62 protein-coding genes (1 of these 62 running past the window's edge) are annotated in these 54,579 nt (G+C 67.2%); 28 read left to right on the top strand and 34 right to left on the bottom strand.

From position 1 onward, the window contains the following. Both V0Z78_RS10140 and V0Z78_RS10135 read left to right on the top strand, forming a co-directional pair. A protein-coding gene (locus V0Z78_RS10140) for a protein sorting system archaetidylserine decarboxylase (protein WP_336344512.1) crosses the window boundary here: on the top strand, positions 1-617 show its 3' portion. It extends 4 nt beyond the left edge of the window; only the last 617 of its 621 coding nucleotides appear in the window; its start codon lies off the left edge, out of view; its stop codon occupies positions 615-617. Positions 618-1,074: 457 nt separating this feature from the next. Then, on the top strand, positions 1,075-2,082 hold the full coding sequence (locus V0Z78_RS10135) for an ion channel (RefSeq protein ID WP_336344511.1): 1,008 nt from the start codon (positions 1,075-1,077) through the stop codon (positions 2,080-2,082). 166 nt (positions 2,083-2,248) lie between these two features. On the opposite strand, the gene V0Z78_RS10130 is transcribed toward V0Z78_RS10135, so the two are convergent. Next, complete coding sequence (locus tag V0Z78_RS10130) at positions 2,249-4,420, bottom strand: CDC48 family AAA ATPase (protein WP_336344510.1); 2,172 nt, start codon at positions 4,418-4,420, stop codon at positions 2,249-2,251. A gap of 86 nt (positions 4,421-4,506) precedes the next feature. Here V0Z78_RS10130 and V0Z78_RS10125 point away from each other — a divergent pair, with 86 nt between their 5' ends. Beyond that, positions 4,507-4,641 (top strand): DUF7128 family protein, encoded by a 135-nt coding sequence (locus tag V0Z78_RS10125; protein WP_336344509.1) that lies wholly within the window; start codon positions 4,507-4,509, stop codon positions 4,639-4,641. 123 nt (positions 4,642-4,764) lie between these two features. Here V0Z78_RS10125 and V0Z78_RS10120 read toward each other — a convergent pair whose 3' ends face one another. After that, the gene (locus V0Z78_RS10120; protein ID WP_336344508.1) at positions 4,765-5,199 is read right to left on the bottom strand and encodes a DUF5796 family protein; all 435 of its coding nucleotides are present in this window, start codon (positions 5,197-5,199) and stop codon (positions 4,765-4,767) included. Between the two features lie 152 nt (positions 5,200-5,351). Between V0Z78_RS10120 and V0Z78_RS10115 the strand changes: the two genes are divergently transcribed. From V0Z78_RS10115 to V0Z78_RS10105, 3 genes are all read left to right on the top strand, one after another. Then, a complete protein-coding gene (locus V0Z78_RS10115) occupies positions 5,352-6,206 on the top strand; it encodes a shikimate kinase (RefSeq protein WP_336344507.1) in 855 nt (284 codons plus the stop codon). Next, positions 6,164-6,508: a chorismate mutase gene (locus tag V0Z78_RS10110; protein ID WP_409338692.1), complete on the top strand. Its 345-nt coding sequence runs from the start codon at positions 6,164-6,166 to the stop codon at positions 6,506-6,508. Before V0Z78_RS10115 ends, V0Z78_RS10110 begins: the two co-directional genes overlap by 43 nt. A 184-nt stretch (positions 6,509-6,692) precedes the next feature. Continuing rightward, the gene (locus V0Z78_RS10105; RefSeq protein WP_336344506.1) at positions 6,693-8,228 is read left to right on the top strand and encodes a sensor histidine kinase; all 1,536 of its coding nucleotides are present in this window, start codon (positions 6,693-6,695) and stop codon (positions 8,226-8,228) included. Positions 8,229-8,659: 431 nt separating this feature from the next. Here the strand turns inward: V0Z78_RS10105 and V0Z78_RS10100 are convergent, their stop codons facing one another. Together V0Z78_RS10100 and V0Z78_RS10095 are read right to left on the bottom strand one after the other, a co-directional pair. Beyond that, positions 8,660-9,127, bottom strand: a complete 468-nt coding sequence (locus tag V0Z78_RS10100) for a DUF6653 family protein (protein ID WP_336344505.1) — start codon at positions 9,125-9,127, stop codon at positions 8,660-8,662. 107 nt (positions 9,128-9,234) lie between these two features. After that, positions 9,235-10,122 carry a PhzF family phenazine biosynthesis protein gene (locus tag V0Z78_RS10095; RefSeq protein ID WP_336344504.1) on the bottom strand — a complete coding sequence of 296 codons (888 nt, stop codon included), beginning with the start codon at positions 10,120-10,122 and terminating at the stop codon, positions 9,235-9,237. Between the two features lie 172 nt (positions 10,123-10,294). Here V0Z78_RS10095 and V0Z78_RS10090 point away from each other — a divergent pair, with 172 nt between their 5' ends. Further along, a complete protein-coding gene (locus V0Z78_RS10090) occupies positions 10,295-11,221 on the top strand; it encodes a ring-cleaving dioxygenase (protein WP_336344503.1) in 927 nt (308 codons plus the stop codon). Between the two features lie 410 nt (positions 11,222-11,631). Here V0Z78_RS10090 and surE read toward each other — a convergent pair whose 3' ends face one another. From surE to V0Z78_RS10045, 9 genes are all read right to left on the bottom strand, one after another. Further along, on the bottom strand, positions 11,632-12,411 hold the full coding sequence (gene surE / locus V0Z78_RS10085) for a 5'/3'-nucleotidase SurE (RefSeq protein ID WP_336344502.1): 780 nt from the start codon (positions 12,409-12,411) through the stop codon (positions 11,632-11,634). A gap of 35 nt (positions 12,412-12,446) precedes the next feature. Next, positions 12,447-13,928, bottom strand: coding sequence for a small ribosomal subunit Rsm22 family protein (locus V0Z78_RS10080; RefSeq protein WP_336344501.1), 1,482 nt, complete (start codon positions 13,926-13,928; stop codon positions 12,447-12,449). Next, positions 13,925-14,656 (bottom strand): prephenate dehydrogenase dimerization domain-containing protein, encoded by a 732-nt coding sequence (locus tag V0Z78_RS10075; protein ID WP_336344500.1) that lies wholly within the window; start codon positions 14,654-14,656, stop codon positions 13,925-13,927. Before V0Z78_RS10075 ends, V0Z78_RS10080 begins: the two co-directional genes overlap by 4 nt. Positions 14,657-14,878: 222 nt before the next feature. Continuing rightward, the gene (locus V0Z78_RS10070) at positions 14,879-16,051 is read right to left on the bottom strand and encodes a M24 family metallopeptidase (RefSeq protein WP_336344499.1); all 1,173 of its coding nucleotides are present in this window, start codon (positions 16,049-16,051) and stop codon (positions 14,879-14,881) included. 46 nt (positions 16,052-16,097) lie between these two features. Continuing rightward, positions 16,098-16,697 carry a TetR/AcrR family transcriptional regulator gene (locus tag V0Z78_RS10065; protein ID WP_336344498.1) on the bottom strand — a complete coding sequence of 200 codons (600 nt, stop codon included), beginning with the start codon at positions 16,695-16,697 and terminating at the stop codon, positions 16,098-16,100. Further along, positions 16,694-17,491, bottom strand: a complete 798-nt coding sequence (locus tag V0Z78_RS10060) for an ABC transporter permease subunit (protein ID WP_336344497.1) — start codon at positions 17,489-17,491, stop codon at positions 16,694-16,696. Before V0Z78_RS10060 ends, V0Z78_RS10065 begins: the two co-directional genes overlap by 4 nt. After that, a complete protein-coding gene (locus tag V0Z78_RS10055; protein ID WP_336344496.1) occupies positions 17,484-18,467 on the bottom strand; it encodes an ABC transporter ATP-binding protein in 984 nt (327 codons plus the stop codon). Before V0Z78_RS10055 ends, V0Z78_RS10060 begins: the two co-directional genes overlap by 8 nt. A 46-nt stretch (positions 18,468-18,513) precedes the next feature. Further along, positions 18,514-18,744: a hypothetical protein gene (locus V0Z78_RS10050; RefSeq protein ID WP_336344495.1), complete on the bottom strand. Its 231-nt coding sequence runs from the start codon at positions 18,742-18,744 to the stop codon at positions 18,514-18,516. A gap of 139 nt (positions 18,745-18,883) precedes the next feature. Further along, positions 18,884-19,315, bottom strand: coding sequence for a hypothetical protein (locus V0Z78_RS10045; protein ID WP_336344494.1), 432 nt, complete (start codon positions 19,313-19,315; stop codon positions 18,884-18,886). Positions 19,316-19,470: 155 nt separating this feature from the next. On the opposite strand from V0Z78_RS10045, the gene aroA reads away from it, so the two are divergent. The 5 genes from aroA to V0Z78_RS10020 all read left to right on the top strand — a co-directional run bounded on the left by aroA (position 19,471) and on the right by V0Z78_RS10020 (position 24,529). Then, a complete protein-coding gene (gene aroA / locus V0Z78_RS10040) occupies positions 19,471-20,793 on the top strand; it encodes a 3-phosphoshikimate 1-carboxyvinyltransferase (RefSeq protein ID WP_336344493.1) in 1,323 nt (440 codons plus the stop codon). A 66-nt stretch (positions 20,794-20,859) separates the two neighbouring features. Next, the gene (locus tag V0Z78_RS10035) at positions 20,860-22,125 is read left to right on the top strand and encodes an alkaline phosphatase family protein (RefSeq protein ID WP_336344492.1); all 1,266 of its coding nucleotides are present in this window, start codon (positions 20,860-20,862) and stop codon (positions 22,123-22,125) included. 51 nt (positions 22,126-22,176) lie between these two features. Then, positions 22,177-23,328, top strand: a complete 1,152-nt coding sequence (gene aroC, locus V0Z78_RS10030; RefSeq protein WP_336344491.1) for a chorismate synthase — start codon at positions 22,177-22,179, stop codon at positions 23,326-23,328. A 53-nt stretch (positions 23,329-23,381) separates the two neighbouring features. Then, entirely contained in the window at positions 23,382-23,831 is a 450-nt protein-coding gene (locus tag V0Z78_RS10025; RefSeq protein ID WP_336344490.1) for a hypothetical protein, read from the top strand. Positions 23,832-23,848: 17 nt separating this feature from the next. Next, positions 23,849-24,529 carry a DUF7546 family protein gene (locus tag V0Z78_RS10020; RefSeq protein WP_336344489.1) on the top strand — a complete coding sequence of 227 codons (681 nt, stop codon included), beginning with the start codon at positions 23,849-23,851 and terminating at the stop codon, positions 24,527-24,529. Here the strand turns inward: V0Z78_RS10020 and V0Z78_RS10015 are convergent. Then, positions 24,511-25,011: a hypothetical protein gene (locus V0Z78_RS10015; protein ID WP_336344488.1), complete on the bottom strand. Its 501-nt coding sequence runs from the start codon at positions 25,009-25,011 to the stop codon at positions 24,511-24,513. The genes V0Z78_RS10020 and V0Z78_RS10015 overlap by 19 nt on opposite strands. Before the next feature lie 22 nt (positions 25,012-25,033). Beyond that, entirely contained in the window at positions 25,034-25,291 is a 258-nt protein-coding gene (locus tag V0Z78_RS10010) for a cytochrome C oxidase subunit IV family protein (RefSeq protein ID WP_336344487.1), read from the bottom strand. 292 nt (positions 25,292-25,583) lie between these two features. On the opposite strand from V0Z78_RS10010, the gene V0Z78_RS10005 reads away from it, so the two are divergent. The 3 genes from V0Z78_RS10005 to V0Z78_RS09995 all read left to right on the top strand — a co-directional run bounded on the left by V0Z78_RS10005 (position 25,584) and on the right by V0Z78_RS09995 (position 27,356). Further along, positions 25,584-26,105, top strand: coding sequence for a halocyanin domain-containing protein (locus V0Z78_RS10005; protein ID WP_336344486.1), 522 nt, complete (start codon positions 25,584-25,586; stop codon positions 26,103-26,105). A 220-nt stretch (positions 26,106-26,325) separates the two neighbouring features. Further along, positions 26,326-26,844: a DUF6789 family protein gene (locus V0Z78_RS10000; protein WP_336344485.1), complete on the top strand. Its 519-nt coding sequence runs from the start codon at positions 26,326-26,328 to the stop codon at positions 26,842-26,844. Between the two features lie 230 nt (positions 26,845-27,074). Next, positions 27,075-27,356, top strand: coding sequence for a DUF7410 domain-containing protein (locus V0Z78_RS09995; RefSeq protein WP_336344484.1), 282 nt, complete (start codon positions 27,075-27,077; stop codon positions 27,354-27,356). A 48-nt stretch (positions 27,357-27,404) separates the two neighbouring features. Here the strand turns inward: V0Z78_RS09995 and V0Z78_RS09990 are convergent, their stop codons facing one another. Beyond that, positions 27,405-29,849, bottom strand: a complete 2,445-nt coding sequence (locus tag V0Z78_RS09990; RefSeq protein ID WP_336344483.1) for a cbb3-type cytochrome c oxidase subunit I — start codon at positions 29,847-29,849, stop codon at positions 27,405-27,407. After that, positions 29,846-30,637 carry a cytochrome c oxidase subunit II gene (coxB, locus tag V0Z78_RS09985; RefSeq protein WP_409338736.1) on the bottom strand — a complete coding sequence of 264 codons (792 nt, stop codon included), beginning with the start codon at positions 30,635-30,637 and terminating at the stop codon, positions 29,846-29,848. Before coxB ends, V0Z78_RS09990 begins: the two co-directional genes overlap by 4 nt. Positions 30,638-30,824: 187 nt before the next feature. Here coxB and V0Z78_RS09980 point away from each other — a divergent pair, with 187 nt between their 5' ends. The 6 genes from V0Z78_RS09980 to V0Z78_RS09955 all read left to right on the top strand — a co-directional run bounded on the left by V0Z78_RS09980 (position 30,825) and on the right by V0Z78_RS09955 (position 36,366). After that, positions 30,825-31,199, top strand: coding sequence for a cupin domain-containing protein (locus tag V0Z78_RS09980; RefSeq protein ID WP_336344481.1), 375 nt, complete (start codon positions 30,825-30,827; stop codon positions 31,197-31,199). Positions 31,200-31,351: 152 nt separating this feature from the next. Further along, the gene (locus V0Z78_RS09975) at positions 31,352-32,077 is read left to right on the top strand and encodes a DICT sensory domain-containing protein (RefSeq protein WP_336344480.1); all 726 of its coding nucleotides are present in this window, start codon (positions 31,352-31,354) and stop codon (positions 32,075-32,077) included. Between the two features lie 134 nt (positions 32,078-32,211). Beyond that, positions 32,212-34,119: a 2-oxoacid:acceptor oxidoreductase subunit alpha gene (locus V0Z78_RS09970; protein WP_336344479.1), complete on the top strand. Its 1,908-nt coding sequence runs from the start codon at positions 32,212-32,214 to the stop codon at positions 34,117-34,119. A 3-nt stretch (positions 34,120-34,122) separates the two neighbouring features. Continuing rightward, a complete protein-coding gene (locus V0Z78_RS09965) occupies positions 34,123-35,058 on the top strand; it encodes a thiamine pyrophosphate-dependent enzyme (protein ID WP_336344478.1) in 936 nt (311 codons plus the stop codon). Between the two features lie 370 nt (positions 35,059-35,428). Next, positions 35,429-35,857 carry an HTH-type transcriptional regulator LrpA1 gene (gene lrpA1 / locus V0Z78_RS09960; protein ID WP_336344477.1) on the top strand — a complete coding sequence of 143 codons (429 nt, stop codon included), beginning with the start codon at positions 35,429-35,431 and terminating at the stop codon, positions 35,855-35,857. 29 nt (positions 35,858-35,886) lie between these two features. Then, on the top strand, positions 35,887-36,366 hold the full coding sequence (locus tag V0Z78_RS09955) for an SRPBCC family protein (protein WP_336344476.1): 480 nt from the start codon (positions 35,887-35,889) through the stop codon (positions 36,364-36,366). Here V0Z78_RS09955 and V0Z78_RS09950 read toward each other — a convergent pair. The 3 genes from V0Z78_RS09950 to V0Z78_RS09940 form a co-directional block, all read right to left on the bottom strand. Continuing rightward, positions 36,363-36,536, bottom strand: a complete 174-nt coding sequence (locus tag V0Z78_RS09950; RefSeq protein WP_336344475.1) for a hypothetical protein — start codon at positions 36,534-36,536, stop codon at positions 36,363-36,365. The genes V0Z78_RS09955 and V0Z78_RS09950 overlap by 4 nt on opposite strands. 40 nt (positions 36,537-36,576) lie before the next feature. Beyond that, on the bottom strand, positions 36,577-36,774 hold the full coding sequence (locus V0Z78_RS09945; RefSeq protein WP_336344474.1) for a hypothetical protein: 198 nt from the start codon (positions 36,772-36,774) through the stop codon (positions 36,577-36,579). 93 nt (positions 36,775-36,867) lie between these two features. Beyond that, positions 36,868-37,776 (bottom strand): AEC family transporter, encoded by a 909-nt coding sequence (locus V0Z78_RS09940; protein WP_336344473.1) that lies wholly within the window; start codon positions 37,774-37,776, stop codon positions 36,868-36,870. A gap of 97 nt (positions 37,777-37,873) precedes the next feature. On the opposite strand from V0Z78_RS09940, the gene V0Z78_RS09935 reads away from it, so the two are divergent. Continuing rightward, positions 37,874-38,764, top strand: coding sequence for a DMT family transporter (locus V0Z78_RS09935; RefSeq protein ID WP_336344472.1), 891 nt, complete (start codon positions 37,874-37,876; stop codon positions 38,762-38,764). A gap of 61 nt (positions 38,765-38,825) precedes the next feature. Here the strand turns inward: V0Z78_RS09935 and V0Z78_RS09930 are convergent, their stop codons facing one another. Genes V0Z78_RS09930 through btuC form a run of 3 tightly spaced genes read right to left on the bottom strand, consistent with a single transcriptional unit; the run spans position 38,826 to position 41,432 of the window. Further along, on the bottom strand, positions 38,826-39,023 hold the full coding sequence (locus tag V0Z78_RS09930) for a hypothetical protein (protein WP_336344471.1): 198 nt from the start codon (positions 39,021-39,023) through the stop codon (positions 38,826-38,828). A 25-nt stretch (positions 39,024-39,048) separates the two neighbouring features. Further along, complete coding sequence (locus tag V0Z78_RS09925) at positions 39,049-40,290, bottom strand: heme ABC transporter ATP-binding protein (RefSeq protein ID WP_336344470.1); 1,242 nt, start codon at positions 40,288-40,290, stop codon at positions 39,049-39,051. Next, entirely contained in the window at positions 40,287-41,432 is a 1,146-nt protein-coding gene (btuC, locus tag V0Z78_RS09920) for a vitamin B12 ABC transporter permease BtuC (protein ID WP_409338691.1), read from the bottom strand. The genes V0Z78_RS09925 and btuC overlap by 4 nt, the downstream gene beginning before the upstream one ends. Between btuC and V0Z78_RS09915 the strand changes: the two genes are divergently transcribed. The 5 genes from V0Z78_RS09915 to V0Z78_RS09895 are packed head-to-tail and all read left to right on the top strand — an operon-like array spanning position 41,431 to position 44,646. Continuing rightward, a complete protein-coding gene (locus V0Z78_RS09915) occupies positions 41,431-42,534 on the top strand; it encodes a PGF-CTERM-anchored ABC transporter substrate-binding protein (protein WP_336344468.1) in 1,104 nt (367 codons plus the stop codon). The genes btuC and V0Z78_RS09915 overlap by 2 nt on opposite strands. 40 nt (positions 42,535-42,574) lie before the next feature. Then, positions 42,575-42,853, top strand: a complete 279-nt coding sequence (gene srp19 / locus V0Z78_RS09910) for a signal recognition particle subunit SRP19 (RefSeq protein WP_336344467.1) — start codon at positions 42,575-42,577, stop codon at positions 42,851-42,853. A gap of 1 nt (position 42,854) precedes the next feature. After that, entirely contained in the window at positions 42,855-43,082 is a 228-nt protein-coding gene (locus tag V0Z78_RS09905) for an H/ACA ribonucleoprotein complex subunit GAR1 (RefSeq protein ID WP_336344466.1), read from the top strand. Between the two features lie 34 nt (positions 43,083-43,116). After that, positions 43,117-44,130, top strand: a complete 1,014-nt coding sequence (locus tag V0Z78_RS09900; RefSeq protein WP_336344465.1) for a presenilin family intramembrane aspartyl protease PSH — start codon at positions 43,117-43,119, stop codon at positions 44,128-44,130. A gap of 39 nt (positions 44,131-44,169) precedes the next feature. Next, complete coding sequence (locus tag V0Z78_RS09895) at positions 44,170-44,646, top strand: hypothetical protein (protein ID WP_336344464.1); 477 nt, start codon at positions 44,170-44,172, stop codon at positions 44,644-44,646. Between the two features lie 76 nt (positions 44,647-44,722). Here the strand turns inward: V0Z78_RS09895 and V0Z78_RS09890 are convergent, their stop codons facing one another. The 4 genes from V0Z78_RS09890 to V0Z78_RS09875 form a co-directional block, all read right to left on the bottom strand. Then, the gene (locus tag V0Z78_RS09890; RefSeq protein WP_336344463.1) at positions 44,723-45,631 is read right to left on the bottom strand and encodes an endonuclease/exonuclease/phosphatase family protein; all 909 of its coding nucleotides are present in this window, start codon (positions 45,629-45,631) and stop codon (positions 44,723-44,725) included. A gap of 156 nt (positions 45,632-45,787) precedes the next feature. Next, entirely contained in the window at positions 45,788-46,783 is a 996-nt protein-coding gene (locus tag V0Z78_RS09885) for an ornithine cyclodeaminase family protein (RefSeq protein ID WP_336344462.1), read from the bottom strand. Between the two features lie 48 nt (positions 46,784-46,831). After that, positions 46,832-47,062 carry a hypothetical protein gene (locus V0Z78_RS09880; RefSeq protein WP_336344461.1) on the bottom strand — a complete coding sequence of 77 codons (231 nt, stop codon included), beginning with the start codon at positions 47,060-47,062 and terminating at the stop codon, positions 46,832-46,834. A 327-nt stretch (positions 47,063-47,389) separates the two neighbouring features. After that, positions 47,390-47,794: a DUF3054 domain-containing protein gene (locus V0Z78_RS09875; protein WP_336344460.1), complete on the bottom strand. Its 405-nt coding sequence runs from the start codon at positions 47,792-47,794 to the stop codon at positions 47,390-47,392. 78 nt (positions 47,795-47,872) lie between these two features. Here V0Z78_RS09875 and V0Z78_RS09870 point away from each other — a divergent pair, with 78 nt between their 5' ends. Next, the gene (locus tag V0Z78_RS09870) at positions 47,873-48,388 is read left to right on the top strand and encodes a GNAT family N-acetyltransferase (RefSeq protein ID WP_336344459.1); all 516 of its coding nucleotides are present in this window, start codon (positions 47,873-47,875) and stop codon (positions 48,386-48,388) included. Positions 48,389-48,439: 51 nt separating this feature from the next. Here the strand turns inward: V0Z78_RS09870 and mnhG are convergent, their stop codons facing one another. The 7 genes from mnhG to mbhE are packed head-to-tail and all read right to left on the bottom strand — an operon-like array spanning position 48,440 to position 54,521. Next, on the bottom strand, positions 48,440-48,805 hold the full coding sequence (mnhG, locus tag V0Z78_RS09865; RefSeq protein WP_336344458.1) for a monovalent cation/H(+) antiporter subunit G: 366 nt from the start codon (positions 48,803-48,805) through the stop codon (positions 48,440-48,442). A 22-nt stretch (positions 48,806-48,827) separates the two neighbouring features. Further along, the gene (locus V0Z78_RS09860; RefSeq protein ID WP_336344457.1) at positions 48,828-49,121 is read right to left on the bottom strand and encodes a monovalent cation/H+ antiporter complex subunit F; all 294 of its coding nucleotides are present in this window, start codon (positions 49,119-49,121) and stop codon (positions 48,828-48,830) included. Beyond that, complete coding sequence (locus tag V0Z78_RS09855) at positions 49,114-49,782, bottom strand: Na+/H+ antiporter subunit E (RefSeq protein ID WP_336344456.1); 669 nt, start codon at positions 49,780-49,782, stop codon at positions 49,114-49,116. The genes V0Z78_RS09860 and V0Z78_RS09855 overlap by 8 nt, the downstream gene beginning before the upstream one ends. Continuing rightward, positions 49,779-51,368: a complex I subunit 5 family protein gene (locus V0Z78_RS09850; protein WP_336344455.1), complete on the bottom strand. Its 1,590-nt coding sequence runs from the start codon at positions 51,366-51,368 to the stop codon at positions 49,779-49,781. Before V0Z78_RS09850 ends, V0Z78_RS09855 begins: the two co-directional genes overlap by 4 nt. After that, a complete protein-coding gene (locus V0Z78_RS09845) occupies positions 51,365-51,718 on the bottom strand; it encodes a sodium:proton antiporter (protein ID WP_336344454.1) in 354 nt (117 codons plus the stop codon). Before V0Z78_RS09845 ends, V0Z78_RS09850 begins: the two co-directional genes overlap by 4 nt. Beyond that, complete coding sequence (locus tag V0Z78_RS09840; RefSeq protein WP_336344453.1) at positions 51,715-52,173, bottom strand: MnhB domain-containing protein; 459 nt, start codon at positions 52,171-52,173, stop codon at positions 51,715-51,717. The genes V0Z78_RS09845 and V0Z78_RS09840 overlap by 4 nt, the downstream gene beginning before the upstream one ends. Beyond that, complete coding sequence (mbhE, locus tag V0Z78_RS09835; RefSeq protein WP_409338690.1) at positions 52,170-54,521, bottom strand: hydrogen gas-evolving membrane-bound hydrogenase subunit E; 2,352 nt, start codon at positions 54,519-54,521, stop codon at positions 52,170-52,172. The genes V0Z78_RS09840 and mbhE overlap by 4 nt, the downstream gene beginning before the upstream one ends. Positions 54,522-54,579: the final 58 nt, after the last annotated feature.

The raw sequence follows: 54,579 nt of genomic DNA, 5'->3' as shown, positions 1-54,579 counted from the left end.
ACTTCGCTCCCGGCGTCTGGTGGTACGCGCTCCCGCCGTTGTTGCTCGTCTTCCCGGCGTTCGTGGTCAGCCCGACCCTCAGCCTGTTGTTCCTCGCCGCCGCGGGCGCCACCCTCTTCTTCTTCCGCGACCCCGAACGCACGCCGCCCTTTTCGGGCATCGTCTCGCCCGCCGACGGCACGATCTCGGAGATCCGCACCGAGGGTGATCGGATCCGGGTCTGCATCTTCATGAACGTCCACGACGTCCACGTGGTCCGTTCGCCCGACGACGCCGTCGTCGAGAGCATCGAACACGAGTCCGGCGGGTATCGGCCGGCGTTCTCGAAGGACTCCGACAGAAACGAGAAGGTCCACGTCCGGTTCTCCGACTCGGAGGTGACGCTGATCGCCGGCGTGTTCGCCCGGCGAATCACCCCGTACGTCGAGGCCGGCGACGAGCTCGAACGCGGCGAACGCCTCGGTCACATCGCGTTCGGCAGCCGCGTCGACGCGCTGTTGCCCCCGGAGATCGACCACGCGGACCTCCAGGTCGAACACGGCGAGAAGGTGACCGCCGGCGAGACCGCGATCGCGGACGACGGCACGACCGGCGACATGGAGTGGGGGAGCCAGTAGGGATCCCGTCCTCGCTCGGAGGGTCCATCGTTCCCTACGCCGACGGAATGCACAACGCGCTGCATCCAGCGGAAATTACGGACGAGATGGAGGGCACGTATTCGACACGAAGCCCGGTCAGAAGCGGGAGTCCCCCTTCCTCCACTCGCGACCGGTTCACGAATTCGCTACCCCGCGAGAACTCGATTCTTTCGACCAACCTCGGAGTAGACGTCGGTAGGAGAACGCGCAGACGAACGCAGCTACCAACGGCGAACACGGTCGTCGCTCCGGTATATCCAAGTTGCCGGCGGTCGGAGGACCAAGCAGCCATCTTACTCCACTGTCAGCGATCCCAACGCGACCGAGGCTGGAAGGTACATATGCTCACACAGGGTACGGTACGAGCCATGCGTACTCGGGGACCCGGATCGAAACGATCCCGCTCAGTTGCGGGCAGAAGCGTTGGAGCGTCGTTATGAATCCGTTCTATCTCCTCCTTGGCACTGGCCTTCTGATTGCCTCCATCGTCGACCTTCTCTGGACGGCACTCTGGGTAGACGGCGGTGCCGGCCCCCTCTCGTCTCGGTTGTCGGCGGGGACGTGGAGCGGGCTCAAGACGGTCGGGAGCGACCATCCCCGAGTACTGAGCCTCGCCGGCCCACTCATCCTTACACTGAGCATCGTCATGTGGATCGGACTCATCTGGGCGGGATGGACGTTCGTCTTCGCCGCCGGCGGTGAGAGAGCGCTCATCCCCATGAACGCCCCGAACAGCCCCCTCACCTGGCCCGGACGAGGCTACTACGTCGCGTACACGATGTTCACCGATGGGAACGGCGACTTCGCTCCCAACGGCGCTCCTTGGCAGATCGCTTCCGCGCTGACCACGGCCAGCGGGATGCTCTTCGTCACGATCGCCGTCAGCTACATCCTCTCGGTCCTCGGAGCGGTCTCCGACAAGCGTTCGTTCGCCAGCAGCGTGACCGGGCTGGGGAGTCGAGGTGAAGCGTTCGTTCGGACCGGCTGGGACGGCGAGGACCTCAACCAGCTCGATCTGCCGCTCAACTCGCTCGCGTCGGACGTCAACCGCCTCGCGGAACAGCACAAATCGTACCCGATCCTGCACTACTACCACAGCGAAAGAGACGCGGACGCCTCGAAGATGGCCGTCGCCATCTTCGACGACGCGTTGACGCTCATTCGTTTCGGCGTCCCCGAGGAGCACAAACCCAACACCGCTCTCGTCGAGGATGCACGTTCGAGCACGTTCGACTACCTTCAGACGCTCGACAACGCGTTCATCGATCCCGCCGATCAGTTGCCACCGGCGCCGGACCTCGACCGTCTTCGCGACGCCGGTATCCCGACGGTATCGGACGAGGAGTTCGATGACGCGATGGAGGATCTAGACGAGCGTCGACGGAGACTGCTCGCCATGATCGAGGCCGACGCGCGGTACTGGCCACCCGTGGAAGACGAGTGAGTCCGAACCCCGTGTTTGACCCCATCGCGCTCGACGAACCCCACTCTCGGGCACGATAGTATCTCACAGCGCTATTCGTCTATCTCGATTCGGTGGCCCTCCCTCCGTATCTCATACCCGGTACGGGGACCGTCCGGTGTCCGGATGGCGGATCGAGGTCACGAACTCAACCCGCAGTCGACGGACCGAGCGTCGGCTCGACCGTCTCGAGCGCCGCCGCGAAGTGCTCCTCACGGATACGGATCTCGTCCGCGCGCCGCGTCGCCTCCTCGGGGCCGTACTCGGTCGCCATCTCGCGGATCGCACGCATCGAGGCCGTCCGACAGAGCGCTGCGAGGTCAGCGCCGGTATACCCCTCGAGGTCGGCCGCCAGCGCGTCGAGATCGACCTCCTCGGCCAGCGGCTTGCCCTCGGTGTGGACGCGAAGGATCGCGCGGCGGGCGGCCTCGTCGGGGGCAGGCACCTCGATGTGGGTCTCGAGGCGACCCGCGCGGATCAGCGCCCGATCGAGCGCCTCCTTTCGATTGGTGGCGGCGAGGACGACGAGGTTGGGGTTGTCGGCGAGGCCGTCGAGTTCGGTCAGAAGCTGTGAGACCACCCGCTCGGTGACTTCGTGGCTCTCGCCACGCTCGGTCGCGAGCGCGTCGATCTCGTCGAAGAAGACGATGCTCGGCGCGGACTGTCTGGCGCGCTCGAACACCTTTCGGACGGCCTTCTCCGACTCGCCGACGTACCGATCCAGCAGTTCGGGACCCGCGACGTGGATGAAGTTGACCTGGCTCTCGCTCGCGATTGCGCGCGCGAGCATCGTCTTTCCGGTGCCCGGCGGCCCGTAGAGCAGCACGCCCGAGGGCGGTTCGGTCGCCGTCTTCTCGAACAGCTCCGCGTACGAGAGGGGCCACTCGACGGCCTCCCTGAGTGTCGCCTTCGCCTCCTCCAGCCCGCCGACGTCGTCGAAGCTCGTCTGGGGCGTCTCGGCGACGAACTCGCGCATCGCGGAGGGGTCGACCGCGGCCCGCGCCACGTCGAAGTCCTCGCGGGTGACCGTCAGCTCCGAGAGCGTCCCGCCGTCTCGCTGGTCGTCCCCGCTCGAGCGATCCGTGGAACCCCGTTCCGCGCGGTGGCCGCGAAAGCGCCGCAGCGCGTTCATTCCGGCCTCCGTCGAGAGCGCGTGGATGTCGGCGCCGACGAAGCCGTAAGTGTGTTCTGCCAGCCGGTTGAGGTCGACGTCGTCGGCCAGCGGCATTCCTCTGGTGTGGACCTCGAAGATCTCGCGGCGACCCGCCACCGCGGGGACGCCGATCTCGATCTCCCGGTCGAAGCGTCCGCCCCGGCGGAGCGCGGGATCGAGCGCGTCGACCCGATTCGTGGCACCGATCACGACGACGTCGCCACGGGCGTCGAGCCCGTCCATCAGGCTGAGCAGCTGGGCGACGACGCGGCTCTCGACGTCGCCGCCGTCCTCCCGTTTGCCGGCGATGGAGTCGATCTCGTCGAAGAAGACGATGCTCGGCGAACTCTCTCGAGCCCGCTCGAACACCTCGCGGAGCTGCTCCTCCGACTCGCCCTTGTACTTCGACATGATCTCGGGGCCCGAGACGTGGTGGAAGTTCGCGTCGACCTCGTTTGCGACCGCGCGGGCGATCAGCGTCTTGCCCGTTCCGGGCGGTCCGTAGAGCAGCACGCCCTTCGGCGGGTCGATCCCGACTTGATGGAACAGCTCCGGCTCCGAGAGGGGGAGCTCGATCATCTCGCGGACCATGTCGAGTTCCTCGTCGAGACCGCCGATGTCCTCGTAGCTCACCCGCTCGTCGGATTCGGTCTCGGTGGCGGCCGCCTCGACGTCGGCGGGGACAGTGACGGTCGTTCCGTCGTCGATCCTGACGGTGCCGTCGGGGTCGGTGTCGGTGATCGTGAAGGGGCCGACGCCGAGACGCTCGATGCGGATGCGCTCGCCCACCCGGACCGGCCTGTCGCGCAGATCGCGCTTGACGGCGCGCTCGACGCTTTCTGCGTCCTCGGCGGAGATCGACACCGGGGGCGTGATCGTCACTGATCGGGCGTCCTCGACGGTCTGCTTGCGGACGGTGACGCTGTCGCCGATGCTGACGCCGGCGTTCGACCGGGTGTCGGCGTCGACCTGGATCCCGCCGTCATCGAGGTCGGGATCGGCGGGCCAGACCTTCGCGACGGTCGTCTGCTCGCCCTCGATCAACACGGTGTCGCCCGAGAGCACCGAGAGGGCGTGGCGGGCGGCCTCGGGCAGCCGGGCGACGCCGCGGCCCGCGTCACGCTTCTCCGCGCCCCGGACCGTGAGCGTCACCTCCGTCTCGTTCATGTCGGCTCCTCGGCGACGTACGGCCTTTATCGTTCGGCTTCGGGTGCGGGGCAACGCATTTGGTCCGCGCCGTCACACTACTTCACATGGTGGAACGGACCGAGCGCGACGACATGACGTGGTACGAGTGCGAGGGCTGTGGTCTCCTGTTCGACGACGAGGAGGACGCCCGCCAACACGAGGACAACTGCGACGCCGAGGAGCCGTCGTACATCCAGTAGGCCGGCTTCCCTTCGCCGAGGGTGCCCTGCGGATCGGGCTCTCCGGCTCCCGGTCCACCGAGGAAAACGGCCGTTCGAACGTCCACACCGGGACGACTGCTCGAGCGCTACGCTGGGGCCCGCTCACTCCTCGGTCTCGTTGACCATCTCGTAGGCGTGTTCGCTCATGTCGTCCTCGGCGAAGACGAACACCCGACCGCGGGCGACCTCGGGATCGGCGTCGACGAGGACGCTGTGTCCCTCGGTCGCGACCTCGACGCCGGGGAAGACCTCCTCGGACTCCTCCGACCCCAGCAGTACGCGCCCGACGCCCGTCGACTCAAGGACGTCGTCGTGGGTCTTCCGGTCGTTGACGTACATCATCACGCCCTCGGTCTCGGTGGGGTCGGTGACGAGGACGTGGACCTCCTTGCCGGGCGGCGTCTTGAGCGTCCCGCTCACCTTTCGGGGGACGCCGTGGTAGAACGCCTCGCGCCCGTCGGTGTAGCGCACCGCGATCCCGCTCTCCTGGAGTTCGACGCCTAACGTCGAGGGCGAAACGTTGCTTCGCTGGCTCATCGGCGAGGGTTGGACGGCGTGGGGGAAAAGCGCCGTGTTCGCGTCGGCGGCGCCACCCTCCGATCGTCCGCGCGAACCCGCCGACCCCTCGGCGGACCCGTTCGTCGGATCACGACCGACAGTATAAGTAGCCGACCCGGCCTGGTCGGGACATGAACGGCCGCGCCAGCGCCCCCGCCGCCGGTACCGTGTTGAACGCGCTCGCGAACGGGACGGGCTCCGCCTTCGCGATCGACCTCGAGACGACCGCTACCGTTAGCCTCGCGGAGGAAGGGGGGGTCACGGGCGAGATAGATGGCGCGCCCGGGGCCGACACGGCGCTGATCGAGCGCTGCGTCGAGCTCACGGTCGAGGAGTACGCCGAGGCCGACCACGCGCTGGGCGGTCGCGTGCGCACCGAGAGCGAGGTACCGCTCGCAGCGGGACTCAAGAGCTCGAGCGCCGCCGCGAACGCGACGGTGCTCGCGACGCTCGACGCGCTCGACGCCGAGATCGACCGGTTGGAGGCCTGTCGGCTCGGCGTCCGTGCGGCTCGGGAGGCCGGCGTCACGGTAACGGGGGCGTTCGACGACGCCTCGGCGTCGATGCTCGGCGGGGTCACGGTGACCGACAACTCGGCAGACGAGCTGCTCGCCAACGAGGCGTTCGAGCGCGACGTACTGGTCTGGAGCCCGCCGGAGCGGGCGTTCAGCGCGGACGCAGACGTCGACGCCTGTCGGAAGATCGCGCCGATCGCGGACGTGGTCGGCGAGCTCGCCATGCAGGGGCGCTACGGCGTGGCGATGTCGATCAACGGGTTCGCGTTCTGTGGGGCGCTCGGCTTTCCGACCGCGCCGCTCGTCGAGGCGCTTCCCGAGTGTGAGGGCGTCTCCCTCTCGGGGACCGGGCCGAGCTACGTCGCGGTCGGGGACCGACACGCTTTAACTGAGCTCCGATCGGAGTGGGAGATACGAGACGGCACTACATGGTTGACAACGACGCGGAACGAGGGCGCCCGGAGGGGATGAGTCTCGACGAACTGCGCGAGGAGATCGAGGAGATCGACCACGATATCGTCGAACTGATCGCGCGACGCACCTACGTCGCCGATACGATCGCCGACGTCAAGCAGGAACGGGACCTGCCGACGACCGACGAGTCCCAGGAACAGCGCGTGATGGACCGCGCCGGCGAGAACGCCGAACGCTTCGACGTCGACTCCAACCTCGTGAAGGCGGTCTTTCGACTGTTGATCGAGCTGAACAAGATAGAGCAAAATCAGCATGCACAAGCCGATAGACAGAGCGGCGATAGCGACTTCAGCAGCTAGTCCTCTCCTGCCAGCCTCGGAGAGCCGATCTACCTCTCGCGACGATCCGTTTTTGCGCTTCAATCACGAGAGGTAGGTCCTAAACGGGAGCTCCGCATAGACATGTCTCGGTAGACTGGCCACCGATCGAACGTCATACGCATGACGTAAGAAAACTTACGTATGTACTGTACGCTACGACGGTATGGACCTGCCTGAGAGGCTCTGGAGGGAGACGATCGAGGCCCTTCCCTCTGAGATCGCTCTTTTGGATTCTGACGGGACGATTCTCTTTACGAATCGACAGTGGCGAGATTTCGGACGCGAGAATGGCCTCGTCGGAGAAAGTGCGGCCTCGTTAGGGGAGAACTATCTCGAGATCACGGAGGGTGCTGACGACGAACACGCTCGACGGGCATTTGACGGCTTACGAGCGCTTTTGGCGGGAGAGCAGTCACGGTTCACCGTAGAATATCCCTGTCACTCCCCCGATGAACGACGCTGGTTTCGGATGTCCGCGAAGCTCCTCGAGCACGGTGGCGATCGGTATATCGTGATGGAGCACTTGAACATTACGGGCCGAAAGCTAGCGGAACTGATGGTACGCGAGAAGAGTGAACGGCTCGAAGCCCTTCACGGCGCCGCTCAAGAATTACTGCAGATCGAGTCGCAAGAAGAGGCAGTCACCTTCGCCGTCACGACCCTCAAAGAGGTACTCGAAATGCCGATAGGTGGTCTCTGGCTCTACGCTCCGGACCGCCACGTCTTGGAACCAGCTGCCGCGACGGAAGAAGCCGAAACGCTCGTTGGTGACCATCCGACGTACCGTAGCGAGGAGAGTCTCTCATGGCAGGCGTTCGCCGAGGACACCACGTACGTCTTCGATGAGCTTTCGAAGACCCCGGGACGATATAACCTCGAAACGCCCATCCGAAGTGAGATGATTTTGCCGCTGGGCCCACATGGAGTGCTCAATATCGGCGCGACGGAGGTCCACGCGTTTGACGAGACCGACGTAACTCTGGCGGAGATCTGGGCGGTTACAGTAACGCAGGTTCTCAGCCAGATCAAGCGCGAGTGGAGGCTCCACGAACGCGAACGAGAACTCACGCGGGAACGCGACCGTCTCGAACAGTTTGCCAGCCTCGTATCTCACGATCTCCGAACTCCACTGACCGTAGCGATGGGACGGCTGGAACTCGCCAGTGAGGAGTGTGACACCGAGCATCTGGTTCACGCCGACCACGCGCTTTACCGCATGGAACAGCTCATCGAAGATCTGCTTACGCTCGCTCGCGAAGGGGAGGCCGTTGGAAAGACTGAGCCAGTTCGGATACCCGCGTTCGTCGAAAAGTGTTGGTCAACCGTCGAAACCCGCCACGCGTCGTTGCGCACTAACACCGACCTCGCCGTTCAGGCCGACGAGAGTCGCTTAGCACAGGTCTTCGAGAACCTGTTCCGAAACGCCATCGAACACGGCAACGACGATGTGACGATCACCGTAGGGGCACTCGAAGACGAGAGGGGATTCTTCATCGAAGACGACGGACCGGGAATTCCTGAAGACGAACGTGAAGAAGTATTCAAAAGCGGTTATTCGACCACCTCCGACGGAACGGGTTTCGGACTACCGATCGTCAAACAGATCGTCGAGGCTCATGGTTGGAAAATCTTCGTAGGTGAGGGAGCTTCCGGTGGTGCAAGATTTGAAATCACCGGCGTTGGACGCATCACGGGATAAGGCCACTATCCGACGAGATGTATGAGTGATGGCGATTGATGTGGCTTCGTCGTCCAACGGAGAAACCTCCGAGAGAGAGACGACAATAACGAGATCACGTTTCGGATCAGTTGGTAAGCCAGAGACGGTTCCTCCGGCACCTGGGTGCCAATGGAGCGGGTACCGTCGTCATCTCCCTCATCGCGAAAGTGATAGCTCGAGTCGGATCGGACGGTCGGTCAAGGCCGATCGTCATGCCCGACCTCGGCAACACCGTGCCGGGACGTAGGCGTCGGTCGCCGTCCACCCGTTCACCACGCTGCCGACGACGGCTACGTAGGAAGTGAACGCACCACGAACGATATGCCGGACTCACGATCGGGCCGAACCGTGGACTACTCCAGCGATCGTCGGCCCAGCAGCGCGGGAGCCGGTGAGCGCGTCTCGTCGCGTCATCCCGAGCCGTTCTCCTCCGAACTCCCCGGCGTCCGTCGATAGTAGCGCCTGACGAGTGTGCCGACGAACCAGAACTTCAGCGCCATCGAGGCCCCGCCGGCCAGGACCGTTCGGATCGGTCGTCGGCGGTAGGCCGACAGCAGCGCGTACGCCGACGTGGGGACGTTGAGCACCTTCGGATAGGAGAGGTTGAGGACTCCCCGCCCCATCTCGCCGGTCCACCACCGCTCCGCGAGCACGACCCGAGTCATCCACGCGTCCTCGGTCTCCGGCGGAGGGAACAACAGCGGATTGAGGACCACGAACACGACGGCGGCGGCCAGGAACTGCCAGTTCCGGTGGTAGACCGCGTAGAGAACGGCGGGCAGCGTCAGGGCTCGACTCCAGCCGCTCTTCGGGTTGGAGTGGCGACGCCAGAACGTGTCCGCGAATCCGGTCGGCATCGGAGACTCCTCCATTGACATGGGTGACGGTATGCTCCGCCCGGACAAAAACGAGCCGTACCGATCGAGCCCCCGGTCCGGTCGAATACGGCGTCCGAGGACGCCGTTCCGGTCGCCCCGTGATAGTGTTAGACGAGCCGCCCCTCCATCGTCGGGATCACCCGTCCGCCAACGTGGACCTCGATCCCGTCGGCCGTCCTCGTCGCTCGCAAGCCGAGCAGCGACGGACGGTCCATCTCGTATCCCTGCTCCACTCGCACGTCGATTTCGTCGGCGCCGAAGTAGTCGTGTTCGACGAGGTAGGCGGCCAGACAGCCGTTCGAGGAGCCCGTCGCCGGATCCTCGGGAACGCCGGCGCAGTCCGCGAACACCCGTGCGTTCAGGTCGTTTCCCTCGTAGGTCTCGGGCGCGAACACCAGGAGGTTCAGGTTACCGTACGGCTCGACGAGTTCCTCGTAGTAGGGCTCGAGGTTCGTCTCCGCTCGCCGAACGGCCTCGAGGGTTCGAAGCGGGACGACGACGGTCGGGAGGCCGGTCGAGACGAACCGGACGGGATACCGCCCGTCGACGTCCTCCTCGTCGAGGCCGAGGACGCGGGCGACGAGCGATCGGTCGAACGTCTCCTCGAACGAGGGCGGGATCTGGCGCATCCAGAAGCGTTCGTTTCCCGCCTCGTCGCGTTCGACCCGGACGGGAATCCGTCCGACGCCCAGATCGAGCGGTATCTCGTCGGGTCGGTCCTCGCGGAGGTGTTCCCGGATCACGAACGCGGTGCCGAGCGTCGGGTGGCCGGCGAACGGGAGCTCCTCGATCGGGTCGAAGATCCGAACGTCGTATCCGTCCCCCCGTATCCCCTCGGACTCGACGAACGCCGCCTCGGAGAAGTTGGTCTCGCGGGTGATCCGCTGCATCTCCTCCATGGTGAGCGAGGAGGCGCCGAGGACGACAGCGAGCTGGTTCCCGGCGTACTTCTCCCGCGCGAACACGTCGACGACGTAGAACCGGTTGTCGGGCATCACGCGAAACGAGGGGTCTTCGACGTATAGCTCTACCATCGCGCCGGGTGTGTCGTACTCGTCTCGCACCCGCTTGCCGGCTCGAATCGGAGACCTCGGCGGAGTATCAGTCTTCGAGTCTAACTGGATCTCGACCGCGGGGTTATTCAGGATCAGCCGCGTACGTATCGGCATGCCCGCGGCCATTCCCGGAATCCACCACGTCACGGCCATCGGAAGCGATCCCGGACGAAACCTCGCGTTCTACACCGAGACGCTCGGGCTCCGCCTGGTCAAGCGGAGCGTGAACCAGGACGACGTCTCGGTCTACCACCTGTTCTACGCCGACCACGAGGGCTCGCCCGGAACCAGCATGACGTTCTTCCCGTACGCCGGTGCTCGCCCCGGGCGGGTGGGGACGGGCCAGGTCGCCACCACCCAGTTCCTGATCCCCGACGGCTCGGTCGACTACTGGACCGACCGGCTCGCCGAGGAAGGCGTCGATCACGACGAGCCCCGGGAACGCTTCGGCGACGCGGTCGTCCCGCTCCGCGATCCGGACGGACTCCCGCTGGAACTCGTGGCGCGTTCGGACGCGCCCGAAGGAAACCCGCCGAAGGGACCGGTCCCCGCGGAGCACGCGATCCGGGGGTTCTTCGGCGTGACGCTCTCGCTCACGTCCGCCGATCCCACGGCGAACCTCCTGAAGACGATGGGCTACGACCGGACCGGAAGCGAACGCGACCGCCGGCGCTACGAGGCCGACGGCGACCTGGGCTCCGTCGTCGACCTCGTCGAGCGTCCGCAGGGTCCTCCCGGGCAGCCCGGCGCCGGCACCGTCCACCACGTGGCGTTTCAGGTGACCGAGGAGACCCAATCGGAGTGGCGCGACGTCCTGATCGAGCAGGGGCTCAGACCGACGGAGGTCATCGACCGGAAGTGGTTCAAGTCGGTCTACGTCCGGACGCCGGGCGGCGTCCTCTTCGAGTTCGCGACGAAGGAGCCGGGCTACACGGTCGACGAGGAGCTCGACGCGCTCGGGGAACGGCTGGTCCTTCCGGAGTGGCTGGAGGACCGACGCGACGAGATCGAAGCCGGCCTCCCGGCGCTGTCGACGTAGCTGCCGCGGAGTAGCCGAACGATGTCCGACCCCGTTCGTTCGGTTCCGTGCCGATGCGTCGCGCGTAGCTGGGGGCTCGATGCGAGGGTGACGAGCCGACTCATATCGGTCGGCACCCTTTCACGGGGCATGAACGGAACGGGACTCGCCGGGACGATCGGAGGGAGACGCTCGCGTCCACGGCGAGCAGAACGAACGCCACGAGAACGAACAGGACGAAGGCCATCAGCGTTTCGAGACCGGGATCGAGATCGAGTTCCGGCGTCTCGCCGTCTCCCGTCCGAGTCCTGTGGTCGTTCCCGTCCGTCTGCCAGTCGTCCCGATCGACACTGCGGTTCATCGTCGAGCTAAACGCCAGCAGAGGGCATCGCGAGATTCACGGATATCCGAAGGTCTGATTCCGTGGGAGCTCAGTCGGAGTCGTACGACTCCGCGAGCGCGTCGAGGGCGTCGTGGTGCTCGGTCGTGTGGGGTGCGGTGAGCGGCGAGACGCTCACCTTCCCCTCGACGAGCGCCCGGCGGTCCGTCCCCTCGGGGTCGGCGATGTTGCCGCTGGCCATCGCGTCCCACGAGCGGTCGTGGAGCGTGATCGAGCCCTCCTCGTAGGTCGCGCCCATCTCGTAGACGGTCGATGGGTGGGTGATCGCCATCGAGGCGGGATTCCCGTCCTCGTCCGGGAGCGGGGCGTTGACGTTGAGATACTCCGCCTGCTTGAAGACGCCGGAGTCGATCGCGTTCTCGACGAGATACCGGGTTGCGCGGCAGGCCTCGACGTAGTCCTCCGCGTCGGTCTCGCGGGGCCACTCGTCCTCCGGGAGATAGAGCGAGACGGCCATCGACGGGATCCCGCAGAAGGCGGCCTCGACGGCGGCGCTCACCGTCCCCGAGCGTCCGAGGACGTACGCCCCGAGGTTCGCGCCCGTGTTGCAGCCGGCGATCACGAGATCGGGATAGGGCCCGAGCGCCTCGAGGCCCGCCACCACGCAGTCGGCGGGCGTTCCCGCGATCGCGTAGCCCAGGTCGTGTTCCTCGACGGTCACTTCGTCGGACATCGCGCGCCCGACCGCGCTCTGATCGTTCGCGGGCGCGACGGCGGTCACCTCGGCCACGTCGCAGAGCGCGTCGTACAGCGCTCGAAACCCCGGACTGTCGATCCCGTCGTCGTTGGTGAGAAGCACCTCGAGTCCCATGCGCTCGCCTGGACGGGGAGGCGCAAAAAACCGTGTTATCCGATGCGGTCGACGACCGTCTCCTCGTCGACCACGAGGTTGTACGCCCCTTCGTCCGCGTTCCAGAGCGCTAACGCCCCCTCGAGGACGAGCACGGCGCCGTAGTCGGCGTCGAGAAGCGTCCGGTTGAGCGACGTTTCACGAGTGAGGACGGCGTAGTGATCGGTCGACTGGCTGCCGTCGCTCACCCTGAACAGGGGGTTGTTTCCGCCCTCGGAGAGCGAGCGGCTGAGCTTGACCGTCACGCAGTCGATCCGGTCGCCAACGTGGGACTCGGTGTCGGCGAGCTTCGCGAACCGCTCGGGACTGGGCTCGACCTCGGCGCGCCGGCGGCCGTCCCTCCGGAGGATCGAGTAGGAGTACTGCACGTCCCGGTTGACGAACTCGCCGGTCGCGGGGTCGCGCTCGTTCGCCTGCGCGCCGTTCGCGGTTCCGTCGCCGTGTGCGGCGCGCGCCCCCTCGTCGAGCCGGCGCTGGAGGGCGGGTACCTCGAGGTCCGGCTTTCGGTCGAACGACCATCCCCGATCGGTAGGGGCCTCGCCCGGCCACAGTCGGAGCTCCGGCGCGTAGGCGGTGTAGCCGTCCTCGTCCCTCCCGTTCGACGTCCGGCCGTCGACCACCGCGCGCTCGACCCGTCGGAGGTTGGTGCTGGTGTTCTTATCCGCCGGCGAGAGCGCGATCAGTGAACCGTCGGGTGCGAGGTAGGAGAGATACCGTCGGAGTACCTCAATGGGTTCGGAGAGCTCCACGAGGACGTTCGCGAACACCAGCAGGTCGTACTCGCCCTCGGGCTCGAACGCCTCGGCGGTCGTTCGGTGGATCGTCGCGTCGACGTTCCGATCGATGCCTTCGAGGAAGGTCTCGAGTACGTCGGCGGCCGCGCTCGGTTCGACGGCGTGGTACTCGACGAGCGCGCCCTCGCTCCCGACGTAATCGAACAACCCGAGTGCAGGTCCGCCGACGCCGGCGCCCACGTCGAGGACGCGAAGCGGCGAGGAGAGCAGTCCCGCCGAGGCGAGTTCGTCGAGCAGGTACTGGGTCGCGGCGTAGTAGGCGGACAGGTGATAGAGCGCGTAGCCGAGCGCCGCCTCGTAGTCGTACTCGACGGGGTGCTGGCGGTAGTAGCGCTCCTTGAGCCTGCGGATCTCCGCCCGGAGGTCGTCGCCGGTCTCGTCGTCGGCCCAGTCGGGGCCGAAGCGCTCGACGAGCAGCGCTTCGAGCCGGTCCAGATGCTCCTTTGGAACCGTCCGGACCCCGTCGAAGGCCGGCGCGATCGGCTCCTCGGGCGCGGGGACGAACGTGCCGTCCTCGCGCTCTCGGAGCCGGAGCTCGACGACGTGCTCGCGGAGTACCTGCCGGACGACCGCCGGGTGGGCGCCGCCCTCGACGTACTCCGAGAGCTCCTCGGGGTCGAGCGGCCGGACGTTCCGGAGGTACTTCGCCGAGTCGAGGATCGCTCTCCGCTGGCTCTCGTTCACCGTCCGGCCTCTCGATAGAGCGCCTCGAACGCCTCGCGATCGGCCTCGGCGATCCGAGTGGCCGCGTCGGCGACAGCCTCCGCGCCCGCGAACGTCTCCTGGATGTCGGCGTAGACGTGGGGGTTGCCGTCGGTGACGCGATCGACGAGGTCACCGAGTCCGGCGGAGATCGGCGTCTCGAACCCCGTCGGGACCTCCTCCGCGGCGAGCGCGTACGCGAGGATCGCGGCGTGGGTCTTCGTCTGGATCGTCTCCATCGCGCGGTCGTGCTCTTCGGGGGTGGTCTCGACGAGCACGTTGCCCCGTTCCTCGAGCCGTTCGCGCAGGCGCTCGACGAGGGGTCCGCCCTCCTCGACGATCGCGACGTTTCCGGGGGCGTTCTCGGGGGCGAACAGCGGGTGGAGGCTCGCCCGCTCGCGGTCGGGGGCGTGTTCGGCCATCGCGGTGACCGGCGTCGACATGACGCCGCTGCAGTCGACGATCGCCGACATCGCTATCGGTTCGTAGCGCTCGATCGCGTCCTCGACCGCGGGGATCGGCACCGCCAGACAGACCAGATCGAACCCGTCGTCGGTGTCGGGCGAAACCGCTCGGCCACCGTGGGCCTCGGCCGCCGCACGAGCGGCCTCGGAATCGAGGTCGGCGAACGCGAGCGTCGTCCCGGCTCCGTCGATCACCCCCGCGAACCAGCGTCCCATCGTTCCCGCACCGACGATCAGCGCGTCCATTGGCGGACGGTCGGCCGTCGGCGTCAAAAGGCGTTCGCTCCTCCGTCTACGCAGTCGGGGTCCGGATCCGACGGTCGAGCGGCTGAACGTACCCGCAGTCGGGACAGGTCTCGTAGCCCTGGACGTTCGCCAGTCGGCTCTCGCAGTTCGGACAGTTCATATCCGCCCCTTCGATTCGACGATCCATAAACCCCTATACGACGATCGTCGAAAACAGGTGGTTCAGTTGATCACGAACTCCTCGGGGTAGTCGGTGAGGTTCTCGTAGCCGTCCTCGCGAACGACGACGAGGTCCTCGATCCGCACGCCGCCGACCTCGGGGTCGTAGAGGCCGGGTTCGACGGTGACGACGTGACCCGGTTCGAGTTCGCCGCCGCTCTCGCTCAGACGGGGTAGCTCGTGGACGTCGAGGCCGATGCCGTGACCCGTCGAGTGGATGAACCCCGTCTCCGTCGATTCGTCGTTTCGCAGCGTCGGCAGACCCGCCTCCTCGTACACCTCGCAGGCCGCGGCGTGGACCTCCGCGCCGGTGACGCCGGGCTCGATCGCCTCGAGGGCGGCCTCCTTCGCCTCGGCCGTGAGATCGTACCACTCGCGTGCCGTCTCGCTCGGCTCGCCGACGACGAACGTCCGGGTCATGTCGGCGTGGTAGTTCGTCTCCTTGCTCCGGGGGAAGACGTCGATCACGATCGTCTCGTCGGTGTGAAGCGGGCCGCTGCCGCGGTCGTGGGGGTCGGCGGCGTCGGCACCACAGGAGACGATCGTCTCGTCGAGGGCACAGTCGAGACGGAGCAGCGCGATCTCGATCTCGCGTCGAACGCGCTCGCTCGTCAGGGGTTCGCCCCCGTGCTGGAGGACGCCCTCCTCGACGCTCGCCTCCTCGAGGAGCGTCTCGGCGGTATGCATCGCCTCCTCGTTGGCGCGCTGAGCCTCGCGAATGGAGTCGATCTCCTCGTCGGTCTTCACCGCACGGATCCCCGTCAGCACGTCGTCGGTCTCGGCCGAGACGCCGACGTCGAGTTCGCGCAGGCCGTCGGCGAGCGCGAGGGGGAACCGTGCGGGGACGACGACCCGTCCGGCGTCGTGGTCGGCGAGGAACTCGGCGATCAGTCGCGGTTTCGCGCCGATGGGTCCGTACTCCTCGACCTTCTCGCGGTAGCCGTAGTCGGCGTAGCGCGAGACCGTCTCTGCGCGGCTCTCCGATCGAGCCCGGCCGTACTCCAGCCCCGAGACGAGCAAGTGCGTCTCGTCCATGTGAAGGGTGACGAACGAATCGGGCGCGTCGAACCCCGAGAGGTACAGCTGATCGGAGTCGGTCGAGTCGGCCTCGATCAGGTAGCCGTCGGCGCCGTTCTCATCGAGAAACGCGTCGAGTTCGGAGAGATCCGGTTCCATGTCCGGTCGTGTGCCCACAGGGTAGTAGACCCTTCCCTCCGCCTCCTCACTCCTCCGTCGCCGTAAGTCCGATCGCCAGTCGTTCGATCAGCGTCGCGCGGACCGCCGGGTACCCCGGGCCGAGTTCGTCCCGATGGAGGGTGACGAATGTTACCGCTCGAAGGACGCCGGCGACGACCTCGGGATCTGCCTCGATGACGGCGCCGGCCTCCTGCCACGACTCGACGTACGACAACAGGTACTCGACGCTCCGGCGGTGGCCCTCGGCGAGCTCCTCGTCGGACATGCCACGGATCAGCCGATCGATCTCCCCGTCGGCGAGCACCGCGCGGGTGAGGGGGTTCGCCTCGATCTCGTCACAGATCGCCGTCAGGAGGGCGACGATCTCCTCCCGCGGACCGTCGGCCGCCGCGACCGCGGCCTCGTATCGCTCGAGGACGTCCTCGCGCTCGCCCTCCAGGACCGTCCAGAACAGCGCCTCCTTCGAGTCGAAGAAGCGGTAGAACGTTCCCGTCGCGATTCCTACCGGCTCGGTCAGGTCGGCGATCGTCGTCTTGCGCAGCCCGTATCGCGCGAAGCGCTCGCGGCCGGACTCGATCAGTGCCTCGCGGATCCGCGCTCGCTCGCGGTCGTCGAACGCGGTCATGCGCCGACGTCCGCCCGTTGGAACCGGTAGCGCGCCACGAGCACCAATAGCACGGTCGCGCCGAGCAGGATCGCCGCGCCGGTCAGGTCGTAGCTTCCCTCGACGAGGATCGCCGTCGGGTCGTAGTAGTGGGTGGGACTCACGTAGCCGATCCACTCGAGACCGTCGGTGCTCGCGGCGATCGACTCGATCAGGTAGAGGACGAACACCGCGGCGATGGCGATGCGTTTGGCGACGTCGGCCCGGTCGACCAGCGTCGAGAGGACGAGCCCGATCGCCCCACAGACCAGCAGATACGGGATCGAGAGGAGGTGAACCACCGCGAGATCCGCCACGTCGATCGACTGGCCGATGGCGAGGACGACGGCGTAGACGACCACCGGCACGACGGCGTTCAGCGCGAGGATCGGCACCAGCACCGAGGCGAACTTCTCCGCGAGGACGCGCGAGCGCGAGATCGGAAGCGAGAGCGTGAGGTCCATCCGATCGCGCTCGACGTCGCCGGCGATCAGCCCGCCCGCGCTGTAGGCGAAGTAGAGCCCCAGGAGCAACAGCCAGAGGAACTGGTAGACCTCGACGGCGAGAAAGCCCTCGATCGTGTCGAGCGAGGAGATCCCGAACGCCTCCTGGACCGCCGGCGGGTACGCCTCGACGTACGCGTCGAAGTCGATGCCGGAGGCCTCGAGCGACGGGAAGAAGGCCACGAAGAACACCGCGAGCACGCCGAGACCGATCGCCAACGCGAGCGTCCCCTTGATCCGTTTCTCGGCCTCGTACCGGACGATCTCAAGCATCGGCGACCTCCGTCTCCGCTTCCGAGTTCGTCCTCGTCTCCGGAGCGGGTCCGTCACCCTCGCCGTAGTAGTGCATGAAGACGTCCTCCAGCGGGGGCTCACCGATCTCGACGTCCACGACGTCGTAGTCCGCGAGGTGGGAGAGCAGCGCGTTGTACTCCCCGGCGTACGTAAAGGAGAGCGAGTCGCCGACCCGGCGTACGTCGATGGTGCCGTCGGTCGCGAACGCCTCGGGGTCGACCGGTTCTGCGAGGCGGACCCGGACGCGCTTACCGCCGCGGGCGAGCAGCGTCTCGACGTCCTCGAGCGCGACGAGTCGGCCCTCGCGGAGGATGCCCACTCGGTCGCAGACCTGCCGGACCTCGCTCAGCACGTGCGAGGAGAAGAACACCGTGGTGCCGCGCTCGCGCTCCTCGCGCAGAAACTCGTGGAACCGCTCCTGTTTCAGCGGGTCGAGCCCCGAGGTCGGCTCGTCCATGATCACCAGGTCCGGATCGTGCATGAACGCCTGGACGATGCCGAGCATCCGCTCGTTGCCCGTCGAGTACTCGCGAATCGGCCGCTCGAGCGGCGGCGCAAAGAGTTCTAAGAGCTCCTCGCGGCGGCTCCCGCCCTTGATCGCTGCGTGGAGGGCGAGCACCCGCTCGCCGGTCACCCCCTCGTCGAAGCCCAGATCCGCGGGCAGATAGCCGATCCGCCGTTTCGCCTCGACCAGCGCGGCCTCGTCGAGGACGTCCGCTCCCAGAACCGTCGCCGTACCCGACGTCGGCGAGAGCAGCCCTAGCAGCGTGCGGATCGTCGTCGTCTTGCCCGCACCGTTCGGGCCGAGAAAGCCGAACACCTCGCCCTCCGCTACCGTGAAGGAGAGGTCGTCGATGCCGACGACCTCGCCGGATCCCGTCCGGCGGCCAGGGAGTCGGAGGCTTCCGCCGTCGCCGTAGCGCTTCGTCAGCCCCTCGAGTTCGATCGCGCTCATCCTCCGATATAGGCTTCGTGAAGTAATGAACGTTCGGCTCAGACGTTCATAGCACCTGCTCGAAGCCATCGAGGACCGTCTTCCGGCCGTCGATCTCGATCATCGAACCGTGACCGAGGACCGGGCGGTCGAACTCCCTCTCGGGGATTCGCCGAACCGAGGCCCGAAACGTCCGATCGTTCCGGATCGTCCACCGGAAATCCGGTGTGGGTCCGAACCGGCCGTGGACGCCGAGCAGTGAGGCCACCAGTCGCGTCGAGAGCGGCGTCTCGTCCATGAGGCGGTAGCCGACGTCGCCCGGTATCAGCGTTCGGCTCCCGATCTCGACGCCGAGGAACCGCAGTGGCCGCTCGCGTACCGGAGTCGATCCGGGAGCCGTCGGAACACGCCCACTGACGTCGGGCAGACTACTGTAGTTACGCGCCGAGCACTTTCAGCTCGACCTCGTGGCTTCCGTGAGACGTCCTGATCTCGACGCGCTCTGCGAACGCCTCCCTTGCCCGCACCCGCCACTCCTCGACGCGCTCGACGTGACGGTCGTGGTGGAGTTCAGTCGAGTACTCGAGGTCAGGGTCGGTACGGATCTCCGTCTCCGTATCGCCGGGTTCCGGGTACGTGGGCAGGAGATCGTGATCGAACAACTCCGCGGGTTCGACGTGGATCGGGACGGGTTCGCTCGACGGTTCGTCGGGGCCGGGGACGTGTAGGCGGGCGCGCATCCGCCCCGCGAAGGGCGGGGTGATCCGTAGAACGGGGGAGACCGCGCTTCGCTCGCTCGCCTCGTAGGCCGAGACGGCGTCCTCGGCACTGACGGCGATCGATCGAATCCGTCGGGGATCGTCGTCCACGTCGGTAGAACGCACCCACAGAACGTTGGAGGTTTCGACCCGTCGAGCAGCCCTTCCGCACGTCGGTAAAACGGACCACGAGTGGGCCCCGGTCGATCGACGCCCGGCTCGCAGCCATCGATAGCGTGATACTCCGTGACGTTCTCGCCCCGCGCATGGACGCCACCATCACGCGCTCCTCGGTCGGCGGGGTCGCCCAGGCTCCGCCGTCGAAGAGCTACACCCATCGAGCGATCCTCGCGGCGGGCTACGCCGGCGGCGCGATCGTTCACGATCCGCTGAAAAGCGCAGACACGCGTGCGACGATGCGCGCCGTCGAGGCGTTCGGGGGCGACGTGGGCGAGAAGGAGGAGCACCTCGCCGTCGACGGCTTCTCCGGACACCCCGGCGTGCCAACGGACGTGATCGACTGCGCCAACAGCGGAACGACGATGCGCCTGGTGAGCGCCACCGCGGCGCTCGCGGACGGCATCACGGTGCTGACGGGCGATCGGTCGCTTCGCTCGCGCCCGCAGGGACCCCTGCTGGACGCGATCGAGCAGTTGGAAGGACGCGCCGAGAGCACCCGCGGGAACGGCCAGGCGCCGCTCGTAATCGGCGGGCCGATCCAGGGCGGCGAGGTGTCGATCCCCGGCGACGTCTCCTCGCAGTACGTCTCCGCGCTGTTGATGGCCGGCGCCGTCACCGAGGAGGGGATCGAGATCGACCTCGAGACCGAGCTCAAGTCCGCGCCGTACGTCGACGTCACGCTCGAACTCCTCGAGGCGTTCGGGGTCCGGGCCGAACCGGTGGGAACCGACGGCGAGAACGGCGTCCGCTCGGCCGGCGCCGAGGGGTTCTCGGTCGCGGGCGGGCAGTCCTACGAGCCCGCCGAGGGCGAGTACCACGTCCCCGGCGACTTCTCCTCGATCTCCTACCTGCTGGCGGCGGGCGTCCTCGCCGCCGACGAGGGGCTGACGATCCGCGGGGCGTACCCCAGCGCGCAGGGTGACGCCGCCATCGTCGACGTCGTCGAACGAATGGGCGGCGAGGTGGAATGGGATCGCGAGAACGGCCGCATCGAGGTCGAACGATCCGCCCTCTCGGGCGTCGAGGTCGACGTCGGCGACACCCCCGACCTCCTCCCGACGATCGCGACCCTGGGTGCGGCCGCGGACGGCGAGACGCGGATCACCAACTGCGAGCACGTCCGGTACAAGGAGACCGATCGGGTGAGCGCGATGGCCAAGGAGCTCGACGCGCTCGGTGCGGTCGTCGAGGAGTATACCGACGAGCTCGTCGTCGACGGCGCCGCCTCCGAACTGTCGGGAACGGCCGTCGCGGGCCACAAGGACCACCGGATCGTGATGGCACTCTCGGTCGCGGGGCTGGTCGCCGAGGGGGCAACGACGGTCCGGGGCGCCGAGCACGTCGACGTCTCCTTCCCCGGCTTCTTCGAGGTTCTCTACGACCTCGGCGCGGACGTCGTCCGCGAGTGAGACCGCGGGAACGTGGGCGTCGGGACCACCGACATCGATTTACGCCTGCTCCTCCCACTACCACGGATGCTGCGTGACTCGGTAGCACGCCGGTTGCGCGAGACGCGATCGGAGGGGGCGTACCTGTTCCCCGCGTATGACGACTACTGCTTCACGAACGTCCAGGGGACGGCCTTCTCGGTCCTCGGCGAGTCGCTCGGTCGTCGGCTCCCTGACGACGTCCTGAAAGGGGTCGACGCGGACGTCGAGCGCGTGCTCGTCGTCCTGATCGACGGTTTCGGCTACGAGCAGTGGAAACGCCACCACCGCGACCACCCGTTTCTCGCCACGCTGACCGAACGCGGGCGGGTGACCCCGCTGACCTCCACCTACCCCTCGGAGACGGCGGCGGCGATGACGACGTTCACTACCGGTCTGCTCCCGGTCGAACACGGGGTGTTGGGCTGGTACCAGTACGTCGAGGCGCTCGACGCCGTCGTCCAGACGCTGCCGTTCGCAACCGTCGACGGCAGGCCGGTCGAGGAGACGATCGACGGGGCGAGCCGAGGGGTGCTCTTCCCGCAGACGTCGCTCTACGAGCGGGCGGCGGCCCGCGGCATCGACGTCCATCTCGTCCAACCCGAAGGGATCCTCGACCCGCAGGACTCGGCGCTGCTCGGAGCGGGCATCGAGCCCCATCCATATCGAACGGTTGCGGGGATGGCGATCCAGCTTCGACGCGTGCTCGAGGCCGCGAAGGGAGGGACGTACGTCCACGCGTATCTGCCCGCGATCGACGCGACCGCCCACGCCGCCGGCACCGACTCCCGGGCATACGGGGCGACGCTCTCGATGATCGCGGATCGACTCCGAACGGAGCTGATCGACCGCCTCGACGGCGAAGCAGCGGAGGGGACGCTCCTGATCGTCGCCGCGGACCACGGCCACGTCGACACCGATCCCACGACGAACCTCGACCTCTCGACGATCGACGGAATCCGCGAGCGACTCCGGACCGACGGTCGCGGCGAGCCGATCCCGCCGATCGGCGGGCCGCGAAACCTCCGCTTTCACGTCCAGTCGGGCGCGGAGCGGGCGGTCCGCGACGTGCTCGAGCGCGAACTCGACGCGCGGGTGTTCGATCGAGCGGAGGCGCTCGATCGGCGGCTGTTCGGTGACGCAGAGCCGATCGGCGACTTCGACGAGCGCTGTGGCGAGCTGATCTGCGTCCCGCGCGAGCGCGGCGTCTGGTGGGACGGCCACGAGCTCGACTTCGTCGGGATGCACGGCGGACTCCACCCCGACGAGATGCTGGCGCCGTTCGCGGCGGCGAACCTCGCGGCACTACGGTAGCGCGCGGTCACACTACAAACCCTAAATGGGAGCGGCTCCCAGTCGGGGGCAATGAACGGCAACCGATTCGGCCGGCTCTTTCAGGTGACGACGTTCGGCGAGAGCCACGGCGAGGCAATGGGCTGTACCGTCTCAGGCTGCCCGGCGGGGCTCGAACTCGACGAGGAGGACATTCAGGGTGACCTCGACCGCAGGAAGCCGGGCCAGTCGATGATCACCACCAGCCGCGGCGAGGCCGACGCCGTCTCGATCAAGAGCGGCATCCAGGACGGCTACACCACCGGGACGCCGATCGGCATGGTGATCCAGAACAAGGACGCTCAGTCGGGCAAGTACGAGCCCTTCATCACCGCGCCGCGGCCGAGCCACGGCGACTTCACCTACTCCGCGAAGTTCGGCACGCGGAACTGGGGCGGCGGCGGGCGTTCCTCGGCCCGCGAGACGGTGAACTGGGTGGCGGCGGGCGCGATCGCGAAGAAGCTGCTCTCGCTCGAAGGGATCGAGATCAAGGCCCACGTCAACCAGATCGGCGACGTCCGCGCCGAGGGCGTGAGCTTCGAGGAGATGGTCGAGCACAGCGAGGAGAACGACGTCCGGTGTGGCGATCCCGCCGTCGCCGAGGAGATGCAGGAGCTGATCGAGCGCTACCAGGGCGAGGGCGACTCGATCGGCGGCTCGATCGAGTTCGAGATTCAGGGGGCGCCCAGGGGACTGGGCGCCCCGCGATTCGACTCCCTCTCCGCTCGGCTGGGCCAGGCGATGATGAGCGTGCCCGCGACGACGGCCTTCGAGTTCGGGCTCGGACGCGGGGCCCGCGAGTACGCCGGATCGGAGCGAAACGAGGACTGGGAGTTCGACGAGGCGGGCGATCCCGTCCCCGTAGGTAACGATCACGGCGGGATCCAGGGCGGGATTTCTACTGGTCAACCGATCACGGGCGAGGTCACGCTCCACGCGCCGACCTCGATCCCGAAGGAGCAGACCACGGTCGACTGGGAGACCGGCGAGGAGAAACGGGTGCAGGTGATCGGCCGTCACGACCCCGTTCTCCCGCCGAGGGGCGTCCCCGTCGTGGAGGCGATGTGTGCGCTCACGCTCGTCGACTTCATGCTTCTGGGCGGGCGGATCAACCCGGATCGGGTCGACGACCGCCCGGGCGAGTACGACACCGACTACCATCCCTCGAGCCCGGAGAACGAGTAGGATCCGCGGTACGCGAGGATTTATAGTTCCAGCGTTCGATGGTATCAAGTGCCATGGCGGAGGGTAGCTACCTCGCGAGTACCCTGCTGATGGGTCTGTTTCTGATAGTGGTCGCGACCGCTCTGACCCGCAGTGAACGGGCTCCGGTTCCGGGTGCGAACGGCGAAACCGTCGATCGGGAGGGGAGCCTCGGCACCGGTCTCGATGGGCTGGCACGGAATCCGAGTGCGTGGGTCCTCGGGTTCGTCCTGCTCACCGCCGGTATCGCGGTCGGCGCCCTCCTCTACGTCGGTGGTGGTCCGCTTCCCGACGAGAGCCGGGAGGTCGCCGGCCTGGTGGTGGCAGGGCTGTTGTTGCTCGTGATCAGCGGATTTCTCTTCCTCGGTACGTATCTCACCGCGACGTCCAAGGGACGCTCGAGCGCGTGGGGGATCGCCGAGGGAACGATCGCTCTCGGTCTGTTGTTCATCGTAGCGATCGTCGTCAACCTCGTGGTCAGCTGACCGAACGCGGCGCCGACATGAGCGTTTCGACGAGAATCACGACGTCGACCGCCGCCGGGATCGCGTTCTGGCTGTGGGTCGTCGTCGCCGAACTGCTGCTCGTCATCGGCTACTTCGCGTTCACGTCGGCGGAGCCGACGACCCTGCGTTACGCGTTCTACCCCTTCGTCTGGATCAACGTCGGATGCTGGAGCGTGCTACGGACGACGCCGACGGCCCCGGACCGACGTTCCCGATGGGTAGCCGCCGGCATCGCCCTCGTGTACTTCATCGCGCTGGCTGCGATCGCGGGATTGGTAGGTGTCCGCGCCCCGTCCGGCCTCGACCAGACTGGGGGGTTCCGCGTGGTGATGGCCTCGCCCGGGTGGGGGCCCGCGCTCGCGTACACCGCGTCATCGGCGTATCTGGTCGTCGTTCCCTATCTCGTCATCGGCTACGGATCGCTCGCCTATCTCGTCTACGCGACGGTTCTCGAGGCGGCCGAGGCCGCCGTCTCCGGACTCCTCGGACTCGCGTCGTGTGTCGGCTGTACGTTTCCCGTCATCGCCTCGTTCGTCGCAGGGCTGGCGGGCGGTTCCTCGGCCCTGACCGCCGCGGTGTATGCGTTCTCCATCGACGTCTCGACGGCCGTGTTCGTCCTCGCGGTCGGACTGCTGTACTGGCGACCCGGTTTCGAACGTTACGGCTCGCGGCGATAGAGCAGCGCGAGAACGCAAAACAGTGCGAGTTCGGCGAGTTTCGAGAGGAGCGCGATGCGGTCATCACGTACGTGAGCCGGACCGAGCAGGATCTCGGCGATCGAATGACCGTACCAGCCGTGCTCCAGTCCACCCCACCAGGCGCCGTGGCCGAGGGCGTGCCAGCCGAAGTACCCCCCGATGTAGACGAGCATGAGTATCATCCCCAGCGCGTAGATCGGCTTTCGAGGAGAGCCCAGAAGGATCAGATTCGCGCCCACGATGATCGCCACGCTCGAGAGGACGAACGCTACGGGTCGTGGATCGATCAGCGGGGTACCGGCGGCGGCGTACGCGACGAGCGCCGGCGTTCCCAACGTCGGATGAAACAGATGGACGATGGCGACCATGTAGGCCAATCCGGCAGCGACGTACTGCAGCCGCCGGGTCGAACGGGGTTCGGCGGTTACGGACGTCCCATCGCCGGTCTGCGTTTCGTTCATGACGTGCTTAGAGCCGGCTCGTTCACGAGAGCGAGTACGCCGCGGCAACGGTCAGGAGGAGCACCGCGAAGAACCCCATCGATACGAGATACGAAAGCGACCGTGGTTCGAAGCGGAGGTGCTGATAGTAGCCCACGATGAGGAGCGTCTTCGTAACAGCCGCCATCATCGTCGCCGCCATCGCTTCCCAGTAGCCGAAGAAGTCGAAGAAGATCACTTTCGAGGTCGCTAACGCGATCAGCAGCACGTAGATCCCGGCGTAGAACCGCACGCTGGCCATTACTGTACAGTGATAGCGTTTCACACACTTATAGTTTCGCCCGTTCAGGCGGGGTTCCGAACCGGTCGGTTTCGGGTGCTCGATCCCCCCTCAAATCGGAGAACGGCTGGTCGAATCGATCGCGTGGCGGGAGTGAGACGCGTATGGGGTCACGGATCGACGAGGACCGAACTCCGTTGGATCCTTCGGCAGCCGAGAGGACCACCGTACTGAAACACGGGATGTAGACGCATGGGGCGTCTTTCCCGAACTGTCATGTGATTTTATTTCCTTACAGGGACAACTCCCGTCCATGCAGTCTCGTCTCGAGGTGACCAGACGGACGTACCTCTGGCTAGCAGGGCTAGTACCGCTGACAGCGGGGCTTGCCGGATGTAGCGAGGGCGGTGACGATGGTGGGGATGAAGAGCTTTCGGGGGAGGACTACCCCGCAGTGGACGAGTGGCTCACCGAGACGGAGGTCGGGGGCGAAGCGCCGAACTACGACGGGACGATCGTGAATCAGCGCGAGCAGGACACCGTCCAGGTTGACGTGGGAGCGGGCGAGGACGGGATAGCGTTCGAGCCTGCTGCCGTCTCCGTCTCTACGGGAACGACCGTCCGGTGGGAATGGACGGGCGAGGGTGGCGCTCACAACGTCGTGGCCGCGCCGGACGACCAGATCGGCGAATCGGATTACGAGTTCTCGTCCGGCGACCCGGTGGACGAGGAGGGCGAGACCTATGAGGAGACGCTCGACGACGCAGGAATCGCCCTCTATCACTGCGAACCACACCTCTCGGTCGGGATGAAAGGAGCCGTCGTCGTCGAGTGACGGCTTCGGGTCGAACGGTAGTCGCTACTACTGACGAACCGGAGTTGTCGAGTCAGCCACCTGCCCTGCGCTGAGAGCGATCAGGGGACGGAGATTGCGTGGCGGTTTCGCGGTACGGCTCTCGTCCCTCGGATCGTGCTGCCCCGTTGGATACCTCTATCATACTGTGATTGATGTCAACGTTTAACATGCTTGGGCTACAACACCTAGAGGAAGGGCGATGAACGAAGAATCGAACTCAGTCAGTCCGTCCACGACCGAGGAACCGGGTATAGAAGAGTTCGGGCTCCCGATCACGCTCCGCGTTATCGGTGTAGCGATGGGCGGAGGGCTGGTAGGAATGTTGTTGATGCTCCCCCTTCTCGGGGGGGTTCCGATACTGCTCGACGTGTTCCGACCGGAGTCCATCGTGGAGTTCGCGCACTTCGGCATGTATCTCGGCTTCGAACCATCGGTGACGACCGGCCTCCTCCTGTTCTTCCTCGGCGGAATCACCGTCCTGCCGCTGCTCTTTCTCGTCGTTGGGGCGTTCCTCCCGCCCGAGAAACCTCGGTATCTCCGGGGGGCGGCCTTCGCGACCATCTTCTGGACCGGGTTCCTCATCGCGTTCTGGCCCGGCGGAGGGATCCTGACGATCGGCGTGTTCGTCGTCGTCTCGCTCGTCTCCCACTGGATCTACGGGACGACCCTCGGCTATGCGCTCGATGCGACCGTCGGCATCCCGCAGCATGACGTGTGAGCGCGTTTCCCGGGTGATCCGAGACGTTCTATCGCACGATATGTGGTCGATTCGGGAGGGTATCTGACCCGTTCTTTCGAGGAACACCGTCGATGAGTCCGGTGGGGAACTCCCGAGGGTGGCGATCGGCCCCGCCTCTGGCTACTCTCGCTACCGACGGTCGAGCCCCTCTGCGGCGTGACGGTCGGTGGATATATGTGGGTAACGGTAACAGCTAGCGGTGACGCGAGATGCCACGGCCGATCACCGAGCCCGAGTTCGCAATCCCGGACGGCGAGCAGCCGCCGGCGCGCTGTCCCCACTGTGATCGTCCCTTCCGGAGCGAGGAGCTGTACGTGCTCCATCTCGGGGAGGACCACCCGGAAGCGTGTACGCCGACCGAACGGGAAGCGTACGAGGAGGCCTACGACGCCGAATCACACGACCTGTTCACCTTTCACGCGAAGGTGGTCGTCGCGCTCACGCTGCTCTTCTTCACGTTCGCGTACACCTACGCGGTAGTGTGGAACTGATCCGGCTGTCGCCGCGTTCGCTTTCGGGCGTCCGTCCGCGAGATCGTGCTACATGAGATAGAACAGCGGGAAGAGGAACACCCAGACGACGTCGACGAAGTGCCAGTAGAGTCCGAACATCTCGACCGATCGCTCCTCGTCGAGATAGGCGTCGGCGGTGTAGACTCTGGCGATCATGAACAACGCGATCAGGAGTCCGAACACGACGTGCAGACCGTGAAGACCGGTCGTGACGAAGTACACCGACGCCTCGATACCGGTCTGGGGATAGATCCCGTGGGAGAACTCGTAGCTCCACTCCCACGCCTTTATTCCGAGGAACGTGAATCCCAGGAGTATCGTCGCCGCCAGCGAACCCAACAGCCCCCGTTTGCTTCCGCGTTGAGCGTAAACGAGCGCGAGGACGACGGTGAAGCTGCTCGTGAGCAGAACGATGGTGTTCACGAGCCCGGGCAGCGCGTCCGGCGGGACGGTCTCCCACGCCGTCCATCCGATTCCCGCACGGATGAAGACGTACGCTCCGATGACGGCTCCGAAGACGACGATGTCCGAAACGAGGAAGAACCAGACGCCGAGTTTGGTCTTGTGAACGCCCTCGAACGGCCAGCGTGCGCCGATGGCGGCCTCCGGCGCGTGAAACGACTGGAGGCCGAACCCGAGCAACGAGTACCCCGAGAGCACCAGCCCGAGACCGAGCAGGACGGCGTACTGCGGTCCCTGTAGCTCCCCGGCGTGGAAGCCCGAGAGACCGAGCAGGACGACGAAGACGGCGAGACCGATCGCGAACGGCCAGACGCTCGCGTGGTCCTCGTGGTGTTCCTCGCGTACCACGTACGCGCTCGCGGCATCGGCGGCCGTGGCGCTGCCGCCGTCGGCGGCCCGCTCGCCGCCGTCCGCGGCCCGGGAGCCCCCGCCGAGATCGTCGACGAACGCCAGCGAGCCGTCGGCGTAGCTCACTCGGCCGTCCCAGTTCTCGAGCGGGGGTGGCGAGGGGATCGCCCACTCCGCCGTCCGTGAGAACTCCCAGGGGTTGTCCCCGGCCGGTTCGCCGGTCCAGAGGCTCGTATAGAGGTTGTAGAACATGATGAGGAACGACCCCGCGACGACGAACCCGCCGACCGTCGCGAGCTGGTGCCACGTGATGAACTCGACGTTGTACTCGAAGACCCGCCGAGGGGTCTCCCAGGCGACGAACAGCGGGAAGTAGAGCAGGTTGAACCCGACGAAGAAGGTCGCGAAGTGGAGCTTTCCGAGGAACTCGTCGTACATTCTGCCGGTCATCTTCGGGTACCAGTAGTAGAGCGCGCCGAAGAGCGCCGTCGCGCCGCCGAACATCACGTAGTGGAAGTGCGCGACGACCCAGTAGGTCCCCCTGAACTCGTAATCGAGGACGACGGCTCCGAGGAACACGCCCGTGATGCCGCCGAGGATGAACAGCAACAGCGCGCCGAAGGAGAACAGGAACGGCGTCTTGAACCGGATCCGGCCCTTGACCAGCGTGTAGATGAGCGCGAAGACCATGAGGTCGAAGGGAAGGGAGATTCCGATGGTCGTCGCCATGAAGAGGATCTTGGTCTCCAGGCTGATCGCGGTGAGGAACATGTGGTGCATCCAGACGAGGAAGCTCTGTAGTGCAACGAGGATCATCGCCAGAATCACCCACTTCCGTCCGACGATCCGCCGACCACAGAACGTCTGGAAGGTCTCGAACATCACCCCGAGCGCGGGGAAGAAGACGATGTACACCTCGGGATGCCCGAAGAACCAGAACAGATGCGCCCACAACAGCGATCCACCCGACGTTTCGGCCGTGAAATACAGCGTCCCGATGATCCGATCCGAGCCGAGGAGCAAGAGCGCGGCGAGCAGCGCCGCGAACGCGAAGAGCATCATCCAGACGGTGAGGAGGATCGACCACGTGAACAGCGGCAGGTTCCAGAGCCCCATCCCTTCCGCCTTCCCCCGGTGGATCGTCACGAGGAAGTTCACCGTCCCCATGGTCACCGAGGCGACGAAGAGCATCAATCCGAGCACGGCGGTCGTGCCGCCGACGTTCGGCGAGTACTCGGGTATGTTGAGCGGGGCGTACATCGTCCAGCCCGCGTCGTAGGTCCCCCCCTGGAAGAAGGACAGCACGATGAGCAGCCCGGAGAAGAGATAGAACCAGTACGACAGCGCGTTGAGCCGGGGGAACGCCAGATCCTTCGCGCCGATCTGGAGCGGGACGACGTAGTTCGCGAAGCCGAAGGCGAACGGCGAGAGGAACCAGAACACCATCAACAGGCCGTGAGTGGTAACGGCCTCGTTGTAGGCCCCACCGGAGAGGAGGGCCGGGCCGGGAGTCCACAGCTGCGTTCGGATCAACAGGGCGAGCACGCCACCGAGAAGCAGGAAGAACAGGGCCGTCAGCGTATAGAGTATGCCGACGTCCTTGTGATTGGTCGTCACCAGCCAGCGTTTCGCGGACGTCGTCGGTGGGAGATCGTCCGTCATCCGTGTCTCGGTTCGAGTGCCGCGGTTTCGTCGTTCTCACCGTCCTCCTCGTTCGCTTCCTCGCCGTTGTCCTCCGATTGCTCGTACGCCTCCGGATCCTCGTACCACTGCTCGAACTCCGCCGGTTCCATCACGATCACGTCCGCGGCCATGTCGGAATGGCCGATCCCACAGAGCTCGAAACACCAGGCCTCGTAGGTGCCGGGTTCCTCGGCGACGAACCACGTCTCGGTGGTTTGGCCGGGGATCGCGTCCGCTTTCACCCGCAGATCGGGAATGCCGAAGTTGTGCCAGACGTCATCGGAGGTGACGGTGAGCGTCACGACCCGATCGGCCGGAACCCGGAGCTCGTTGTTCTGGGTGTAGCCGTTCGGATACTCGAACTCCCAGCCGAACTGAAAGCCGGTGACGGTCACGTCGAGGTTCTCGTCGGTCCCCTGCTCCGTGGGTCCCGCCTCGACGTAGAGCAGCGCCCCGTACGTCCAAACGATGAGGGCGATCACGATGATCGCGCTGATCGCGAACGAGACGAAGAGCTTTCGACCGCCGCCCGCCCCGGTGGGGAGTTCGCCGAGCGTGGGCCGGTCGATTCGGTCCTCGTCCTCGACTTCGTCTCGGTCCCTGTATTTGTAGGCGTTGTAGAGCGTGTAGGCGATTACGACGACCCCGACGAGCGTCCCGAGAACCAGAAACACCAGAAAGATCTCGTCGAACATCTGTACCCGTGTCCCCCACTCATCACCGGGGACTCGCGGCGTCTGTACGAGCACCCGACCGGTCGTAACCATCCCCATAGCCGTCATCCTGCCTCGTTGTGTGAGGTGTTATCTATCCACAACCATTTACCTATTCCGGTCGTCGAGATGTGGACGTTCGACCGACTCCGGGGTGATATCCACGCTTCGTTCCGCGTGACGACTCGATGGTACTAGTGGACGTGGGATTAATGCCGCTCCGACCGTACGGTCAATCGAGATGTCCTACGAGAAGGTCAACTACGCCGACGTCGAGCCGGTCTCGGACGCGATGCACTTCCTTCGCGAGCCGCTGCGAAGCAGGAGCGTCGGCGTGACGATCGTCCGCTGCGATCCGGGCTGGCGGAGCCGAGAACACGACCACGCGGGCGACGAGCACGAGGAGATCTACGTGTTGATGCGGGGCGAGGCGACGGTCAGGGTCGACGGCGAGGACGTGGAGATGGAGAGCGGCGACGTCCTCCGGATCACGCCGGAGTCGACCCGTCAGATCCGCAACAGCGACCAGGAGAGCGCGTTCGTCCTGGTGAGTGGGCCCGAGTTCGACGACGGGAGCGAGGAGGGGTCGTGGTCGTTGAGCGGATTCGCGGGCTGAGCCGGCGCCGTCCGGTCGTCGGTCGGGGAGGCCGGCGCGCTCACGGCGTGTTCGGCGCTCGCAGCGTGGAGCAACGGCGCGTCGACGAGTCGTTCGAGTACGAGAGGGGGGACAACGGCTAAGTTCGCTGCGTCGTTTCGAACGTGCAAGTGATGTCGCTCAGCGAGCTCATCGAGGGGGTAGAGGCGGCCGAGAAGACGCTGGTCGTCTACAACGCTGAGGACGCCGTCGAGGAGATCCGCGAACGGTTCGCCGATCGAAACGTCGCCGTCGAGTCCGCCGACGCGGCGACGAGGCGCGAACGGTTTCTCGTGTTGAGCCACGACGGGGAGTTCCTCGACGCGATCGGCGTCGACGCGCTCCTCGAGGAGCCGGAGACCGAACGGCCCGGCTTCGGGGCCGAGCCGTACCGGCCGATCCTGAGCCGCCTCGACGAGACGATGTTCACCTCCTACGACGGAAGACAGATGCTCGCGGCCTCCCGCGAGATCGAGGACCGTGCCTGGCGGATCGGACGCGGCGAGCTCCACGCGGGGTTCCAGCGACTCTCGACGCTCGAGACCCAGCTCGAGGTCTACACCAGACTCGGCGAGCGCGAGACGCTCACGGTTCACGCCTACGCCGTCCCCGACGCGCCCGTTCCGGAACAGGACGCGTTCTTCGTCCACCCCGAGCGAAGCGAGGAGATCGAACGGTCGTGGTTCGTCGCCTACGACGGTGCCGGACTCAACGAGAACAAATGTGCGCTGCTCGCCGAGGAGCGCGAACCGAACTCGTTCTACGGCTTCTGGACGTACGATCCCGACACCGTCGACTACGTCATCGATCACCTCTCCTCGTCGTACCTCCAGCCCGACGTCAGCTCCGCCGACGGGTGAGCCGGTGGATGAAAAACCCCCCAGTCCTTGCCGGATCGTTCACTATCGTTCCTTGCTAATGGATGGCAAAGCCTTTACTTCGCTCCGGGCGAAGCCCCGTACACTGTGGCCCTCACGGGCCGGGACTCCACACTATGGCTGAAAACGAACTCATCTGGCGAATCGCGGGCGGTTCCGGTGACGGGATCGACTCGACGAGCCAGAACTTCGCGAAGGCCCTGATGCGATCGGGGCTCAACGTATTCACGCATCGACACTATCCATCACGCATTCGAGGCGGCCACACCTACGTCGAGATCCGCGCGAAGGACGAATCCGTCAACTCGCGGGGAGACGGCTACAACTTCCTGCTCGCGCTCGGCGACAGCTTCGCGCGCAACCCCAAGGAGGGCGCCTACTACGGCGACGAGGAGGTCAAGCCGCTGACCGAGAACCTCGACGACCTGCGCGAGGGCGGCATCATCGTCTACGACACGGGGCTGATCGACCCCGACGACGTTCCGGACCTCGATGAGCGCGCCGAGGAGAACAACTGGCACGTCTTCGGCATCGACCTCCGGAGCATGGCCCGCGAACACGGTCGCGAGGTCATGCGGAACACCGCCGGTATCGGCGTGACGGCCGCGCTCCTCGACATGGATCTCGACGAGATGGAGAACCTCATGGAGAGCGCGATGCCCGAGAAGATCCTCGAGCCCAACCTCACCATCCTCCACGAGGCCTACGAGATGATGCAGGAGGAGTACGAGTTCGACCACGAGCTCCGTGTTCCCCAGGGCGAACACGAGGAGGACCAGGTGCTGATCTCCGGATCGAACGGCGTCGCCTACGGCGCGCTCGACGAGGGCTGTCGGTTCATCGCGGGCTACCCGATGACCCCCTGGACCGACGTGTTCACGATCATGTCCCAGCACCTGCCGGAGTTCGGCGGGATCTCCGAACAGGTCGAGGACGAGATCGCGGCCGCGGCCCTCGCGCTCGGTGCCTCCCACGCCGGCGTCAAGGCGATGAGCGGTTCTTCGGGAGGTGGCTTCGCGCTGATGAGCGAGCCCCTCGGCCTCGCCGAGATGTCGGAGACGCCGATCGTGCTCGTCGAGGCGATGCGCGCGGGCCCCTCGACGGGGCTACCCACCAAGCCAGAACAGGGCGACCTCGAGCACGTGCTCTACTCGAGTCAGGGCGACTCGAACCGACTCGTGTTCGCTCCGAGCACGCCCTCCGAGGCGTACGACCAGACCCGGAAGGCGTTCGAACTCGCCTACGAGTACCAGATGCCGGCGATCGTCGTGATCGACCAGAAGCTCTCGGGCGAGAACGAGAACGTCCCCGAGAGCTTCTTCGACCGCGAACCGAACCCGGACCTGGGAAGCGTCCTCACCGAGGAGGAGCTCGAGGACGCTCCCCACGACCCCTCGGGCGGAACGTTCAACCGATTCAGCCACGACGACCCCGAGGACGACGGCGTCCGGCCGCGCTCGCTGCCCGGCCAGAAGGGCGGGCGGTTCCTCGTGACCGGCAACGAGCACAACGAGGCCGGCCACATCGAGGAGGACCCCGACAACCGGGTCATCCAGATGGACCTGCGGATGAAGAAGCTCGAGTCGGTCCGCTCGGAGCTCGATAGCGACCCCGAGAGCTCACACCAGACCTACTTCGGCCCCGACGAGGCCGACTACGGCATCGTCACCTGGGGCTCCAGCCAGGGGGCGGTCGAGGAGGCCGTCGACCGGCTCAACGACGACGGCCACTCGGTGAAGGCGGTCGGCGTCAGCGACCTGATGCCGTACCCCGAAGAGGAGATGACGGCGTTCCTCGAGAGCGTCGACGAGGCGTTGGTCGTCGAGATGAACGCCACGGCCCAGTTCCGCGGGCTGACCCAGAAGGAGCTCGGCCAGTTCGGCGAGAAGCTGACCAGCCTGCTCAAGTACGACGGCAACCCGTTCGAACCCGCCGAGATCGTCGAGGGGTTCGAACTCCAGATCAACGGCGGCACGGACGCGCCGTCGGCGAACACGCGGCTCGAACCAGCCATCGGTGACTAAATCATGAGTGCATTCAACGCGATCGGAGAGGAACGGGAGATCGACCGAGAGGAGTTCACGCCGGGGATCGAACCCCAGCCGACGTGGTGTCCGGGCTGTGGCGACTTCGGCGTCCTGAAGGCGCTGAAACAGGCGATGCCCGAGGTCGGCCGAACCCCTGACGAGACCCTGCTCGTCACCGGCATCGGCTGTTCGGGCAAGCTCAACAGCTACTTCGAGAGCTACGGCTTCCACACGATCCACGGCCGGTCGCTACCGGTCGCTCGTGCGGCGAAGCTCGCGAACCCCGGCCTCGAGGTCATCGCCGCCGGCGGCGACGGCGACGGCTACGGGATCGGCGGGAACCACTTCATGCACACCGCCCGCGAGAACCACGACATGACCTACATCGTGTTCAACAACGAGATCTTCGGGCTCACGAAGGGCCAGACCTCGCCCACCAGCCCGAAGGGTCACAAGTCGAAGACCCAGCCAAGCGGGAGCGCGAAGGACCCGATCCGTCCACTCTCGCTCTCGCTGACCTCGGGTGCGAGCTACATCGCCCGGACGGCCGCCGTCAACCCCAACCAGGCCAAGCAGATCCTGGCCGAGGCGATGGAGCACGACGGCTTCGCGCACGTCGACTTCCTCACCCAGTGTCCGACCTGGAACAAGGACGCAAAGCAGTACGTCCCGTACATCGACGTCCAGGAGAGCGAGGACTACGACTTCGACGTTCACGACCGCGACGAGGCCGCCGCCATGATGCGCGAGGCCGAGGACTCGCTCAACGAGGGGACGGTGCTCACCGGCCGGTTCTACGCCGACGACGAGCGCCCCTCCTACCAGGAGGAGAAGATCGCGATCGGCGAGATGCCCGAGGAGCCGCTCGCCGAGCGGTACTTCGACGACGACTACGAGTGGGAGCGCTCGGCGGACCTGCTCGACCGCCATAAGTAACCGACGCCGACACGTCCGGCGGTTTTTTCGCCGCGCGCTGACTGCGACCGCGAAGCTCAGCGTGACGATCAACGAGACACTGAGCGCCAGCGCGACCGATGAGGAGCCGACACAGGGTCCGAACGGGTCGGAGTCGACGACCACGCCACCGGCGACGAACACGGGCTGAGCGGCGGATCGCGGCGGGATCGACCGTCCACGTCGGAACGACGAGACCACGGCCGACCCGGACGACCGTGCTCGCGACGAGTCCAAGGATCATATCAGTCCCGGCGGAGTCGTGCGTCGAAGCCGTAGCGGCCGTCCTCCGATCCGTCGGATCGCTTTTCGGTTCGGAAGGTATTTTTCCATCGATGCAAAACGTAAGGGTGTGGCGACGAACTCGACAGCCGATGAGATCCTGGCCGTGCTCGAGGAGGACGCCCAGGCGTCGTATGCGGAGATCGCCCAGCGCGCGGGCGTCTCGAAGCCGACGGTCCGGAAGTACATCGATCAGCTCGAGTCCGATGGTGTGATCGTCGGCTACTCCGCGGACGTCAACCCGAAGAAGCTCTCGGGGCGGTCGATCGCGATTGTCGGCATCGACGTCGAGAGCGAGCGCTACGTCGACGCGACCCGCGAGCTGTCGGAGCTCGACGCCGTCGAGGCGCTCTACACCTCCTCGGGCGATCACATGCTGATGGCCGAGGTCCGCGCGCCCGACGGCGGCGCCGTCGGTGAGATCATCAGCGATGAGATCCTCACGATCGAGGGCGTCACCGCCGCCCACCCCTCGTTCCTCCAGGAACGCCTGAAGTAGTTTTTACTGCCCCGACCCCAACGGCGTGTATGGCGACCTACGAGCGCGAGGTCTACGTGGCAGCACCCCTCGACGACGTCTGGGAGTTCCACTCGCGGATCAGTGGTCTAGAGGCGCTCACGCCCGGGTGGATGGGACTCTCCGTCGAACGGGTTCGGGGACCCGACGGCGAGGTCGACCCCGCGGTTCTCGAGGCCGGTTCGAAGATCGAGATGGAGCTTCGCCCGCTCGGCGGGCCCTCACAGTCGTGGACCTCCGTCATCACCGATCGCGAGGAGAGCGAGGGACGTGCGACGTTCCGCGACGAGATGCGCGGCGGTCCCTTTCGGCGGTGGATCCACGTCCACCAGTTCCTCGCGGAGGGGTCGGGAACGCGGATCCGCGACACCGTCCACTACGAGCTTCCGGGCGGCGAACTCGGGCGGCTGGTCGGCCCCGCGGCGGCCGTCGGCTTCGAGCCGATGTTCCGGTATCGCCACCGGAAGACGAAGGAGCTCCTCGAGTCCTAACGGCGCTCGACGCGTAGGACGTCCTCCGGGCGCCCGCCGCGCCGAACGTACCGGACCGGATCGCGTTCGACGTCGAAGAGGACGATCCGAACGACGAGCCGTCCGCTCGAGAGCGTCGCGCGCAGCACCGGCCCTCGGCTCGTCACCGTCACGTACGGCGGGGCGGCCACGGGAGAGGCGGGGAGCGCCCCGCCGAGGATCTGGGCGGCGTCAGACGAGCATCGCCGGATACCGCTCGAGGAGGCCGGCGCGTTCGAGTTCCGCTCGAAGGGGCTCGACGACCTGCTCGCGGCGCGTCGCCGGCCCGTCCGTCGCGGCGGTGACGGCGTCGGCACGCTCGATCGTCGCCGTGAGGGTCGTGTGGTGGTTCGCGAGCAGGCGCTCGCGGATCCGTCTCGGTTCGCTCACGGTCGTGTCTCACGCGCCTCCAGTAACACACGTTCGGTACGACTTCTCCGACTGAGGAAGGAGACACGGAAGGACCTCCCGAGTCGATCCCGACTACCCGACCAGCGCGACGAGGGCGAACAGCGTCCCGATCGAGGCGAGCGTCGTGACGAAGACGTTCAGCGACGCGAACTCCCGATCGCCGCCGAGTTCGCTCGCGAAGACGTACGTGGAAACGGCGGTCGGCGTCCCGAGCATCACGACGCCCGCGGTGAACGTCGCGGCGTCGACCGCGAGAACGGAGAAGACGCCCCACGCCAGCGCTGGCATGCAGCCGACCTTGAGCACCACGATCAAACCGGTCGCGCCGAGATCGGGCACCCTGGAGCCGACCTGGAGCGACGCGCCGACACACAGCAGCGCCAGCGGGAGCGCGAGCGTGCCGACGACGTCGAGTCCGGCGGCGACGGGAGTCGGAACGGCGACGCCGATCGATCCGACGGCGAGGCCGGCGATCAGCGACGCCAGCACCGGGTTCCTCGCGAGCCGACCCAGCTGACCGGGGATCGAGACGTCGGCGCCGTTGATCGTGCTGAGTACGAGGATCGTCATCGGGAGCTGGACCAGCGAGACGACGCCGAGGACCACGCTCGCGATCGCGGTCACGTCGGGACCGAACGTCGCGGCGACCAGCGGCAGTCCGAGGTAGCCGAGGTTCGAGTGGTAGGACTGGACGACCGCGACGCTCCGGCGCGCTCGCGAGGAGCGGTCCCGATGGACGACCCAGGCGAGAAGCGCGGTCCCGAACAGAACGGCCAGGAGTCCCGCGAGCAGCGTCGTCGAGAGGAGGTCACGGATCGAGCGGTCGTACGTCGAGACGAGGATCAACGCCGGCAGCGCGACGTAGTAGGCGAGCGCGTTCAGCCGATCGGTCCGGGCGTCGTCGAGAACGCCGGTCCGGCGCAGCCCGGTCCCGACCAGCAACAGCGCGAGCAACCCGACTAGCCGGACGAGAAGCTCCATTCACGCGCCCTATCCGACGCGGGAGTTTGACCGTTGGGATCCGCGGGATCGCCGTGCGAACGGACGGTATAAGCGCCCGCCGACCGACACCCCGGACGTGTTCGACCCTCGGGTTTCCCCGCCGGTCGCGCTCGGGTTCTCCATTCTCGCGCTCAGCACGAGCGCGATCCTCGTCCGCTGGAGCGTGGCGCCGAGCGTCGTCGTCGCCTTCTACCGCGTGCTCTTTACCCTGCTGTTGCTCGCACCGGTCGCGCTGGCTCGCCACCGAGCGGACTTTCGCGCGCTGTCGGCCCGTGACGGGCTGGTTGCGGCCGTCACCGGCATCGCGCTCGCGATCCACTTCGCGGCGTGGTTCGAGAGCCTCGAGTGGACGAGCGTCGCCGCGAGCGTTACTCTGGTGCAGACCCAGCCGGTGTTCGTCGCGGTCGGGGCCGTCCTCCTGCTGGACGAACGGGTCACCGCTCGGACGGGCGGCGGGATCGCGCTCGCGCTCTGTGGTGCCGTCGTCATGTCGGTGAGCGACCTCCTCGCGGGCTCGGCGTTCGCGGGGACCGCCCTCTACGGCAACGCGCTCGCGGTCCTCGGGGCGGTGATGGCCGCCTGCTACGTGCTCGCGGGCCGATCGCTCCGCCAGCGCGTCGCACTGTTGCCGTACGTGACGGTCGTCTACGGGGCGTGTACGCTCTGCCTGCTCGGCCTCGCGCTCGCGGGCGGCGAGGCACTTACGGGCTACCCCCCGCGGGAGTGGGCGCTGTTCCTGGCGATGGCGATCGGTCCCGGCGTGCTCGGCCACACGGTGGTGAACTGGGCGCTCGCCCACCTCGAGTCGAGCGTCGTCAGCGTCTCGCTGCTGGGCGAACCCGTCGGCGCGACCCTGCTCGCGCTGGTGTTGCTCGCCGAGGTGCCAGGCGCGTTCACGGTCGCGGGCGGCGCGGTCGTGCTCGCCGGCATCGTCGTCACGGCCCGCGCACAGCGCCTCGGCACGTAGGACATACAGATCGGTGCGCTCTGCCGGTAGCTCGAGAACGAGCGAATTCCCGTCGGTGATCTCATCGGCTCCACGAGTCGGGCGCGATGCCCAGCCGACGCGCCAGCGGCGGGTAGCCGAGCGCGACGACCGCCGCGATCCCGAGCGAGATCCAGAAGTTCGACTCGCCGGTCAGCCCGTAGACGAGCGCGATGCCGACGAGGTAGAACAGGAGCATCGCGACGTAGTGAGGGAGCAGCTCCCGCCAGTTCGAGGCCATGTCCGAGGGTCGACCCCATCGAGAATTAAACCTCCCCCTCGTCGGTGATCGCCCGCTCGACCGCGCCGAGCACCCCGCCGGTGTCGACGACGGTCGCCCTCGATCGCAGCCGTTCGTACCGCCTCTTCGCGTCCTCGCCAGCGTAGTTGCGCTCGTCGAACGGGCGTTCCTCGACGAGCACCAGCCGGTCGCTCTCGGCAGCACACTCTAGGTTCGCGAGGTTTCCCTCCCCGATCTCGCAGTCGCCGACGACGACCACGTTGGCGCTCGCGACGCGCTCGCGTACCGCCTCGCGTGCGTCCTCGTCGACGGGAGCAAAGGGCGGGACCGCGACCGCCTCGATGCCGAGCAGCCGGGCGGTCTCGAGGTCCGAGTCGCCCTCGTTGAGCGCGCCGACCGAGGTCTCGTAGCCCGCCGCGGAGAGGACGTACAGCACCCTTGAGACGCTGGCGCCGCCACCGATCACGTGGACGCGTCCCTCCCGATCCCCTGAACTCGTCTCGGGGAGCGCGGTGACGTAGACCGCGCCAGTGACGGGGTGGCGGCTGACGACCGCCCGCGTGTCGAACGCTCGAGTGAGGTTCGACTCGGTCAGCACCCGCTCGGGCGGGCCGCTCTCGAGCACCCGCCCCTCCGCGAGCAACACGAGTTCGTCGCAGTAGTGGGCCGCCAGGTTGAGGTCGTGGATCGCCGCGATCACCGTCTTTCCCTCGTCGACGAGGTCGCGAACGAGTTCGAGCGTGCGGAGCTGGTGGTTGATGTCGAGGCTCGCGGTCGGCTCGTCGAGTAGGAGTATAGGGGTGTCCTGGGCGAGCGCACGCGCGAGGACCACCCGCTGGCGCTCGCCGCCGCTGACCGAGTCGATCGGACGGTCGGCGAACTCCTCCGTGTCCGTCCGTTCGAGCGCCCGGGCGACCATCGCGTCGCCACCCTCGTCTCCGGGTCGGAGCCGCGATCGGTAGGGAGTGCGCCCCATCGCGACGACGTCACGGACGTCGAAGTCGAACGAGAGGCTCGTGTCCTGGGGGACCGCGGCGACCCGCCGGCTCGCTGCCCGCGAGGGGAGGTCGTGGACGTCCTCGCCGTCGAGGACCACGCTTCCGGCGTCGGGAGAGAGCACGGCACCGATCGTCCGCAGCAGCGTCGACTTGCCCGCGCCGTTGGGGCCGACGAGGCCCACGAACCGACCCTCGTCGACGTGGGCGCTCACGTCCTCGAGGATGCGCACGCCGCCCAAGCGAACGTCGACGTCGCGGACGTCGATCACAGCGCGTGCACCTCCCGGCTCCGCAGCAGGTAGAGGAAGAAGGGCGCGCCCAGCGCGGCGGTGACGATCCCGACGGGCACCTCGGCGGGACCGGAGCGCGCGAGGGTGTCGGTGGCGACGAGGAAGACGCTTCCCGCGAGCGCGCTCGTCGGCAGCAGGATCCGGTGGTCGGGACCCACGAGCAGGCGCATCATGTGAGGGACGATCAGTCCGACGAAGCCGATCACGCCCGAGACGGCGACGCCGGCGGCGGTGATCACGCTCGCGGCCGCGAGCAACACCCGTTTGGTTCGCTCGACCTCGATCCCCAGCGTCTGGGCGTCCTCCTCGCCCAGAAGGAGGACGTTGAGGTCGGGCGCGTAGATCAACAGGAGGACGAACACGGGGATCACGACCGGTAACGAGAGTCCGACCTCGGACCACGTGCTGTTGTGGAGGTGGCCCATCAGCCAGTAGACTGCCTGCTCGAGGCTCTCGCCGCTGTTGATCAGCAGGTAGGAGATCACCGCCCCGAGGAAGGTCTGGATCGCGATGCCGGCGAGCAGCAGCGTCGCCACCGGGGTGCGCCCACCCTCGCTGGCGACGAGATACACCGCGAACGCGGTGACGACCGCGCCGACGAACGCCGCCGGACGCAGGCCGACTCCCAGCGGAAGGACGATCGACGCGACGGCGCCGACGGCCGCCCCCGAGGAGACGCCGATGATCGAGGGGTCGGCCATCGGGTTGCGGAAGAAGCCCTGCATCACCGTGCCGGCGGTGGCGAGCGCGAAGCCGACGACCGCCGCGAGCAGCACCCTGGGGAGTCGGATCCGCATGACGATCGTCTCGTGGGTCTCCGGGACGACGAACGCGAAGGCGGGTCTTGTCTCGATGCGGGGGACGGGGACGGTGAGTGACCCGACGCCCATCGGCGTCGAGGCACCCAGTTCGCTGGGAATCGACAGCGCGTTGAGCAGCACCTTCGCGACGATCACGGGGTCGATCCGGACGGGTCCGAGCGCCGTGCTCAGGAGGATCACGCCGATCAGCACGACGAGCAACCCAGCGGACCAGGCCCCCGTCAGCGTACGGCTCGACACAGCGGAAAGTAAAGTTGCTTTAGGTAAATATTTATTGAACAGGAGCGCAGTCCGGTGCATGCATCGATTTCTATCAGTGGTCGTCGCGCTGTGCGTCCTGATCTCGACGATGGGGGTAGGGGCCGTCGGCGCGGCGGGAGACCACGGTGGCGTCGCGGCGGCACAGGTGGAGTGTGAGTTCCCCTTCACCGGGACGGACGCGACCGGCGAGGAGGTGACGATCGAGGAGGAACCGCAACGCGTGGTCGCCATGCAGCCGAGTGACGCCCAGACGCTCTGGGAGATCGGCGCCCGCGATAAGGTCGTCGGGATGCCCGTCGGCCAGTACACCGACTACCTGGAGGGCCACGACGAGCCCGAGGACATCACGGAGGACGACGGTATCACCGTCAGTACCGAGCGCGTGATCCAGCTCGAACCCGACCTCGTGGTGGCCTCGTCGGTCGCCGACGAGGACCAGGTCGAACAGCTCCGCGACGCTGGCCTGACGGTCTACCAGTTCGGACCGGAGACCTCGATCGACGACGTGATCGCGAACACCGAGACCACCGGCCAGCTCGTCGGCGAGTGCGAGGGCGCGAACGAGTCGGTCGAGTGGATGAACCAGGAGATCGGCGCGATCGAGGAGGCGGTCGAGGGCGAGGAGCGGCCCACCGTTCTGTACGCGATGGGCGACGGATTCACCGCGGGCCAGGGGACGTTCATCGAGGAGATCGTCACGACCGCGGGCGGCGAGAATCTGGGTAGCACGGCTGAGATCGAGTTCTACGGCCAGATCAGCGAGGAGGTCGTGATCGAGGAGGACCCCGACTGGATCGTCTATCCCGATAACTTCGAGGAGCCGCCGGTGAGCGAGCAGGTGCTCTCCGAGACCACCGCCGGCCAGGAGAACCAGGTCGTCGCCGTCGATTCCAACCGGATGAACCAGCCCGGTCCGCAGGTGATCTACGCGATCGACACGCTGGCCGAGACGTTCCACTCCGATGCGTACGCGGCCGCCCAGGAGGGCGGGGAGGCGAACGAGACCGACGAGTCCGGGAACGAGACCGGTGGTGGCGATGACTCCGCCGGCGAGTCCGGCGAGGACCAGCCCGGCTTCGGCATCGCGGCGGCGCTCGCGGCGCTCGTGCTGGCTGCCTTCCTGTTCCTGCGACGGCGATAGGTCGGAAGGGGTTTTACTTTCGGCCCGTCGAGAGGGAGACATGGTCGAGAACGTCATCTGGCCCGCCTACCTCGATTCGGAGATCTCCCGATCGAAGGGCCGGCGCGTCCCCGAGAGCCTCGCGGTGCCCGAGCCAACGGTCGACGAGATCGCCGCCGCCGTCCAGCAGGTGGGCTACGACGCGGTCATCGAGCGGGATCTCACGTATCCCCGCGAGTACGAACCCCGGGGGCGGGTGCTCGTGAAGGACGCCGACGACGCCTCGAAGAACGACCTCGTCCAGGCGGTCGCGGCGTACGTGACCGCTCTGAGGGAGTGAGATGAAGCGCGTCGGCGAGGTCGTCCGGACCGCACAGGGACTGGCGATCGTCCGCGCTCCCGGCGACGATCAGCCCGGCATCGGCGCGACCGTCCTCGACGAGCAGCTCTCCGCGGTCGGGCGCGTGGTCGACGTCTTCGGGCCCGTCTCCCGACCGTACCTCGCGGTCGTCCCCGACGACCGATCGGCGCTGCCGGGGCTGCTCGGCGGGAAGCTCTACGTCCGATAGCAACACCGAAGGGCCGCGAGCAGGAGTCAGGGATATGGACCACCGTAGCCGCGTGCTGCTCGCCGTCGCCGGGACGGTCGGCCTCTTTCTCTGCATCCAACTCGGGGCGCTCGCGCTGGTCGAGCCGTTCCAGTCCGCGGGCCTCCAGCCCGTCGAGAACCCCGACGACCCGAGCAACAGCCTGCTCTACGTGGGGGCGATCATCGTCGCGACGGGGCTGATGCTCGCGGCGTTCAGATTCGAGTTCGAGTGGCTGATCCGGGGGATGGTGATCCTCGCGAGCGTCTTCCTCTCGTGGTACGTCCTGATCGTAATCCTCCCGCCGCTGATCACCCTCGGCGGCGTCCACGTCCTCGCGGTCGTCGGCGCGCTGGGAGTCGGCGCCGGCCTCGCGTTCCACCCCGAGTGGTACGTGATCGACGCCGCCGGCGTGGTGATGGGTGCGGGTGCCGCGGGGCTGTTCGGCATCACCTTCGCCGTCCTCCCGGCGACCGTCCTGCTCGTCGTCCTCGCCGTCTACGACGCCATCAGCGTCTACGGCACGAAGCACATGCTCTCGCTCGCCGATAGCGTCATGGAGATCAAAGTCCCCGTACTGCTCATCGTCCCCGTCTCTGCCTCCTACTCGTTTCTCGAGGAGGAGCCGCCGTCGGCCGACGGGACGCCGGAGCGTGAAGCGGACGACGGCGATCCGGAAACGTCGAACGGCTCGACGGGTTCGAGCGAGGAGGAGCCGGGTCCCGAGCGCGACGCCTTCTTCATCGGTCTCGGGGACGCCGTCATCCCCACCGTGCTGATCGCGAGCGTGGCCTTCTTCGTCCCGGCGGCGTCGCTCGGCGTCCCCGGACTCGCGCTCACGCTTCCCGCGCTGACCGCGATGGTCGGGATGCTTCTCGGACTGGTCGTCCTGCTGTGGATGGTGCTGCAGGGTCGGGCCCACGCCGGACTGCCGCTGCTCAACGGCGGGACGATCGCCGGCTACCTCGTCGGCGCGCTCGCGAGCGGACTGACGCTGGTCGAGGCGCTCGGGATCGGGCCGTATCTGTAGGGGACCATCGTTAACGTCGCTGCGGACGACGATCCGGACGTGTACGTCCGCGTCACCTCGGAGTTCGACTGCACGCCCGAACGCGCATGGACGGAACTGCTCCGGACGCGCCTGCTCGCGTACGTCGTGTGGCCGCTGGTCGTCTTCGAGCCGCTGGATCCGGACCCGCTGCCGACGCTGTGGAGCGAGGGCGGGTACCTCGTTCGGATCCGCCCGTTCGGGCTGTTCCCGCTCGGAACCCACACCATCCGAATCGAGATCCCGACGGTGGAGACGACGCCGGGAAGCCAGCGATACGAGTTTCGCGACGACGGCTCCGGAGAGCTGCTCTCGACGTGGGACCACCGAATCACGATCGAGGAGACCGACGACGGCCGGACGCGCTACACCGACGCCGTCGAGGTGGGTGCGGGTCTCCTGACGCCGGCGTTCTGGGTGCTTGCCCACCTGCTCTATCGCTACCGACAGCACCGATGGGGTCGGCTCGTGAGGAACGGCTACGACTACTCCCGGTGAATTCCGTCGGTCGACGGCACCTCCCCACGTCCGGGGCGCCTCGACCGGGGCCCGGCCGGGGATCGAGCCTCTCCCGTCACGTCCACGGATCGAGCACCGTCAGCAACGGAAGGTGGTCCGATCGGTACGCACCTACCTGGTCCGGGACCGCTCGATACTCCCGGACGGGAACCGACTCCGGGACGAAGACGTAGTCGATCCGGTCCTGTAGGTCGGGGGAGAACTCGTGGAACGTCCCCTCGGGCCCGGAGACGGCGTCGGCGACCCGGCGGGCGTCGACCAGCGGCGGATCGTCGGTCTCCACGTCCTCCACGACGGCGCAGTACGGCTCCGAGAACGGCGGCGCGTTGAAGTCGCCCGTCACCACCACGGGAAGGCCGTCGGGCACGTGCTCGCCGGCGCGCTCGCGGAGGATCCGCGCCGACTCGAGGCGTGCCCGCTCGCCGATGTGATCGAAGTGCGTGTTGTAGTGCCACAGCTCCTCATCGGTCTCGCGATCGCGAAGACGCGTCCACATCGTTACCCGCGGCAGGTCCGCGTCCCAGCCGATGCTCCCCGGCTCATCGGGCGTCTCCGAGAGCCAGAACTCGCCGGTGTCGAGCGCCTCGAACCGATCCCGGCGCCACGCGATGGGGGCCATCTCCCCCTCGCGGTCGCCGTCCTCACGGCCGGCGGCGTGCCAGCCGAACTCGTCGAGTTCCTCCCGGAGGTCGTCGTACTGGTTCAGCATGGCCTCCTGAATCCCCAGCAGGTCGGGATCGAGCTCGCGGATCATCTCGACGACGCGGCCGAAGCGCTCGTCCCACGAGTACTCGTCCTCGGGGTTGTCGAACCGGACGTTGTACGACACCGCGCGCACCGACGCTCGATCCTCGTCGCGGACGTTCGAGTCGTCCGCGGCACTCATGCCAGCCGTTCCGATCCCGCCCAGCATCACCGCGCCTCCGAGCACGAACCGTCGTCGAGTGGATTGAACCGATACCATGGATGAACCAGACGGCACGAGCCGATATAATTATCCGTAACAATGGTGATAGAATCGTCCGTATCAGTATACTCGGACGGCGATCGGGCCTTCAGCGTCCTGTCAGCGCCTCGCTCGCGGGTCGTTCCTCCCCGCTCGCGGTTCCGATGCGCGCTTTCAGCCGCGCATCGCTTCGCTGGCAGGAGCGAACTTGATGGTCGTGCCCCGACCCTCCTCGCGAGCGCGTTCGTAGAGCATGTGGGCGGCGGCGACGGTCTCGATGCCGGTGCCGCCGCTGTCGAAGACGGTGATTTCCTCGTCGTCGGTCCGGCCCGCCGCGTGGCCGGCGACGACCTCGCCGAGCTCGGCGTGGACGTGGTCCTCGCCGACGGCGTCGGCCTCGATCGCGGCCATCAGCGAGCCGGCGTCCCGGTCCGCCCGGGCGCGTAGATCGAGGACGTACGTCGCCCGCGAGACGGCCCTTTCGTCGAGTTCGTGTTTCTCCGGATCGTACCGGCCCATCGCGGTGACGTGGGTGCCCGGTTCGAGCAGTTCGCCGTCGAACACCGGCTCCGAGGCGTTCGTCGCCGTGATCACGACGTCGGCACCCTCGACCGCATCGGCGCTCTCCTCGACGGCCTCGACCTCGCAATCGAGGCGTTCGCCCGTCTTCTCGGCGAACGCCTCGCGGTTCTCCCGGGTCGGCGAGAACACCCGGACGCGATCGAGGTCGCGGACGGTTGCGGTCGCTCGAAGCTGGCCGCGAGCCTGGGGGCCGCTGCCGATGATCCCCACCGTTCGCGCGTCCTCGCGTGCGAGTTCGTCGACCCCGACGGCGCCCGCCGCACCGGTCTTGAACGGGTTCATCGACGCGCCGTCGAGCACCGCGAGGGGCTCGCCCGACTCGGCGTCGAACAGCGGCGTCACGAACCACGCGTCGCCCCCGCCGAAGCCCGCGCCGTAGGTGTAACCGCCCATGGCGCCCGTCTCCGGCAGGACCGCCAGGTAGCCGGTGAACATTCCCGGCGGGTCGGCGTTGGTGAGCTTCGTCCGTGGCTCCGCAGCGGCACCCTCGCCCCGTTGGCGATAGCCCTCGCGGACGTGTTCAACGTAGTCCGCCGGAGTCGCCAGGTCGGCGAGTTCGTCGCTCGAGAGGAACAGCGCGTCGGTCATGGGTCGGCGTTCGACCGGCGGGGGCAAAACCGTTGAGAAAGGAGCGATTTAGTCCGAGGTCGGTGCGGAACTCTGCTTCGCGGATGCGGACGTCTGAGCCTGTGGGGTCGTCTCGCTGGGACCGTTGACGAACAGCGCGTGGCCGATCAACCCGACCGAGACGAGCGCCGCCGTCGGCACCGCCACGGTGGGCTGAACGCCCAGAAGCGTCAGCGTTCCGGCACCCGCGAACAGCACGAGGGGGATCAGCCCGAGGATGATATCGTAGTAGGAGGTCATGATCTATACTGTTCTATGGATGTCACCCATATAATTCTTCTGCAAATAGATCGGGTGCTATCATTGTAATACCAGTGAAACCGCCCCATAACTTATACTGGCTGTGCGGAGTGTGAGCCTCTTACACGGCTATTTCGGCGTTTCAGCCCTCGAAAATACGATATTGGTCGTCGAAGGGTCGAATCGACGTCGAGTCGGCGGTTTCGGCCGTTCCGAAACCGATCGGCAGGCTAGCGATCGACGGATTTCCAGGACCCGGATCGACCGCAGAAACCGACTGCCGACCCGTCTCCCGATCCGGGCCGGCTATGACGCTAGCGAGGCGTCTCACCGACTGATCGCCGTCGCGACGAGTCTCCAGGGAAGCAGCGTCGCCAGCCCCACGCCGATCGTGACGGCGACGAACGCGGCGGGCGCGCCGCCCTGGAGCCAGGGGGTCGCCCGGAGGCCCAGTCCGACGAGCGCGGCGGCGATCCACGCGATCCCCACCGAGAGGGCCGTCTCGGCGACCGACTCGCGAACCTGGTCGGTGTAGACTCCCAACAGGGGCGCGACGAGCAGCCAGCCGATCAGGAACGGAGCGATCGTCTCGGCCGTGTACGCCGGGGAGGCGAGCGGGTCGATCCCGTGGGTGCGCAGGCCGGCCGAGAGCTGGAGAACGATGATCGCCAGATCGCCGAGCAGGAGGAGGGCGGTCGTCGCCGATCGATCGAACCGCGCCACTGGGGACATGCCTCGGCGTTCGGCCGCCGGGCTCATCTGTCTCCCGGTTTCCACAGCGCTCAACCCCTCGGCCGTCCACCTCCCGGCATGGAACTCGAACTGCTCGGTTGGCCACCCGACGGGCCGACCCTCCGGCTGGACCACCGTCGGTTCAGCTACGCGGGCAAGTTCGTCATGTCCGCCACGGGGAAGGCGGTCGCGCGCGAGGACGGAGAGCTGTTGGGTGCCGTCGCGTTCAACGAGGATCGGACCGACGCCTCCGCGCTCTGGCTCCGGTACGTCACCGTCCGTGCGGATCGCCGCGGTGAGGGGATCGGCCCCCGACTGCTGGCGTTCGTCCGCGATCGCGCCCGCGACCGCGGCTACGAGCGCGTCCGGATCGCCGTCAACAACCCCTTCGCCTACGAGGCGTGCTACCGCGCGGGCTTCGGCTACACCGGCCGGCGGACGGGGCTCGCCGAACTCGTCCTCGAACACCCCGACGAGCGCTCACCGGAGCGCTATCGGGAGGGGATCGACGAGTTCCGCGAACGCGACCTGAGCGCGGACGAGGAGGCGTTTCTGGATCGAAAGCGCGACGCCGATCCGCCCGGCCCCGGGTGATCGCGAGCCGTCCCGGACCGATGGGGCGATGATCCACCTGGAGCCGGTCGGTCAGTCGTCGGCCCGGGTCGACTCGGCCTCGTCCGAGGACTCCTCCGCCCGGGGCCAGGTCACGCTGCCGAGGAACGGGACGCCGACCCGTTCGGCGGACCTGGCGATCATGTGGGCGCCCGTGGGCACCGTCAGAAAGAGGAAGACGATGCCGACCAGCGACGTGAGGCCTTCGGCGCCGGGGCCGAAGTAGACGAAGCCGCCGAGGAAGATCGTGGCGGTCCCGAGCGTCGTCGGCTTGCTCGTCGCGTGCATCCGGTTGTAGACGTTCGGAAACCGGAGCAGCCCGATCGTCCCGACCGTCAGGAAGAAGCAGCCGACGGCGATCAGTGCGACCACCGTGGCCGCTCGTATCGTTCCGACCATGGTTAGCGAGCCTCCGTTTCGCTCATTCGATGATGTCCCCCTCGATGATGAACTTCGCAACCGTCACCGTGGTGATGAACCCGATGATCGCGAGCACGAGACCTACGGTGACGAACAGCCCCCGTCCCGTCTGGAGGGCGAACAGCACGGCGATGGCGACGACGTTGGTGGCGATGGTGTCGATGGCGACCACCCGGTCCGGCACCGTCGGACCGCGGATCGTCCGGTAGCCACACAGCACACAGAGCGCGCTGACGAGGACCAGCGCCGCGTAGACCGCCGTCTCGAGGAACGCCGGATCCGCCGCCTCACTCATCTCTCCCACCTCCGTCGGCGTCCTCGACGCCGTCTCCGGCCGCGTCGGTCCCCTCGAGCCGGTCGGCGTCGATCCGGCGCAGGTACTCCCGATCGCGCTTGCCGCCCGCGTCGATCGAGATCGGCTCCGCGGGATCGTCGGGTCCGAGCTCCTCGTCGAAGACGACGAGCGCGTAGTCCTCCCACGTTCGGATCGGCTCGACGACCGCTCCGGGGTCCCGACCGTCGATCACGTGGACGAACAGCGCGTTCTCCTCCTCCTCGTAGTCGAGCGTGACCGTCCCCGGGGTGAGCGTGATGCTGTTGGCGATGGTCGTGATGCCGAACGGCGTCCGCACCCGAAGCGGGATCAGGATCACCTCCGGTTCGATGGTCACACCCGGCACGAGCACGCGATAGGCGACGTCGACGTTCGCGACCACGATCTCGCGGGTGAACGTCGCCACGTAGAGGAGGGCGGCGGGGATCGAGCGTACCACGTGTTCGAGGTCGATCCGCTCGGAGTAGAGCCGACGGAAGACGAACGCCAATGGGAGCCCGACGACCGACCCGAAGAGGAGTTGGCCGACGAGGGCGTCCACGGTCGGATCGGGACCGCGGACGAACGTCCACAGGACCCCGAAGGCGAGCCCCGCGACGGGCCACGTTCGGACGGGCGTCACTCGATCCCACCTCCGACCGGGTCCACGGCGTCGACGTACGCCCCGCGATCGACCGCGGCCGTCGCGGCCGCGTCGGCGAACTGGTAGACCGGCTCGAACCCGACGCCCACGGCGACGATGAGCGCCGCCAGTCCGACGAGCACGGCCACCTGTACGGCATCGGTCGTCGCGTGCTCCACCGCCGGCGACGCCGACCCCCAGATCCCCTGCGACCACGCCCGCGTCGTGTAGGCGATCGTCAGAATCGATCCCGCGAGCACCGCGACGAGCGCGAACGCGTCGGTCCCCGCGACGGTCCTGAACACGAGCAGCTTTCCGAAGAAGCCCGAGAGCGGGGGGATCCCGACGAGCGAGAGCAGCCCCACGAAGACGGCACCGGAGAGCACCGGCGTGCGTCCCGCCAGCCCGCCGAGGTCGGCGAGCCGGCTCGTCCCCGTCGCGTGGCGCACGGCGGCGGCTGCGAGGAACAACAGCCCCTTCGAGAGCGCGTGGTTGAGCGCGTAGACGAGCGCCGCGAGGATCGCCAACTGCTGAAGCGCCGGCGTCGGGGCGACGGCGGCGATCGCCACGGGGATCGCGATGAAGCCGGCCTGGCCGATGCTGGAGTAGGCGAGCACGCCCTCGATCGTGTCGGCCGAGAGCGCCCCGTAGCCCCCCAGCAGGATGCTGGCGGCACCCATCAGCAGGAGCAACGGCCCGAGGAACGCGAGCGGCGAGTTCCCGGCGACGCCCGGCAGGGGCAGGGAGATCGAGAGCTCCGCCGACGCCAGGACGGTGAAGTAGAGCCGGATGATCGCGTAGATGCCGACCTTCTTCGTCGCCCCCGCGAGCATCGCGGTCACGGGGAACGGCGCGGCCTGGTAGGCCGAGGGCACCCAGAACTGGAACGGGACCAGTCCGGCCTTCAGCGCGAACACCACCAGCAGCAGTACGGAGAGCCCGACGACCGGCTCGACGTGGACGCCGAAGGCCTCCGGATTTGCGAGCCGGCGCGACATGTCCGCCATGTTGAGCGTCCCGGTCGTCGCGTAGAGACCGCCGATCGCGACCAGCATCACGGAGCTCGCGATGAAGTTCATCACGACGTACCGGAGCGCCGCCCGGGTGTGTCTCGCCTCGCCGACGAAGGCGACGAACACGTAGCTCGACATCAACAGCACCTCGAACCAGACGAAGAGGTTGAACAGGTCGCCCGTGAGAAAGGCCCCCGTAACGCCGAGCAGCAGGAAGAAGAAGAAGGGGTAGTAGAACGCCCGCTGGTCGGCGGGGCCGACGTAGCGCGTCGAGAAGACGAGCGAGGCGACGCTGACGACGGCGATCATCGAGAGCATGAACGCCGAGAGGCCGTCGGCGACGAGCGTGATGCCGAACGGGGCAGGCCAGCCCGCCACCTGGTAGGCCATGGCGCCGGGCGCCCCGGGTGCGAGGACGAACCGCCACGCCAGCACCCCGACGCTCGCCGCGTAGCCGAGGACGCCCGCCACGCTCGCGGCGATCTGGGCGTTCGGCCATTCGCGAAGGCCAAGCGTGAGGACGGCCGTCACCAGCACGACGAGCATCGGCGCGACGACGAGCTGTTCGCTCATCGCTCACCCCCCAGATCGGAAACGTCGATCGTCGCGTTCTCCTCGTAGACGCGGAAGCTCAACACGAGCGCGAACGCCGTCATACCGAAGCTGATGACGATCGCGGTCAGCACGAGCGCCTGGACCAGCGGGTCGGTCGTCTCGGGGACCTCGCCGCCGTGGTGGGCGAGCACGGGAACGACCTCGGAGCCCGGCGCCGTGATGCCGCCCATCGTCATGAGGTAGACGTTCGCCGCCTGGCTGTAGAGGGTGATCCCCCACACGACCCGCAGCAGGTCGCGCCGGAGGATCAGGAACGTTCCGAGCGCGAACAACACCCCGATGACGGTCGCGAGCGCGTAGCCGCTCATTCCGCACCCACCACCGAGAGGACTGTGAGGAGGCCGCCGACGACCACGCAGTAGATGCCGAAGTCGAAGACGACCGCGCTCGCGAGCTCGATCTCGTGATAGATCGGTACGTGTTCGACGATCGTGAACGTCTGGGTCAGGAACTGACGGCCGAAGACGAGCGGTGCGAGGCCGCTGCCGACGGCGATCACCAGCCCGAGGAGGAACAGCCGCTGGTAGGCGAAGACGGTTCGCTCCTCGAACTGGTTCTGTTCGACCTCGCGATCGAGCACGCCCTCCTCGAGGAAGTCGAGCCCGTAGCCGATGTAGATGAGCGCGAACGCGGTCACCGTGAGCACGCCGCCGATGAACCCGCCGCCGGGGAGGTTGTGGCCCTCGACGAACAGCGAGACCGCGACGACGAGGATGAGCGGGACGACGAGCCGGGTCGTCGTCCGCATGACGACGGTCGTCACTGGGTCCCACCCCGATTTCGCATCGTCACCAGCGCGATCACCGACAGCGCGGTGATCGCGACGACGGCGATCTCCCCGAGCGTATCGAAGCCGCGGAAGTCGACGAGGATCACGTTGACGACGTTCGTGCCGCCGCCCTCCGGGACCGCCTGCTCGGTGAAGTACCGCGCGAGCGACGGTTCGGCCTCGGGCGTCTCCCGCGTCGAGAGGACGACGGTGACGAAGACGGTCACCCCGACGGCCAACGAGAGCGCGCCGTCGCGGACGGCGTTCGATAGGTCGAGGTCGCCGTAGAACTCCGGGATCTCCTCGAGGATGAGCAGGAAGATGAGCAGCGCGAGCGTCTCGACCACGAGTTGGGTCAACGCGAGGTCGGGGGCGCTGGCGAGAATGTAGAAGATCGCGATCATGAACCCCAGAAGCGAGATCGTGAGCACGCCCGCGACGTGCGAGGGGGCGACGACGACGGCGAGGGCGGCGACGATCGCGACGAGCAACACGAGCACGATCGGGAGCGAGACGACCACCTCCATCGGTGGGATCGAGACGCTCGCGGCGGCGTAACCGGCGAGCACGAAGACGCTGACGGCGCCGAGCATCCACGTCGCGTAGGTCCGGAGGATCCCGTTGTGGACGCGGGACATGAGTCGACCGCTCGACCGTTCGAGCCCCTCGACGGTTCGGTCGTACCACCAGTTCGCGCGGATCGGCGCCAGCGCGGCCAGCCCCGTCAGGACGCCGCGGTGGAGCCGGTCGTAGAACGGGTAGGCGGCCGCGCCGCCGCCGAGCGCGACGACGGTCATCGCGGCCGCCGGCGTCAGCGAGGTCGGGACCCCGACGTGCGTCTCGTGGGCCTCGAGCGCCGTCGCGTCGACCGCCGGCTGGACGATCGCTTCGATCGTCAGGTTGGGTGCGAGGCCGACGACCCCCGCGACGAGCGCGAGCAGGGCCGGCGGCGCGAGCAGGGCGACCGGCGGGCGGTGGACCTCGCCCAACGCGTCGGGTCGGTCGCCGAAAAAGAGCATGAGAAAGCGAATCGAGTAGAGGAAGGTGAACGCGCTGGCGAACACCGCGATGGCGGGGTAGAGCCACCAGAGCCCGCCGGCGGCGTGGGCGGTCTCGTAGGCGGCCTCGAACAGCAGCTCCTTCGAGTAGAAGCCGTTGAACGGCGGAACGCCGGCCATCGACAGCGAGGCGACCGCGGCGACGAGCGCCGTCACGGGGAGGTCCTCGCGGAGTCCGCCGAGTTCGGCGATCCGGCGCGTGCCCGCCTCGTGGGCGACGATGCCCGCGACGAGGAAGAGCGCCGCCTTGAACAGCGCGTGGTTCAGGAGGTGGAACGCGCCGGCCTCGGCGCCGTAGACCTCCGCGAAGCCGAAGCCGGCGATCATCAGCCCGAGGTGGCTCGCCGTCGAGTACGCCAGCAGCTCCTTGATGTCGGTCGAGGCGACCGCGAGGATCGCACAGACGGCCATCGTGAGCAGTCCGAGCGTCGCGAACAGCAGCGTCCACTCGGGACTCGACAGCAGCGGCCGGAGCCGGCCGACGAAGTAGACGCCGACCTTCACCATCGTCGCCGCGTGGAGGAACGCCGAGACCGGCGTCGGCGCCGCCATCGCGTTCGGGAGCCAGAAGTGAAGCGGCACCTGCGCGGACTTCGTGGCCGCGCCGACGGCGACCAGCACGAGCGCGGGTACGAACAGCCCGGCGTCGCGCAGCGCCGTCCGCATCGCCTCGGGGTTCGCGAGCATGGCCGTGAGGTCGAACGTTGCGCTTCCGAGCGCGCTTCCGGTCACGCTAGCCAGCAGGACGAACCCGACGAGCAGGAAGAGGCCGCCGCCGACGGTGACGAACATCGCCATCCGCGCGGCGTAGCGCGAGTCGGCCTCGTCGGTGTAGAAGCCGATGAGGACGAACGAACAGACGCTCGTGAGCTCCCAGAACAGGAAGACTGCGACGAGGTCGGCGGCGAGCGCCACGCCGAGAATGGAGCCCATGAACGCGAGCAACGCCCCGTAGTAGCGCGCCAGGCCGGGTTCGTCGTGCATGTACGCCGCGGAGTAGACGAAGACGAGGACGCCGATCCCGCTCGCGAGCAGGCCGAACAGCAGCGCCCAGCCGTCGACGTAGAAGCGAAGTCCGACGCCGAGCGAGGGGATCCACTCGAGTCCGACGGCTCCCTCGGAGCCGCGCAGCGAGAGGAGGAGGACGAAACAGGCGAGTGCAACGGCCGCGCCGAAGTAGGCCGTTCGTTCGCCGAGGAACCGAAAGAGGAGGGGGACCAGCCCCGTCGCGAGAAACGGCAACGCCACGGCGGCGAACACCAACACGGCTTCCGGAGGACTCAACACAACCGCCCTTTCTCGATGGGCGACTTAATGGTTGACCTTTCACTCGATGTGTGCC

This window comes from Halalkalicoccus sp. CG83, assembly GCF_037081715.1.
GTDB classification, from domain to species: domain Archaea; phylum Halobacteriota; class Halobacteria; order Halobacteriales; family Halalkalicoccaceae; genus Halalkalicoccus; species Halalkalicoccus ordinarius.
This window is presented reverse-complemented; position numbering and strand designations above follow the sequence as displayed.

Coding starts and splice junctions, on each gene's coding strand:
- V0Z78_RS09845 (WP_336344454.1), bottom strand. CDS start 51,718: ATGAGCGGCTACGCGCTCGCGACCGTCATCGGGGTGTTGTTCGCGCTC.
- V0Z78_RS10015 (WP_336344488.1), bottom strand. CDS start 25,011: ATGAACGAAACGCAGACCGGCGATGGGACGTCCGTAACCGCCGAACCC.
- V0Z78_RS10115 (WP_336344507.1), top strand. CDS start 5,352: ATGAACGGCCGCGCCAGCGCCCCCGCCGCCGGTACCGTGTTGAACGCG.
- V0Z78_RS09970 (WP_336344479.1), top strand. CDS start 32,212: ATGGCTGAAAACGAACTCATCTGGCGAATCGCGGGCGGTTCCGGTGAC.
- V0Z78_RS10060 (WP_336344497.1), bottom strand. CDS start 17,491: ATGCTTGAGATCGTCCGGTACGAGGCCGAGAAACGGATCAAGGGGACG.
- V0Z78_RS10135 (WP_336344511.1), top strand. CDS start 1,075: ATGAATCCGTTCTATCTCCTCCTTGGCACTGGCCTTCTGATTGCCTCC.
- V0Z78_RS10100 (WP_336344505.1), bottom strand. CDS start 9,127: ATGTCAATGGAGGAGTCTCCGATGCCGACCGGATTCGCGGACACGTTC.
- V0Z78_RS10070 (WP_336344499.1), bottom strand. CDS start 16,051: ATGGAACCGGATCTCTCCGAACTCGACGCGTTTCTCGATGAGAACGGC.
- V0Z78_RS09915 (WP_336344468.1), top strand. CDS start 41,431: ATGCATCGATTTCTATCAGTGGTCGTCGCGCTGTGCGTCCTGATCTCG.
- V0Z78_RS10025 (WP_336344490.1), top strand. CDS start 23,382: ATGGCGGAGGGTAGCTACCTCGCGAGTACCCTGCTGATGGGTCTGTTT.
- V0Z78_RS09885 (WP_336344462.1), bottom strand. CDS start 46,783: ATGACCGACGCGCTGTTCCTCTCGAGCGACGAACTCGCCGACCTGGCG.
- V0Z78_RS10055 (WP_336344496.1), bottom strand. CDS start 18,467: ATGAGCGCGATCGAACTCGAGGGGCTGACGAAGCGCTACGGCGACGGC.
- V0Z78_RS10120 (WP_336344508.1), bottom strand. CDS start 5,199: ATGAGCCAGCGAAGCAACGTTTCGCCCTCGACGTTAGGCGTCGAACTC.
- V0Z78_RS10125 (WP_336344509.1), top strand. CDS start 4,507: ATGGTGGAACGGACCGAGCGCGACGACATGACGTGGTACGAGTGCGAG.
- V0Z78_RS09995 (WP_336344484.1), top strand. CDS start 27,075: ATGCCACGGCCGATCACCGAGCCCGAGTTCGCAATCCCGGACGGCGAG.
- V0Z78_RS10005 (WP_336344486.1), top strand. CDS start 25,584: ATGCAGTCTCGTCTCGAGGTGACCAGACGGACGTACCTCTGGCTAGCA.
- V0Z78_RS09850 (WP_336344455.1), bottom strand. CDS start 51,368: ATGAGCGAACAGCTCGTCGTCGCGCCGATGCTCGTCGTGCTGGTGACG.
- V0Z78_RS09975 (WP_336344480.1), top strand. CDS start 31,352: ATGTCGCTCAGCGAGCTCATCGAGGGGGTAGAGGCGGCCGAGAAGACG.
- V0Z78_RS10020 (WP_336344489.1), top strand. CDS start 23,849: ATGAGCGTTTCGACGAGAATCACGACGTCGACCGCCGCCGGGATCGCG.
- V0Z78_RS09965 (WP_336344478.1), top strand. CDS start 34,123: ATGAGTGCATTCAACGCGATCGGAGAGGAACGGGAGATCGACCGAGAG.
- V0Z78_RS10130 (WP_336344510.1), bottom strand. CDS start 4,420: ATGAACGAGACGGAGGTGACGCTCACGGTCCGGGGCGCGGAGAAGCGT.
- V0Z78_RS10110 (WP_409338692.1), top strand. CDS start 6,164: ATGGTTGACAACGACGCGGAACGAGGGCGCCCGGAGGGGATGAGTCTC.
- V0Z78_RS09860 (WP_336344457.1), bottom strand. CDS start 49,121: ATGAGTGAGGCGGCGGATCCGGCGTTCCTCGAGACGGCGGTCTACGCG.
- V0Z78_RS09880 (WP_336344461.1), bottom strand. CDS start 47,062: ATGACCTCCTACTACGATATCATCCTCGGGCTGATCCCCCTCGTGCTG.
- V0Z78_RS09980 (WP_336344481.1), top strand. CDS start 30,825: ATGTCCTACGAGAAGGTCAACTACGCCGACGTCGAGCCGGTCTCGGAC.
- coxB (WP_409338736.1), bottom strand. CDS start 30,637: ATGGTTACGACCGGTCGGGTGCTCGTACAGACGCCGCGAGTCCCCGGT.
- V0Z78_RS10000 (WP_336344485.1), top strand. CDS start 26,326: ATGAACGAAGAATCGAACTCAGTCAGTCCGTCCACGACCGAGGAACCG.
- aroC (WP_336344491.1), top strand. CDS start 22,177: ATGAACGGCAACCGATTCGGCCGGCTCTTTCAGGTGACGACGTTCGGC.
- aroA (WP_336344493.1), top strand. CDS start 19,471: ATGGACGCCACCATCACGCGCTCCTCGGTCGGCGGGGTCGCCCAGGCT.
- V0Z78_RS10090 (WP_336344503.1), top strand. CDS start 10,295: ATGCCCGCGGCCATTCCCGGAATCCACCACGTCACGGCCATCGGAAGC.
- V0Z78_RS09930 (WP_336344471.1), bottom strand. CDS start 39,023: ATGGCCTCGAACTGGCGGGAGCTGCTCCCTCACTACGTCGCGATGCTC.
- V0Z78_RS10095 (WP_336344504.1), bottom strand. CDS start 10,122: ATGCCCGACAACCGGTTCTACGTCGTCGACGTGTTCGCGCGGGAGAAG.
- surE (WP_336344502.1), bottom strand. CDS start 12,411: ATGGGACTCGAGGTGCTTCTCACCAACGACGACGGGATCGACAGTCCG.
- V0Z78_RS09905 (WP_336344466.1), top strand. CDS start 42,855: ATGAAGCGCGTCGGCGAGGTCGTCCGGACCGCACAGGGACTGGCGATC.
- V0Z78_RS09890 (WP_336344463.1), bottom strand. CDS start 45,631: ATGGTATCGGTTCAATCCACTCGACGACGGTTCGTGCTCGGAGGCGCG.
- V0Z78_RS10035 (WP_336344492.1), top strand. CDS start 20,860: ATGCTGCGTGACTCGGTAGCACGCCGGTTGCGCGAGACGCGATCGGAG.
- V0Z78_RS10075 (WP_336344500.1), bottom strand. CDS start 14,656: ATGGACGCGCTGATCGTCGGTGCGGGAACGATGGGACGCTGGTTCGCG.
- V0Z78_RS10065 (WP_336344498.1), bottom strand. CDS start 16,697: ATGACCGCGTTCGACGACCGCGAGCGAGCGCGGATCCGCGAGGCACTG.
- V0Z78_RS09990 (WP_336344483.1), bottom strand. CDS start 29,849: ATGACGGACGATCTCCCACCGACGACGTCCGCGAAACGCTGGCTGGTG.
- V0Z78_RS09875 (WP_336344460.1), bottom strand. CDS start 47,794: ATGTCCCCAGTGGCGCGGTTCGATCGATCGGCGACGACCGCCCTCCTC.
- V0Z78_RS10010 (WP_336344487.1), bottom strand. CDS start 25,291: ATGGCCAGCGTGCGGTTCTACGCCGGGATCTACGTGCTGCTGATCGCG.
- mnhG (WP_336344458.1), bottom strand. CDS start 48,805: ATGGTCGGAACGATACGAGCGGCCACGGTGGTCGCACTGATCGCCGTC.
- V0Z78_RS09870 (WP_336344459.1), top strand. CDS start 47,873: ATGGAACTCGAACTGCTCGGTTGGCCACCCGACGGGCCGACCCTCCGG.
- srp19 (WP_336344467.1), top strand. CDS start 42,575: ATGGTCGAGAACGTCATCTGGCCCGCCTACCTCGATTCGGAGATCTCC.
- V0Z78_RS09940 (WP_336344473.1), bottom strand. CDS start 37,776: ATGGAGCTTCTCGTCCGGCTAGTCGGGTTGCTCGCGCTGTTGCTGGTC.
- V0Z78_RS10105 (WP_336344506.1), top strand. CDS start 6,693: ATGGACCTGCCTGAGAGGCTCTGGAGGGAGACGATCGAGGCCCTTCCC.
- btuC (WP_409338691.1), bottom strand. CDS start 41,432: ATGCACCGGACTGCGCTCCTGTTCAATAAATATTTACCTAAAGCAACT.
- V0Z78_RS10050 (WP_336344495.1), bottom strand. CDS start 18,744: ATGGACGAGACGCCGCTCTCGACGCGACTGGTGGCCTCACTGCTCGGC.
- V0Z78_RS09900 (WP_336344465.1), top strand. CDS start 43,117: ATGGACCACCGTAGCCGCGTGCTGCTCGCCGTCGCCGGGACGGTCGGC.
- V0Z78_RS09955 (WP_336344476.1), top strand. CDS start 35,887: ATGGCGACCTACGAGCGCGAGGTCTACGTGGCAGCACCCCTCGACGAC.